This window comes from Streptomyces sp. NPDC004752, assembly GCF_053601275.1.
The window spans coordinates 55,920-105,346 of sequence record NZ_JBSGBN010000015.1 but is presented as its reverse complement, the minus strand read 5'-3'; the positions used below and the strand labels follow the sequence as shown (position 1 = coordinate 105,346).

General features: G+C 68.9%; 29 protein-coding genes and 3 pseudogenes (1 of these 32 only partly in view). 12 read left to right on the top strand and 20 right to left on the bottom strand.

The features are described from left to right. Positions 1–293, bottom strand: a pseudogene (locus ACWEKM_RS09285) (IS5/IS1182 family transposase); the annotation flags it as partial. Positions 294–664: 371 nt separating this feature from the next. Here ACWEKM_RS09285 and ACWEKM_RS09280 point away from each other — a divergent pair. Then, the gene (locus ACWEKM_RS09280; RefSeq protein WP_451620529.1) at positions 665–1,030 is read left to right on the top strand and encodes a hypothetical protein; all 366 of its coding nucleotides are present in this window, start codon (positions 665–667) and stop codon (positions 1,028–1,030) included. Here the strand turns inward: ACWEKM_RS09280 and ACWEKM_RS09275 are convergent. The 4 genes from ACWEKM_RS09275 to ACWEKM_RS09260 form a co-directional block, all read right to left on the bottom strand. Beyond that, positions 1,016–7,651 carry a beta-ketoacyl synthase N-terminal-like domain-containing protein gene (locus ACWEKM_RS09275; RefSeq protein ID WP_451620528.1) on the bottom strand — a complete coding sequence of 2,212 codons (6,636 nt, stop codon included), beginning with the start codon at positions 7,649–7,651 and terminating at the stop codon, positions 1,016–1,018. The two genes, ACWEKM_RS09280 and ACWEKM_RS09275, sit on opposite strands and share 15 nt — an antisense overlap. 225 nt (positions 7,652–7,876) lie before the next feature. After that, positions 7,877–13,972: an SDR family oxidoreductase gene (locus ACWEKM_RS09270; protein ID WP_451620527.1), complete on the bottom strand. Its 6,096-nt coding sequence runs from the start codon at positions 13,970–13,972 to the stop codon at positions 7,877–7,879. Between the two features lie 56 nt (positions 13,973–14,028). Further along, positions 14,029–15,642: a PfaD family polyunsaturated fatty acid/polyketide biosynthesis protein gene (locus ACWEKM_RS09265; protein WP_451620526.1), complete on the bottom strand. Its 1,614-nt coding sequence runs from the start codon at positions 15,640–15,642 to the stop codon at positions 14,029–14,031. Continuing rightward, positions 15,642–16,829: an SDR family oxidoreductase gene (locus ACWEKM_RS09260; RefSeq protein ID WP_451620525.1), complete on the bottom strand. Its 1,188-nt coding sequence runs from the start codon at positions 16,827–16,829 to the stop codon at positions 15,642–15,644. The genes ACWEKM_RS09265 and ACWEKM_RS09260 overlap by 1 nt, the downstream gene beginning before the upstream one ends. 830 nt (positions 16,830–17,659) lie before the next feature. On the opposite strand from ACWEKM_RS09260, the gene ACWEKM_RS09255 reads away from it, so the two are divergent. Then, positions 17,660–18,895: a wax ester/triacylglycerol synthase domain-containing protein gene (locus ACWEKM_RS09255; RefSeq protein WP_451620524.1), complete on the top strand. Its 1,236-nt coding sequence runs from the start codon at positions 17,660–17,662 to the stop codon at positions 18,893–18,895. Positions 18,896–19,080: 185 nt separating this feature from the next. Here the strand turns inward: ACWEKM_RS09255 and ACWEKM_RS09250 are convergent, their stop codons facing one another. From ACWEKM_RS09250 to ACWEKM_RS09235, 4 genes are all read right to left on the bottom strand, one after another. After that, entirely contained in the window at positions 19,081–20,064 is a 984-nt protein-coding gene (locus ACWEKM_RS09250) for a GDSL-type esterase/lipase family protein (RefSeq protein WP_451620523.1), read from the bottom strand. A 603-nt stretch (positions 20,065–20,667) separates the two neighbouring features. Further along, positions 20,668–22,893, bottom strand: a complete 2,226-nt coding sequence (locus ACWEKM_RS09245) for an FAD-dependent oxidoreductase (protein ID WP_451620522.1) — start codon at positions 22,891–22,893, stop codon at positions 20,668–20,670. Between the two features lie 156 nt (positions 22,894–23,049). Continuing rightward, positions 23,050–23,856 (bottom strand): AraC family transcriptional regulator, encoded by an 807-nt coding sequence (locus tag ACWEKM_RS09240; protein ID WP_451620521.1) that lies wholly within the window; start codon positions 23,854–23,856, stop codon positions 23,050–23,052. Positions 23,857–23,925: 69 nt separating this feature from the next. Then, entirely contained in the window at positions 23,926–24,792 is an 867-nt protein-coding gene (locus ACWEKM_RS09235; protein ID WP_451620520.1) for a phytanoyl-CoA dioxygenase family protein, read from the bottom strand. A gap of 128 nt (positions 24,793–24,920) precedes the next feature. On the opposite strand from ACWEKM_RS09235, the gene ACWEKM_RS09230 reads away from it, so the two are divergent. Beyond that, positions 24,921–25,523 (top strand): helix-turn-helix domain-containing protein, encoded by a 603-nt coding sequence (locus tag ACWEKM_RS09230; RefSeq protein ID WP_451620519.1) that lies wholly within the window; start codon positions 24,921–24,923, stop codon positions 25,521–25,523. Positions 25,524–25,542: 19 nt separating this feature from the next. Here the strand turns inward: ACWEKM_RS09230 and ACWEKM_RS09225 are convergent, their stop codons facing one another. The 7 genes from ACWEKM_RS09225 to ACWEKM_RS09195 form a co-directional block, all read right to left on the bottom strand. Continuing rightward, positions 25,543–27,279, bottom strand: a complete 1,737-nt coding sequence (locus tag ACWEKM_RS09225) for a glycoside hydrolase family 36 protein (protein ID WP_451620518.1) — start codon at positions 27,277–27,279, stop codon at positions 25,543–25,545. Positions 27,280–27,334: 55 nt separating this feature from the next. Then, entirely contained in the window at positions 27,335–28,219 is an 885-nt protein-coding gene (locus tag ACWEKM_RS09220) for a carbohydrate ABC transporter permease (protein ID WP_451620517.1), read from the bottom strand. Next, positions 28,216–29,169, bottom strand: coding sequence for a carbohydrate ABC transporter permease (locus ACWEKM_RS09215; RefSeq protein WP_451620516.1), 954 nt, complete (start codon positions 29,167–29,169; stop codon positions 28,216–28,218). Before ACWEKM_RS09215 ends, ACWEKM_RS09220 begins: the two co-directional genes overlap by 4 nt. A 201-nt stretch (positions 29,170–29,370) precedes the next feature. Next, complete coding sequence (locus tag ACWEKM_RS09210; RefSeq protein WP_451620515.1) at positions 29,371–31,743, bottom strand: alpha-L-rhamnosidase-related protein; 2,373 nt, start codon at positions 31,741–31,743, stop codon at positions 29,371–29,373. Between the two features lie 28 nt (positions 31,744–31,771). Next, positions 31,772–33,070, bottom strand: coding sequence for an ABC transporter substrate-binding protein (locus tag ACWEKM_RS09205; protein ID WP_451620514.1), 1,299 nt, complete (start codon positions 33,068–33,070; stop codon positions 31,772–31,774). A 228-nt stretch (positions 33,071–33,298) separates the two neighbouring features. Continuing rightward, positions 33,299–34,987: a glycoside hydrolase family 99-like domain-containing protein gene (locus ACWEKM_RS09200; protein ID WP_451620513.1), complete on the bottom strand. Its 1,689-nt coding sequence runs from the start codon at positions 34,985–34,987 to the stop codon at positions 33,299–33,301. 53 nt (positions 34,988–35,040) lie between these two features. Beyond that, complete coding sequence (locus ACWEKM_RS09195) at positions 35,041–35,715, bottom strand: ThuA domain-containing protein (protein ID WP_451620512.1); 675 nt, start codon at positions 35,713–35,715, stop codon at positions 35,041–35,043. 705 nt (positions 35,716–36,420) lie between these two features. On the opposite strand from ACWEKM_RS09195, the gene ACWEKM_RS09190 reads away from it, so the two are divergent. The 3 genes and pseudogenes from ACWEKM_RS09190 to ACWEKM_RS09180 form a co-directional block, all read left to right on the top strand. After that, complete coding sequence (locus tag ACWEKM_RS09190; protein ID WP_451620511.1) at positions 36,421–37,212, top strand: helix-turn-helix domain-containing protein; 792 nt, start codon at positions 36,421–36,423, stop codon at positions 37,210–37,212. Further along, positions 37,209–38,333, top strand: a complete 1,125-nt coding sequence (locus ACWEKM_RS09185; protein WP_451620510.1) for a helix-turn-helix transcriptional regulator — start codon at positions 37,209–37,211, stop codon at positions 38,331–38,333. Before ACWEKM_RS09190 ends, ACWEKM_RS09185 begins: the two co-directional genes overlap by 4 nt. Before the next feature lie 154 nt (positions 38,334–38,487). After that, a pseudogene (locus tag ACWEKM_RS09180) lies at positions 38,488–38,796 on the top strand (glycoside hydrolase family 99-like domain-containing protein); the annotation flags it as partial. Between the two features lie 371 nt (positions 38,797–39,167). Here ACWEKM_RS09180 and ACWEKM_RS09175 read toward each other — a convergent pair. Together ACWEKM_RS09175 and ACWEKM_RS09170 are read right to left on the bottom strand one after the other, a co-directional pair. Further along, positions 39,168–39,791, bottom strand: a complete 624-nt coding sequence (locus ACWEKM_RS09175; RefSeq protein ID WP_451620509.1) for an NADPH-dependent F420 reductase — start codon at positions 39,789–39,791, stop codon at positions 39,168–39,170. 125 nt (positions 39,792–39,916) lie between these two features. Next, a complete protein-coding gene (locus tag ACWEKM_RS09170; protein WP_203922400.1) occupies positions 39,917–40,651 on the bottom strand; it encodes an SDR family NAD(P)-dependent oxidoreductase in 735 nt (244 codons plus the stop codon). Between the two features lie 320 nt (positions 40,652–40,971). Between ACWEKM_RS09170 and ACWEKM_RS09165 the strand changes: the two genes are divergently transcribed. After that, positions 40,972–41,613, top strand: coding sequence for a TetR/AcrR family transcriptional regulator (locus ACWEKM_RS09165; protein ID WP_451620508.1), 642 nt, complete (start codon positions 40,972–40,974; stop codon positions 41,611–41,613). A gap of 246 nt (positions 41,614–41,859) precedes the next feature. After that, positions 41,860–41,940, top strand: a pseudogene (locus ACWEKM_RS09160) (IS5/IS1182 family transposase); the annotation flags it as partial. A gap of 240 nt (positions 41,941–42,180) precedes the next feature. Here the strand turns inward: ACWEKM_RS09160 and ACWEKM_RS09155 are convergent. Beyond that, complete coding sequence (locus ACWEKM_RS09155) at positions 42,181–43,200, bottom strand: DUF4331 family protein (protein ID WP_451620507.1); 1,020 nt, start codon at positions 43,198–43,200, stop codon at positions 42,181–42,183. Positions 43,201–43,509: 309 nt separating this feature from the next. On the opposite strand from ACWEKM_RS09155, the gene ACWEKM_RS09150 reads away from it, so the two are divergent. The 3 genes from ACWEKM_RS09150 to ACWEKM_RS09140 all read left to right on the top strand — a co-directional run bounded on the left by ACWEKM_RS09150 (position 43,510) and on the right by ACWEKM_RS09140 (position 45,513). Beyond that, positions 43,510–43,971: a hypothetical protein gene (locus tag ACWEKM_RS09150; protein ID WP_451620506.1), complete on the top strand. Its 462-nt coding sequence runs from the start codon at positions 43,510–43,512 to the stop codon at positions 43,969–43,971. A 580-nt stretch (positions 43,972–44,551) separates the two neighbouring features. Beyond that, complete coding sequence (locus ACWEKM_RS09145) at positions 44,552–45,019, top strand: hypothetical protein (protein WP_451620505.1); 468 nt, start codon at positions 44,552–44,554, stop codon at positions 45,017–45,019. A gap of 20 nt (positions 45,020–45,039) precedes the next feature. Further along, the gene (locus ACWEKM_RS09140) at positions 45,040–45,513 is read left to right on the top strand and encodes a nuclear transport factor 2 family protein (RefSeq protein ID WP_451620504.1); all 474 of its coding nucleotides are present in this window, start codon (positions 45,040–45,042) and stop codon (positions 45,511–45,513) included. A 282-nt stretch (positions 45,514–45,795) separates the two neighbouring features. Here ACWEKM_RS09140 and ACWEKM_RS09135 read toward each other — a convergent pair whose 3' ends face one another. Next, positions 45,796–48,951 (bottom strand): discoidin domain-containing protein, encoded by a 3,156-nt coding sequence (locus ACWEKM_RS09135; protein ID WP_451620503.1) that lies wholly within the window; start codon positions 48,949–48,951, stop codon positions 45,796–45,798. On the opposite strand from ACWEKM_RS09135, the gene ACWEKM_RS09130 reads away from it, so the two are divergent. Further along, positions 48,943–49,427, top strand: partial view of an integrase core domain-containing protein gene (locus tag ACWEKM_RS09130; protein ID WP_451620502.1) — the 5' portion only. 22 nt of this gene lie beyond the right edge of the window; the window shows 485 of its 507 coding nt (coding positions 1–485); the start codon lies at positions 48,943–48,945; the stop codon falls past the right edge of the window. The two genes, ACWEKM_RS09135 and ACWEKM_RS09130, sit on opposite strands and share 9 nt — an antisense overlap.

The following is a 49,427-nucleotide window of genomic DNA, read 5'->3' as shown; positions in this document are numbered from 1 at the left end:
CGTTGGCAGCGGCCCAGGACCTGGTGCAGGTCCGGGGCCTTCTCGGCGAGAACGTCGATGCCTTCGTGCAGGTAGCGGTAGCCAGTGGCCTGGGAGACGCCGGCGTCGCGGGCCAGGCAGTGCACGCAGCCGCGCTCGCGGAACCAGCGCAGGATCAGCACGGCCTGCCGGAACGGGCCCAGTGCCCGGCTGCCGCGTGGGGTGCCGATGTGCCGTCGGTGCGCTGCGAGCAGGCGGGACAGGTACTCCACGACATGGCGCGGGACGTCGAGCGTGGCAACATAGGTGACCAACGTGAAGCCTCTGGTGTTACGGACATGATCTTGTGGTGAGACCTGTCCTACCAGGGGCTTTACGTCTGTCCAGAGCTGGGGCCGCCCGGACCGATCCATCCCGACATGCGCCGATCAGCCTGCTTCGCGGAGATCATTTCGCCGAGAAAACCTCACTGAGCGGATTTCATGCCCTCCAGTGAGCTGTCGCACCGCGTCCCACGACCCCAGCTCGGTGCCCACGCCAAACCGCAGCTCCTGCCCGCCCAGGACTGCCGGAACACTGCCACTTACCTGACGCTTTACCGAGCACCATTTCTGCGTCACTCACCATGGCCTTCAGAACTCAGTCCAGGCGGATCGGGTTCGGCTGGACGGCACCGAGACGACGCATGACCTTGGGATGGGATCCGCAGTCGAGGACGGCAAGGTGCCTCTCGTACCAGGGCAACCCCTGGCTCAAGGGAGCCCTCGGCGAGGCGGCCAACGCCGCTGCCCGCACCGACACCTTCCTCGGCGCCCGCCACCGGCGCATCGTCGAACGCCCCGGCCACGCCAAGGTCCTGGTCGCCGTCGCCCGCTCGATACTCGTCATCGCCCGGCACCTGATCAACGACCCTGACGTCTCCTACGAGGAACTCGGCTCCTACGAGGAACTCGGCGCCGACTGGCATCAGCGTCACCTCAACCCCGCCCGCAGGACCCGCGACCTCGTCCGCCGGCTCCTGTTCTTCCCTTCAGCTTCAGAGTCGAGCTGAGGCCCCAGGTGCCGCGTCGGACACCACACGCATGCCAAGCCCGCGCACTCGGTAGATGCATGTGTCATCGCCCCACAGCGACGCGTCCGCCGTCGCATAAGGCCCCCGCGCGTCCGTGCCGCTCTCCACGATGTCCATGTCCACCCGGATCAGCCGGTTGGCCGGGGTGATCTGGCCGCGATACGTCCAGGTCGTCTTACGGCCGGGCAGCACCGGCTCGAACCGGGGATGCGGGATTCCGTCCGCCGCGCCGCGCTCAAGCAGGTGGTACTGGAGGAGCTGGCACATGGCCTCGATGCCCAACGACCCAGGCTGCACAGGGTCCTGGAAGAAGTGCGCTCGGAAGAACCACTCATCCGGGACCACGTCCTTCTCCGACCTCAGCCGTCCGAGCCCCATGCTGCCCTCGTCCGGCCAGGAGCCGGTGACCCGGTCGAGCATCAGCAGCATGGGGCCCGGCAGCCGTAGCTCCCCGGCGCAGTAACGAGCGGGCCGGGCGGTCAGATCGATCACACGGTCGCAGGGCTCGTCGAGACGGGCCCGGTCCTGGGCCGACACCGTGAGGCCCGGCTGGTGGTCGAAAGCCGACGGCGGGAAGTAGCCGAAGGCCGTGGAGAGTTCGAACAGCGGCACGCCGTCGGCCGTGCACCTCACCCGGAACGACTCGATGATCATGTTGCCGCTGTGGGAGACACGAGTCAGTTCGGCATGGGTGCGGACCACACCCGTCGCCGGGGTGACCTCACCGGTGACCGTGCTCGACCCGTCGAGGTTGCGGAACAGCAGATCCGTGTCGGTGGTCAACGCGCTGCCCACGTACGAGGCCAGCCACCCGCACGGTTGCAGCGCAATCTCCATCAGGACGGCGAACGGCATCGTACGGCCGCCGCTCTGCTCGAAGTACCAGGCCCGCTCGGGCACGTCGTACTCCGCGACGACACTGCTGCCCTCCCGCATACCGCCCTGCGGACCGTCCACCGAGACGATCCGGCTCATGAAGTGGTAGGGAGGACCGGGCAGCCGCGCGACCCTACGGGTGCCGTCGAAGGGCTCGTACGCGCTGCCGAACGCCTCACTCGGCCTGCCCCAGGCACACGCCAGCAACGAGGCGTAGTCGAAGGGGAATCCATCGGCCGCCGTCGCCACCGGTTTCGCCTCCCGGTGCCCGTCCAGCCCGCCGAGCAGGGGCAGCGGCACCGGCGTACCGCTGCCCTGTACGAGGGGCGGGCCCGAGCGCCGCCAGTGCGACAGTGGCCAGTCGGGCACCAGCCGCAGTGCCACGTCCCGGCCCAGGAACGCTTTCGTCCCGTCCACCGAGCCCAGCACGTCGGCGTACAGCGTCGGCACCGGCCCGGCCGATACACCGCGCACGAACACCTCGTAGACGACCCGCCGACCGTCCGGAGTCGCCTGGCCCCTGCACATCGTTGTGCAGGGGTGACCGTCGACGGGCTCGAAACGCCAGCCGTCCCGGTCCACGGTGAAGCCCATGGCCGCCAGGTAGAACGCCATTGCCTGGAGACCGCCCTGGAGCATCAGGGTGCCCGGCATACAGGGGTCGTTCCTGAAGTGCCCCGCGAAGAACCAGTCGTCCGGCGACAAAGGGGTCTCTGCCCGCAGATAGCCGCGGCCCCACGGCCCTCCGGCCGGGTCGAACGCGGTCACCTCGTGCACCAGCCGTAGCCTGCCGTCGTCGAGCGCCGGTGAGCGGACGTGGGCCGCCGTGGCCTCCCAGCCGGGGCCGAAGCAGTCCGCCGGCCGCCCCTGGGCCAGGGCCCGCACCTGGTCCGCGTGGAAGCGGGTCCGTGCGCAGCGCACGGCGGGCGGGTCGAGCGGCAGGTCGTCGCCGGGCGGCCGCTCGGCGGGATCCCATCGCACACCGCCGCTGCCTGTGAGCTCCTGCGGCGTGAAGAACCCCGCCTGGCCCTCGCGGACGCTGAGCCGGAGTCCGCCGTTCACGTAGCAGTCGTAGTGGAAGAAGGACAGCCGGACGCCTTCGTGCTCCGCGTGACCGTCGACGTGGATCTCGTAGCACAGGGTGTCGCCCGCTTCCGGCGGGCTGCCGTGGTACGTCAGTTCGCAGCCGAGCAGCCGGTAGGCGCGCTCGCCCCGGTTGAGGAGGTCGACGCCCAGCCAGCCGAGCAGGAGCAGATCCGCCTGGCCTGCCTCGACCACCAGCCCGGCCGGCATACGTCCGGTGGAGTCCAGGTACCAGCTGTCGGGCAGGATGTCGGTCTCCGTCCAGATCGTTCCGTCGGTGCGCACCGGGCCGGGCGCGGCGAGCGCCGCAGGCACTGCGTCGATGCCGGTGACCCGGTCCGCGAGCAGCATGGGCGGCTCGGGCATCCGGGTCTGCACCGCGTACGCATCCTGCTCGGCGAACCGCGGGCCGAACAGCGCGGAGATCTCCCTTGAGGCGAGGTGCTCCAGCTGGGCGCGGTCGAACTTCGGTCCCGGCCTCGGAGGCGGTGCGGGCGCCGCCTTCGGCGGGGGAGCGGGCAGCGACGCCGAGCGGGGCGCAGGTCGTACGGGGCCCGGCGGCAGCCCGGCGGACGGACGCGGTGCCGGCAGGCCCGGTGGCCGTACGGGAGGGGGCACCGCGCCGGGCACGGTGCTCCTCAGCGCGGTGACGGCGAGAGCGGACAACCGAAGGAACCGCTGATGGGCCTCGGTGTGCCCGGCGATGATCTCTTGGTGCAGCGCGGCGACCCGCAGGCTCTGCCGGACGACTGCGGCACGGGTGCCCGCCGCCTGCTGCTCCGTCCCGTCCGACCCGTTCGAGTCGGTCGGCTGCACGCCCGGCAGGGTGCGCCGCCCCACGGCATCGGGGCAGGGCACGGCAAGGGCCGCCGGTGCGTCGGACCGGCCGGCCTCCCAGTCCGGCACCGGCGCCAGCTCGGGGGCCCGGTCCAGGGTGACCAGGGCCGGTTCCAGCGGCGGCAGACATGGAGGCGCGGGTACCGGCACGGTGACGGTGGGCCCTGGACGCGGGACCTGCGTGGCGGCTCCCGCGAGCCGGGTGAACAGCTCGTCGGCGCGTACCGGCACCCCCGCGACGACGAGTTCGGCCACCGCCAGGCAGGGCTGCCGCAGCCCGGTGTCGCCCGGGGTGTCCAGTGCGACGGCCACATGGTCCCGGTCGCCGAGTACCCGCTTGATCCAGCCGGTGCACAGCTTGCGCGGTCCGTGCTCCACGAAGATGCGGACACCGTCCGCCCATGCCTGCTCGACCGTGGCCGCGAAGTCGATCGTGTTCAGTCCCTGCGCGGTGAGTGCCTCGGCGGCCCGTTCGGCCGTCGGCCGGTACGACTGCCCGGTGGCCCCGCTGTAGAACCGCACGCCGGGCACGTCGACGGTGGGACGGTGGTGGGCCGCATGCCACACCTCTCGGATCTCCGCCAACTCCGGTGCATGGGCGGCCATGTCGTAGTCGAGCTCGATCGCATGGTCGGCACCGATCCTGGCGACGACGGCCGCGCACGCGCGGGACTCACCGCCGATGACGCAGACTCCGGGCGCGTTCACCGCCATCAGATGGACCGCGACTTCGGCGCAGAGTTCGGCACGGACCGCCTCCAGGGGCGCACTGACCAGATAGCTCGACCAGCGGCAGCCCTGGACGCCCAGACGCTCCCAGTGGCGCCGGACCGCCCGGAGTTCACCGGTGAGTTCGGTCGTGAACAGACCGCTGTCCCGGGCGGCGTCGTACAGCCCTGCGGCGTCCGGCCAGGCACCCAGCGCCACCAGGGCGGCCGACTCGCCCGAGGAGTACCCGAGAGCGGCGTCCGGCCGAAGCCCGAGCACCTCCCGGGTGAGGACGGTGTGGAAGACGGCGAGTTCGGAGGCACCCCAGATCTGGTCGAGCACCCCGTGCTCCGCCCGGGACCGCGGTCGTGTACCGATCCCCCCGTGCCTGGCACGGAGGGCCTCGCCGAGCGACGGCAGGGCGAGCATCAGCTCGTGGCCCATACCCGGGTACGCGGCCGACCCGTTGGTGTACACGAACGCGGTCTGTCCCGTGACCGGCTTGTCCCGGTACAGCACATCGGCCGGACGGGTCCCGCCCCCGGCAAGCCAGCGGCGGGCGACCGCCAGGCGGCCGGGGAACGTGTCGTCGTCGACCACGAGTGCCAGCCGGGCCGGTCCGGCGTCGGACTGCGCACCGGACTCCAGCGCGGCCAGCACCTCCCGGCGGTCGGCCCCGGAATAGACGTGCAGGCGCGGAGCCGGGCCCCGCAGCCACGGCCGGGCGTCTCCCGCGCGCAGCCGGACACTCGCGGTGGGCCCCTCCAGCGGTGTCACCGCGGCCTTCGCGGTCTGCGCGGCGGTCGCGGTGTCCGCGGGACCGCCCGGACGCGGTGCCGCGCGGTGCTGGAGCGAGAGCGCCGCGACCGCGACGGAGACCAGCCCGTACGCGGCGTGAGCGCGCCCGAAGGCCGACGCCGGGTCGAACACCGCGTCAGGGCCGTCCCCGATGACCATGTCGGGTGTGCCGACGCAATCCTCGTCGAGCAGGGCGACGACGGTGTCGCCGTCCCTGCGCGCGGTGTCCAAGGACTTGAGGACCAGGGCGACGGCGGCGTCCCCCGGTTCGTCCTCGTGTCCGAGCTCCCGCCGGGCGGCCTGATGCACCGCCTCGTAGGACAGGTCGGTGGCACCGACGAGCGCGGCGTCGACATCCCCCGACCGGACGGCCCGGGCTGCGAGTTCCAGCGCCACCAGCCCGGACGCCTCCTCCGCAGACACCGCGAACCCCGGTCCGGCCAGGTCGAGTTGGGTGCTGATGCGGTTGGCCACAAGGTTCGGCATGCTGCCCACCACCCCCTCGGCCGTCATGGGCGGCACGAACGCGTCCCGGGCAAGGCCCGCCGCCGGTGCCGTGGCGGGAAGCCCGGCCTGCTCCAGCCAGTGGGGAACCCGCCAGCGGGCGCCCGCCCGGGCCACCTCCGGGTCCACCCCCATGCCGATGACCACCATGGTTCGCTCCCGGGGCAGGGACACCGACCGTACGGCCTCCCGTGCGGCCTCCAGCATCAGGAGTTGATGGCGCACCGTTCGCTTCAGGGCCAAGGGAGGGAAGCACAGGTCCCGCAACTCCACGGCGATCTCCGTAGCAGGGCCACGCCGCTCACCGCCCAGCACCGCCCGCCGGAAGTCCTCGGCACAGGTGCCGTCGCCGACTCGGGCGCCGACGGCGACGATGGCCACCGGCGCACGGCCGCCCGGCGATTCCCGCACATGGTCCGGGGCGGGCACGACGGCGGCCGGGCGGCTCGGTTGCGGTACGGCGGACACCGGGTCGCCGTCCGGAAGGTCCACCACCAGATGGGCGTTGGTCCCGCCGAAGCCGAACGCGCTCACCGCCGCCCGGCGCGGCCCCGACCACGGTTCCGGCGCGGTCAGCACCCGCAACGGCGTGCCCGCCAGCCCGTCCAGCGGCCGTTCCGCACCGAGCGTCGCCGGACGGATCCCCGCACGCAGCGCGCCGAGCACCTTCAGCAGCCCGGCCAGGCCCGCCGAGGCCAGCAGGTGCCCGACGTTCGACTTCACCGAACCGATGGGCACATCGTCACCGGCTCGGAAGATCCGGGCCATGCCGCGTACCTCCACCGCGTCCCCGACCGGCGTCCCCGTCGCATGGCACTCGACGAGTGACACGGTCTCGGGGGCGACGCCCGCCGCCTCGTACGCCAGGCGCATGGCCCGAACCTGGCCCTCCTCCGACGGACTGATCAGCCCGGCGCCGCGCCCGTCGTTGGACAACCCGACACCGCGGATCACGCCGAGCACGGGCAGCTGGGCGGCGCGGGCCTCCGACAGCCGCATGAGGGCGACGAACCCGGCGCCCTCGCCGTGCACCAGCCCGTCCGCGTCCCGGTGGAAGGGCCGGCTGTGCCCCGTGCGGCTCGTCGCGGACAGCGCGCAGAACCCCACATGCAGATAGAGGGGGTCCGCCCGGCTGACGGCACCGGCCACCATCAGGTCCGCGGTGCCGTCGTGCAGTCGGTCGCACGCCAGCTTGATCGCGTACAGCGACGACGCGCAGGCGGCGTCGAGGGACCACGCACCCGCGCCCAGCCCGAGGGCTCGGGCCGCGAGCTGGGCGGGCAGCCCGGAGGAGAAGCGATTGCGGGCGTCGGGCCGCTCCCGGCGTTCATGCCTCAGCAAGGCGTCATGGAACGGAGGCCGCTGGGCGGACAGCCAGACGTGCTCGGCGAAAGCCGCCCCTGTGGGCGTGGGATACGACAGGTTTCCCAGCACCAGCCCCGCCCGCGGCAGGGGGCCCTCGCGGCCCGCCTCTGTGAGCGCCTGCCGCACGCCATACATGACCCAGTGGAAGACCGGGTCCAGTGACAGGATGCGCTCCGGGGCGATCCGGAAGCCGCTCGGGTCGAAGACGGACTCGAACCCCCGTACGTACCCGCCGACATCGGTCCAGGTGCGGTCGAGGTGGTCCTCCACCGAGCCCATGGCCCGGTGGCGCGGCAGCCGCCACCGGCCCTCCGGGATGGCCGACAGGCTGCTGCGGCCCGCGGCAATGTTGTCCCAGAACGTGTCCGGATCGAGCGCGTCGGGCAGCACACAGCCCCGGCCGACGACGGCGATCGGTTCGAATTCCATACAGGTCTCACTTCACGGCAGGGCGGGCTGGTGCACAGGGACCGGGGCTCAGGGCCAGTTCTGAGTTCCCCGCCTACGCCCCGGCGTGCGGCACGCACGCTCGCCGCACGGCGCCGGAGGACAGGTGGCTCCGCCACATGACCTGCGACACCGCACGGCGATCGCACGCACCGCACGCCGCTGCGTCCGCGCCCCGCGCAGACGACGGGGAACTCAGAACACGCCCTAGGACGGGCGGCGGACGAGTTCCACGCCGAGCAGTTCCAGCCGGACGGCTCCGTCGGCGTCGATCAGCGCCGCATCGCAGCGCGCACCCGTGCTGTGGACCTTCCGCCCCCGCAGCACACATCGCACGGTGCCGTCCACCGGGCCGCGCCGGTGCACCCTGCACTCGGCGACGGCCATCGGCAGCGTCGCCGCACCGAGTGCCTCCTGCGCCCAGACCAGGGCGAGTTGGAGCGCGCCGTCCATGGCGGCCGGGTCGAGCGGCCAGTGCTCACCCGGCCATTCCAGGACGCGCACGCCCGCGACGATCGCCTCGGCTCCGTGCTCCGAAACACCGTGCAGCGAGCGGACGGACTGGAACCGGGGGCCGTGGAAGAGGCTCGCCTCGTCGTACAACTCGGTACGGTCCAGCGGCTTGAGGCCGTCCGGGCTGCTCCACGCGGCCGGATCCGGCTCTTCGGTCCGGGTGTCCAGCACTGCCCGGAAGTGCGCCACGCCGCTTTCCCCCCGCAGTTCCGCCTCCAGCCCCGACGGGGAACCGGTCACGCCCCGGCTGCCGTGCACGGTGAGCCGGTGGCCGGTGCCGGCCAGTTCGGGCAGGGCGCACTTCTTGTACACCCGCAGGTCGCGCAGGACGAGTGGGCCGGCACCTGGCAGCCAGGCGGTGGCCGCCCCCGCGAACCAGTTCAGGACCATCGCCACGGGCAGCACGGGAACCCCGGTGAGCGCGTGGTCGGCCAGCTGCGGCAGGCTGTCCTCCCGGACCAGCAGCTGCGCCGGAAGCGGATTCCCGGCCGGGGACAGGGCCGCCGGATCGTCCCCGGCCACCAGGAGGACACGGGCCTCACCGGCGGTGCCGCCCAGCTCGGCCGTGAAAGCGGCCGCCCCCTGCTCCAGCGGGATCAGCGGAACCCCGGACCGGCCGAAATGCCCGGCCAGAGCGGGCGTGACCATGCCGCCGCGCCACGGACCCCAGGCGATACACCGCACCAGGCAGCCGGGGCGGCGGGCCTGCTCGGCGGACGCGACCTGACCCAGGATCTCGTTGGCCATGGCGTAGTCGCTCTGGCCCGCGTTGCCGAACACGGCGGCCACCGAGGAGAACAGGCAGATCAGGTTCAGCGGATCGTCCGCCGTCGCGGCCAGCAGCGCGCGCAGACCGTCCACCTTGGTGGACATCACCTTCTCGACCTGCTCGTCGGTCTTGTCGGCGATCCGTTTGTCCGCCAGGACTCCCGCGCCGTGCACGATGCCGTTGACCGGCCCCCACGCGTCACGTACGTCGCGCAGTGCGGCGGCGACGGCGTCGCCGTCGCGGACGTCCACCTGGACATACCGGACCGGGGACCCCGCCGCCTCCAGCACCTCCAGCGTCTCCCGCACCTCGCGCGCGGCCAGGATTTCCCGGGCCCGTGCCGCGATCCGGGCGGGCGAGGAGGTCGCCGCGTCCTCGGGGGTGCGCTCGGCGAGCAGCCGGGTGAGCGCTGGTTCATCGGTGGCCGACGCGAGCCCTGCGGGCTCGGGAGTCAGTGCCGTCCTGCCGAGCAGCACGATCCGCGGACGGTGGGTCCTGGCCAGGTCCGCCAGCGCGGCGGCGGTCACCCCGCGGGCCCCTCCGGTGGCCACGATCACCGACTCCGAGGTGATCCGCCGGGTGCCATCGGGCGTCACCGGCGCTGGTACCGTCCGCGGGGTGGTGCGGGTACCGTCCGCGCGAAGACCCACCTCCGGGTCAGCACCGCCTTCGAGCAGCTCCCGCACGATCGCCTCGGCGACCTCCTCGTCACTGCGACCGCCCCGCTCGCAGTCGACGGCCTTGACCGAGGCGCCCGGCCATTCCTTCGCCGCGGTCCTGGTCAGAGCGGCGACGCCGCCCAGCCAGGCGCGGTCGGGTGCATGGCCGCCGAGCCCGAAGTCGCCCCCGGTGTCCTGCACCGTCACGAACAGTCCGCCCCGTTCTGCGGCCTGTGCCGCCATCGCGCGCGCCGCGCGGAGAACCGACCGGTGGACCTCCCGCGCATGGTCCGGCGCGCCGCCCCCGGTCAGCCCGCCGAGGTGTACGACACCGCGCGCGTCCTCGGGCACCTCCGCCACGGCGGTGGCGTCCACGGCGTGCGCCGCCAGCTTCCGCGCGACGAGGGCGGTGATCGCGGCGCCGTCCGGGCCCCCGCCCGTCACCACGAGCGGCCCGTCCAGGAGTCCCGCCATGGCCAGGCCGGACGCCGGTGACTCCACCACGCGCTGCACCAGTCTCGTCAGCGCCGTCTCCTGCCCGGACCCGGTGCGCATGGCGGGGATCTGCGGGTCGGCGGGGGAGCCCGTCACGGCCGGGGAGTCCGGCGCCGGGGTTTCGTGCGGCCGACCGGTCGCGGTAAGCGCCTCGACGATCTCGCGCAGCGTGCGGAGTTTACCGAGCTGTCCGACGTCTCCCGTCGCCACGTCGCCCATCCTCTGGCGTACGGCCGAAAGGATCTCGACGCGCTTGATCGAGTCGACTCCCAGATCCGCCTCCAACTGCATGTCCACGTTGAGCATCTCCGTCGGGTAGCCGGTGAGCCGGGCCACCACCGAGAGCAGTAGTTCCTCCAGCTCGGGCGCCGACAAAGGCGCGGCATCGGCGGACGGCGTGGGGGAGGCCACCGGGACGGCGGCCGGGGCCCGGTCCCCGGCGGCCGGTGCCGGCGACGGCTCCTCGCCGGACCCGGCGGGCACGAAGGCGGGCATGGCCCCGGGAACGCCGGACCCGTCCGGGGCCGGCGTCACGGGTGCCGGGGCCCGCCGGGGTGCCGAAGGACGGGGGAGCGGCAGCGCTGCCGGGGGAGCCGGGGCGCCGAGCACGCCGCCGCCGTCCTGTACCCCGAGCATCGCGGCCAGGGTGGTCTCGGTCATCCGCAGAAAAGCCATATGGCTTTCGGTCAGCATGCGTTGACAGGCCGCGTGGGCCTCCGCCGTCTGCCGCTGGACGTTCTCCACCGCGGTGTACCACCCGGCGCCGAGGGCGGCCCCGGGCTCGGTACCGTACGTGGACACGGGACTGTCCGCGGACAGTCCGTCGCGGGCGGGCACCGGGTCGTGCCACGGCTCGGCTCCGTACGCCGGCTCCGGTTCTTGGGCGGGCGCCGTCTCGTACGCCGACCGCTCCGGCGTGCGGGCGGGCGCGGGGGTGTACGCGGACAGGGGAACCGCCGGGATCTCGGACGTGGGGGCGGGGGCGGGCTGCGGTTGGTGTTCCGGAACCCGGCCCGGCGCGGGCGCGGGCGGCGGTGGTGCAGCGGCTTCGGTGCGGGGCGGGTAGAGCTGACCGTAGTTGGCTCCGCTGATCTTCACGGTCATCCGGGGCGCGTGCTCCTTCACTGAGGTTCCAGGCGAGGCGTACGGCGCCCAGAGGGGGTCGAAGTCGAGAGGGACACCGCGGACGGCGAGTTCGCCGAGCGCGGTGTGCAGGGCGCTGACCCCGGACCGGTCCGGCCGGTCCAGGGGGACGGCCGCGTGCTCGCGCTCACCGAGGATCTGTCCGACCAGACCGGTCAGTGCGGTGCCCGCGCCGACCTCGACGAAGGTCCGCATCCCCGCCGCGTACATCGCCTCGATCTGTTCCTGGAAGAGCACCGGTGAGGCGAGGTGCTCGGCGATCCGGCGGCGTACCTCGTCGGGAGACGACGGGTACGGTGCCGCGTCCGCGTTGCCGTACACATCGATCCGGGGCTCCGAGAGCGGGACCGTGCGCAGGAACGCGGCGAGCGGCTCACCGGCCGGGGCGACCAGCGGGCTGTGGAAAGCGGTCGACGTGGTCAGCCGGCGCGTGCCGACACCCTGGGCCGCGAACACCTTCTCGGCGCGCGCGACAGCCTCCCGGGTACCCGACAGCACCACCTGGCGCGGGGAGTTGTGGTTGGCCGGCCAGAGGTCGCCGAAGTCGCCACCGGCCAGCACCGCCACCGCGTGCTCGCGGTCCGCCGCCACGGCCAGCATCGCACCGGGTACGACGGCCGCGTCCCGCATCAGCTCACCACGCCTGCGGGCCAGACCGACCAGCGCGTCGGCGTCCAGGGCACCCGCGCAGTGCAGCGCCACCAGCTCACCGAAACTGTGGCCCGCCACGCAGTCCGGTTGCAGCCCCAGACCCCGCAGTACGTCCAGCAGTGCAAGCGCGTGCACCGCGAGCGCGGGCTGCGCCCACTCGGTGGCGGCCAGACGCGCCGCCTGGGCCGCACGTTCCTCGTCGGAAAAGGCGGGCGGCGGGAACACCACCCGGTGCAGGGGCCGCCCGTCGAACCTGGTCCCGCCCAGCCGGTCCCACACGGCCTGGGCGGCCGGCGACAGCATCGCGAGGCCGGCACCCATCCCGACGTACTGGGACCCCTGTCCCGGAAACAGGAAAGCGAGACGGCCGGGCGTGGGCTCCCCGAAGGCGTACCGGACGCCGGTCGGTGTCGAGAACGCAGTGTCCGGCCGCTGCTTGATCAGCGTGAGCGCCTGCGCGTACTTCTCCCGCAGCTCCTCGGTGCCTGTGGCGACGATGGCCAGCCGCGCCGGGTCGGTGGGCGAGAACGCGCTGTGGCTCTCCCGAGCGAGCGCAGCCAGTGGACGGTCGCCGTCTGTTTCCGGCGGCACCAGGTCGGACGGCGATACGCCGCTGAACAGGACGAGTTCGCTCGGTGTGGAGCGATGGCGCGGCGCCACCCGGGCCGGAGTGTTCGACGGTACGTGCTCCTCCAGCGTGACATGAAAGTTGCTGCCCCCGAAGCCGAAGCTCGACACCGACGCCCGGCGTGGATGACCCGTGGGCCGCACCCACGGCCGGGTCTCGGTGTTGACGTAGAACGGGCCGTTCGGGGCGGCGGCCGCCGGGATCGGCCGGTCCACCTTGATGGTCGGCGGCAGCACCTTGTGGTGCAGGGCCATGACCGCCTTGAGCAGCCCCGCCGCACCCGCCGCGCACTTGGTGTGGCCGATCTGCGACTTGACCGAGCCGATCGCGCACCACTGCCCGTCCGTACGCCCCGACGCCTCGAACACCTCGCGCAGCGCCGTCAGTTCGGCGGCGTCCCCGGCCTTCGTGCCGGTCCCGTGTGCCTCGACCAGCTCCACGGTCTCCGGACCGTAGCCAGCCTCCTCGTAGGCGCGCCGCAGTGCCCGTGCCTGACCGTCGGGAAGCGGCGCGTAGATCGCCGTACTCCTGCCGTCGGACGAGGTGCCGATGCCCCGGATCACCGCGTGGATGCGATCGCCGTCCCGCTCCGCGTCGGACAGCCGCTTCAGCGCGTACATGACGACGGCTTCGCCGAGCATGGTGCCGTCCGCCGCGTCCGAGAACGGACGGCAGTCACCGGTGCGGGAGAGCGCGGGCGTCTTGGAGAAGCACAGAAACATGCCGATGTCGTTGCCGGTGTCCACACCTCCGCTGATCACCAGGTCGGCCCGCCCGAGCGCCAGCTCACCGACCGCCGTGGACAGTGCCGCCAGCGAGCTGGCGCAGGCGGCGTCGGTGGTGTGGTTGGTGCCGTGCAGGTCGAACCGGTTGGCGATCCGGCCCGCGACGACATTGCCGAGCAGGCCGGGGAAGGTCGACTCCTGCCACGGGCTGTAGTGCGCCGAGATGCGCTCGCACACGGCCTGCGCCTCGGCCTCGGCGAGACCGCTCTCCCGCAACGCCTTCAACCACACCGGGCGCTGGGCGCGCCCGTACATGTGCGGGAGCAACTCCAGGGCGGCCGCGCCGAGGACGACGCCGACCCGGTCCCGGTCCACGCCCGACAGACCGTCGGCGTCGGCCAGCACTTGGTCGGCGACCATCAGGGCGAGCAGTTGGGAGGTGTCCGTCGCCGACAGGTTGGCGGGCGGCACACCGTACGCCAACGGGTCGAAGTCCACCTCCGGCAGGAAGGCGCCCCGGCGGGCGTATGTCTTGTCGGGGGCGGCCGGGTCCGGGTCGTAGTGGTCCGCCACCAGCCAGCGGGAGGCGGGCACCTCGGTGATCAGGTCCCGGCCGCCGGTCACGATCCGCCAGTAGCCTGCCGCATCTGTCCCGCCGGGCACCAGGGCGCCGACACCGACCACGGCTACGGGCACCTGCCCCGGGGTGGAGGCGGACACGGTGACTCCTCGGGGCTGGACGGCTGCCGCTGACGCCTTCGGGGCGCCGGGGCCGCTCATGCCAGCCCGCACGGGGTGTAGGCGAATGCCTCGGACGGTAACGGAACTCCATGGGCGCGCAGTTGATGGGCGCGGGTGAGCACCGCGGCGCCTTCGAGAAGGTTGAGTGCGATCTGTACCACGGACCGGTTGGCCGGCTCGGCCAGGAACGTGCCCGCCACCCAGTGGTTGAATGCGCCCATCGCCGGCCCGCACCAGACCTGGTAGTCGGTACGCCGGGCCGCCTCGCCGGTGATCGCCCACCGGCTGGAACTGCCCAGGTACCAGCGGAAGACCAGTGCCATACGGTGCTTCGGATCAGCCTCCGCACGTGTGATCTCCGAGGGATCGCGGCGCTCCCAGAACGCGCGCGTGCGCTGCCAGACCTCGTCGAACGAGGCACGCAGCACGTCCCGTTCGATCGTGGCGCGCATCGCGGGCGGGATCTCCTCCAGCGAACCATGCGCCCGGTACGCCGCGTGGAGCCTGCGGGCCCGCTGGGCGAACATCGTTCCCCGGGACAGTACTTGGAGTGTGACGCCCAGCTCGAACATGTCCGCTGCCGGGGCCATGGCCACGTCGGCGACATCCGCCTCGCAGAGCATCGCCTTGGCCTCTTCGGACAGGCCCGCCTCGGTGGCCGTCTGGTTCACCGATCCGACGACCACGTAGGACGCGCCGAGGGCGAAGGCGGCGGCCACCGCGGCCGGCGTGCCCAGCCCGCCGGCCGCGCCGATCCTGACCGGCCGGTGGTAGCCGAACCGCCGGCACAACTCGTCCCGCAGCAGGACGATCCTCGGCAGCAGGGCCGACAACGGCCGGTTGTCGGTGTGACCTCCGCTGTCGGCCTCCACGGTGATGTCCTCGGCCACCGGCACCAGGGCCGCCAGACCGGCCTCCTCCGCGGTCAGCCTCCCCTGGGCGACGAGCCGGTCCAGCAGCGCTGCGGGGGCGGGCGAGAGGAATCTCCCGGCCACCTCGGGCCGGGAGACCTTGGCGAGCATCCGTGTGCGCCGGACGATCTTGCCGTCGGCGCCCCGGCGCAGCCCCCGGGCCGAGCACAGCACGACGGCCGGGGTCAGTTCCATGAACGCCGAGGCCGAGATCCGGGGCACACCGCAGCGCAGCAGCAGTTCGGCGACGCGGAACTCCAGCGCGGGTTCGGCCGGTGAGTGGATGAGGTTCACCCCCCAGTTCGGACGGGGCCGCAGCTCCTGGGCCAGCGCGTGCACGGCCCGCTCCACCTCGGCATACGCCAGGCCGCCGGCGCCGAAGAATCCGAGCATCTCCGCCCGGGCCATCGCGGACACCAGCCGGGTGGTCGCGATGCCGTTCGCCATCTCGCCCGCCACATAAGGGAAACGGACGCCGTGCGCCTCGCAGAAGGTGCGTCCGCCGAGCCACTCGGGGTACAGCGGCGGCAGCGTACCGAGTACCGGGCCGTCGGGTACGGCCCCCGCCGCGAGCCCCAGCTCACGGCTGCTCGGCCCGCTGACGATGTGTACGGGTTCCCGGATCCGCCGGGCACGGGCGGCGATCTCCTTGAGGGAGAAGACCGGCGCGGACGCGGCGCAGGCGTCGGGAACGGAGCGGACGGACACGGAAGAACTCCAAAGCGGGGTTTGTCGCATCAGGCGTGCGGGGCGGATGGGAAGGCGGTGGTGGGCGTGGGCGACGGCCCGGCGAGAACCCGGTCCCTGGGGACCAGGCCGGACAACAGGTAGTCGAGGTCCACGCGGCCGGAGACAGCCGACGGCCCGAACAGGGCCCGGACCCGGGTGTCGTCGAAGCGCCGTCGGTGGGTCAGATAGACCGTGAGACCCGGATAGAAGTCCACCAGCGCCTCCAGCGCCGACGGGTCGTCCGGCTCCGTGGCGACCAGGTCGATCGACAACGGAACCAGCCGTTCGAGCAGGTTCACGATCGTTGTCACGGGCACGTCGCGGTCATGGACGATGTGATAGGTGTCGACTCCGCCCGAGGGTCTCCGGCCGGCCAGCCGCACCATGATCTCGGCCGCGTGCTCCACCTGCATCAGGTTCAGCCGGCCGTGCGGATGACCCACCAACCGGATACGGGGACGGCCGCGCGGGCCGGGGCCGTGGGGGCGGTCGGGCCCGGCGCCGTCGTGGCCCGGGCTCCCGGGATCGGCGGTGCGCCGGGCGTCGCGCAGGATCCGCTCGATGACCTGAAGCGGATGCGAGGGCAGTTCCGGATGCGGCGGCAGGTCCGTGACCAGGATGCTCGGCCGCAGCACCACGACCGGACGGCGGTGCTCCCGCGACCATGCGTGGATCAACATCTCCGCCTCGTACTTGGAGCGTTCGTAGGCGTTCTCGAAGCCGTACGTGTCGTCCAGTTCGTCCTCGTACGTCGCCCCCTCGCGTCGGCTCCCCGCCACGAAAGCGGTACTCACGTGATGGACCACGGGTCTTTCCCGTCCGGCGGCGGCCAACTCCAGTACGTGCCGGGTCCCTTCGACGTTGGTCCGGCGCAGCTCGGGAAGCTCGGCCTCCAGGTTGATGCTGCCCGCGCTGTGCCAGAGCGCGCCGAGACCGTCGGCCAACTCCTGGAACGCGCGCCTGGACAGCCCCAGCATGGGTTGCTCCAATCTCGTCTCCACCACCCGCAGCCGGTCGGGGAGTTCGGCGACGAACCGCTCGGATGCACCGGTCAGTGCGAAGAACCGGGCGATGCGGCGCAGCGCGTCACCCGACCCGGCGTGGACCAGGACCGTCACCGACCGGTGGGTGTCGAGCAGACGGCGCAACAGGCGCAGTCCGAGGAATCCGGTGGCGCCGGTGAGGGCGACGTGCATGACCTGGCTCCAAGGGCTCCGAAAGGGACAGGATCACAACCGTCTGCGAGGGCGGTGACGGCCGGCGCCGTTGCGACGGCCAGGGAGCGCGTGCATCCGGCCGGTTTACGGCGGCGGCATGCCACCGGGGTCGCGGCCCGCGCAGCCTGACTCGTCCGGCCGGTCCGGTGCAACCGGCGTCCGCCGGTCCTTCGGTCCCACCGGGGGCTCCTCTCAGGCCGTCTCCCAGGGGTGATGACCACTGGCGCACGGCACACAGTGTCAGGCGGCGAACCGAGGGGGAGCCCGGATCCCGCCGGCTCACCCGAAGGAAGTAACCACGCCACGGTCCGTGCGGGTCCCGGACGGCCCATCGCAGCACCCGCCGCGAGCCTGGGCGCCGGGCTGTACGGACGCAGCGGAAGCAGTCGGGACCGAGGTGGCCGCCCGGAGGGCCCGTCCTCCTTTCGGGTGATCTCGCGGGCAGTGGCCGGGAAACGGTCCGGTAGGGTCCGTGGCACTGTCGGCGGGCGGTGCGGGGCGCCGAGCCCGGCAGGGCAGGTGGGGAGCGGGTACTTCGAGGGGTTGCCGGCGCATACGGCCTTTCACCGCGGTCGGATATGAACCGTACTGATCCGGGCCGAGGTGACGCCTTCGGCGTCGCTGCGGACTTGCACGGGTCGGCGGCCTTTCTGGTCGGTGATCTGCCCCGGTCGAGCGCCCGGCCTTGCCCCTGCTGCCCGTCTGTTGGCACGAATTGGAGTTCCCCGATGCCCGCGTCCGTTCCGTCAGCCCGGACCGTTCCGCTCCCCAGCCGCCCCACCCACTCGGTCGACCGCGCTTTTCTCAGTATGGAACGCCGCCACCCCGACGTCCGCTGGGACGGCGGCGGCGTCGCGTACCTGAGCGGCCCGCCCCCGAGCCTGGCAGACCTCCGCGCGTACGTGGGCTTCCGCCTGGGCCGGCTGCCCCTGCTCACCAGTCGGCCCGAGGGCGGCTCACGGCGCCCCCGATGGCGGCCGGACGTGGACTTCACCGTCGACCGGCACGTCCACGAAGTGGTCGCGGAGGGCCCCGAGGGGTGGGACGCCGCCCTGCACACCGCGATCAACGCGCCGTTGGCGCCCGGAACCTACTGGGGGCTCTGGCTGGTCCACGGCCATGCACCCGACGAGTACGCCTTGTGCTACCGCTTCCACCACGCCTGCCAGGACGGCTCGGCCGTCGCGATGACTTTCCGGGCCCTGCTGGGCGAGGCAGAGCCCTCGGCCCGCCCGGTGTCGAGGAAGGGCCGCCTGGCCGGTCTGCCCCTGCGGTTGGGTACGGCCGTCGGGCTGGCCTCGATGTTCATGGCCCGCTCTCTCGCCGTCCGTGGCCACCGTCCGGCCGTCCCCTTCGTCCCCACGGGAGAGCGGCGGCTGTGGCGGGGCCGGGTACCGGCGGACGCCCTCCGCCGGATCGGTACGGCGCATGGCGGATCGGCCCACGACGTCCATCTGGCCGCGCTCGCCGGGGCGTTGTCGGCCTGGTCGGTCCGGTCCGGCGTACCGCTTCCTCGGATGACGGCGCTGCTGCCCGTCGACGCACGCCGCCCGGACGAGGAACAGACCTGGGGCAACCGCTGTTTCGCCCTGCCGCTGGAGCTGCCCGTGCGGACCGCCCCGGAACGCGGGATCGGGCCCCAGGACGGCGATTCGCCCCAGTGGCGGCTGGAGCGCGTCATGGCGACGACCCGGAAGCTGCGGGGCGAGACATGGCGACAGGCCATTCAGGACATGGTCCGCTACATGCCGGACCGCCCGACCGAGTGGTACCTGCGAAGGATGCTCTCTCCGCGCGTCACCGACGTCATGGCCACGTCCATGCCGGTCGCCGACAAGGGCGGCCTGGGAGACACCCAGGTGACGGGCGTCGCCCTGCTCCCCCTGCTCGTACCCGGGCACCTCTTCGGGGTGGGTCTGTCGTTCTTCGGCAACTGGGCCGAGGCGTCCTTCCTGGCCGACCGCGCCCTTCCGCTAGGGGAACTGCTTCCGGAACTGTGGGAGCAGGCCGTGGCCGAGCTGGCGGAGACCTCCGCGCCGGTGTGAACGGGGCGGTGCCCGGGGCCGTACCCACCGCTCGGGTGTGGGCCCCGGGACGAGCCGTCCGTGTCAGACCGCCGCTTCGAGTTCCGCCAGGGCCGTCAGCCACAGCCCCGGGAGGTCCGCGCCGCGGACGAAGGCCGTGTCGTGGACGACGGAGAGCGTGCACTCGGCCCGGTACCTGAGCAGCGTCAGATGGCAGAACTGACCCGCCAGGGGAGTGCCCAGCCCGAGTGCGCCGTCCGACCGTGCCTCACCGGAGTCCATCCAGTGGTTGCTTGCATGACAGCGGTCAACCGGCGGGCCGCCTTTGCGTGCCCCCGCATATTGGGGTGACAGTCATCGTTGAAGTCGCCTTGCGACGGCGAGAGCCAGCCTGTGGTGTCGACGTAGACGGCTCTCGCATCCGCAGTGTGCGCGACGGCCCAGGCAATGTCTTCGGCGTGGTACCCGCCGAAGGGACGCATGGCGAACAGCCAGGCATGAGGATGGATTCCACGGATACGGTCCAGGTACCTGTGGTAGGCCGGGCGGAATGCCGCACCGTCGTAGGAATGGTCGTTGGTTCCCTGGTTGACGATCACTGCGTGGGGTTCGAACTGCGGATCGACGGGCGACCCGTGGAAGTTCCAGCCGAGCGACTGGTCGGCCGTCCCTACGCCTCCGTTGCCGGGTCGGAGAAGTCCTTGGCCGCCAAAGCCGACCAGGTGTGTGGTGGCCTGAAATGCTCGGCCTGTGAGGTAGCCGAAGCTCTTCGTGCCGTCGGCGCAGTCGACGGTGGCCTCCGCGCCCAAAGCCATGACACCTTGGGTGATGGAGTCTCCGTAGAAGACCAGGCGTAGCGTGTCTGATGGCGTTGTTGGTAGGAGGCTTGCACCGGGGGCGAGTTGCAGGCCGGTGAAGTGCAGGCCGGATCGCATCGGCACCACCCAGCGGTTCTCGTGCTCGTCGATGTCCTTGACCACGATGTCAGCTGTGTGCTGATTCCCGGTCAGTGGGGTCGGGGTGAAGTCGACAAGGTCGCGGTCCACTCGGTGCAGTTGGGGTGCTTCGCCGTCAATCGAGACGTAGATCTGCGGAGGGCTTACGGTCGTCGATGTGTCGAACTTACCTCGGAGGATGTGCCCGGTGAACCGGAACCGCAGCTGGGATCCGGAGTTGGGGGTGATGGCCATGGTGCCGAGGTGGCCCCATCGACCGATGTAGGTGAGGTAGGGGTCGCGGGCAGACACGGTCTGGCCGTTGTGGCCTTCGGCAGTCCGACCGTGTTCGGGTCGTGCCGTGGAGTTCCCGTTTGTGTGGTGGCTCATGGGATCCGTTTCCGTCCGGGTCGCCGAGGCGGGATGCTCCTCTGGTTGTCAAGCCGCTGGAGCAAGGTCGGTTTGGTGAATGGTCCAGGTGGAGTGCTGGTCAGTGCTTGGTGGGACCTCTCGGGCAGAACCGCTTGAGGCAGCGCGTGACGTCCGTCCCGGGTGCCCACCAAGGCCAGGTCCTGGTAGACGGTGGCACTACCTGACTCGGACGCGTCGAGCGGGCCCTTGAAGCTCCGCTCGGTGCCGTCAACCTCGATCGCGCCCCCGGGGGCGGAATCGTAGGCGCCGGAGAGAATCTTGATCAGGGTTGGTTTACTGACCCCGTTGTCGCCGACGACGATTCGCGCCCCGCCGGCCGGCCCGGATCTTCTGCTGTGCAGGATCCTCTGACGATGAACCCGTCGGCGTTCAATGGGACCTGTGGCTTACTCGCTGCCATCAGCCCTGCATAGGACGAGCCGGCCCTCACTCGTATGCCCTCAGTGACACCACATGTGCCCTGGGAGCGCCGTGCGTTGCTTCGATGACGATGCGGAGTGCCTGGGCGCGGACCGGCTCGGGCAGTGCGTACGCCCGGTGCCGGCGGCGATTGTCCGTCACCTGGGTCAGGGTGTGCCAGATACCAGCTGTTTGGGCTTCGATCCGGAAGGCGCGGACCAGGTCGGCCGGCACGTCGTAGTCGGTGCGGTGGTGGTGCAGGTTGATCAGATCGTCATGGACGTCGTCGTCGAAGACGAGGTCGACGCTGCGGATCGTCACCGGCGCGGGCCAGGTCAGTTGCAGGCTCGGCTCAGTCTGTTCCGGTTCGCAGACCCACATCTGCGGTCCGCCGTACGGGCGGTGATAGCCGCCGACGGCTTTGGTTGGGATGTATGCCGCGGTGTCGGGCGACGTGCGGAAGCACCAGCTGCGCCGGTCGGTGTCCGCGCGCCACTCGCGGACCGGCTGGTGGTACTCCCGCTCCTGTTGCTCCGGTTCACCCCAGTGCAGTTGTAGGACACCGGGAATGCGGTCGGTGGCGGCGTACAGGGCAAGGTTGGGGGTACGGCGGACGACCAGGAAGGCATTCCGCGGTTGCTCGGGGCGCCACGACAGGGGAATGCGCACCCACTGTTTCTCCCCCGCAGGTACGGACGCTCGGGCGGTCGCCACCTCGCTCGACGGCACGTAGTTCTGGGGTTTCCCGGTGTCGTACAGCACGACGTCGAGCTCCGTGTCTGCTGCCGCGTCCACCAGCAGTTCCACCGCGTCGAGTTCCGGGTCGACGGGAAACAGCAGCGCTCGGTCCGTGTCCAACTCGATGCGCTCCGCCGGCGTTTCCGCGGCGAGTCGGGTCAGGGTCGAGGATGCGGTGATGTCGGCCTGGCGTGCCAGATCTGCTGGATCGCGGTTGTCCACGCCCAGGAGTGCGGCGTCCTGCCTCAGCATCGTCTGCTGCAGTTCCGCGATGTGGTGACGGGCCAGTTCCCGCGGTGACACGCCCTTCGCCACCGCGAGCGCCGCGGCGCTGCCGGCCGCCTCTCCGGTGACTGCGCAGGTGGCCATGACACGGGTGCTGCCGAATGCCACGTGGCTGGCGCTGATGTCGCGTCCGGCGAGCCACAGGTTGGACACGTTCGCGGAGTACAGCGAGCGCAGCGGGATGTGGTAACTGCCGTTCGCGTACCAGTGCTTCGAGCCGGCCTCCGTCGCATAGACGCCTCCCGGGGGATGCAGGTCGATGGACCAGCCGCCGAAGCCGACCCGGTCCTCGAAGGGGGTCTGCTCCAGGATGTCGGCCTGGGTGAGGGTGTAGTCGCCGACGAAGCGGCGGAACTCCCGCTTGCCCGGTACCGCGCCGACCCACTCCAGGGTCATCGTCTCGGCGTCGAACCTGCCGGAGTTCTTGATGTAGTCCCAGATGCCGTAGATCACGGCCCACAGCTCGTCGCGGATGCGCTCGTTGTCGTGCACGGTGTCGAGTTCGCCGCCGAACTCGATCCACCAGTACGCGCAGCCGTTGTCACCGGAGCGGATGATGCGCTGCTCCGGGATCGAGGTCTGGGTGATGTCCCGGGCGAAGGACGGCGGCACGAACGTGACCGGGTGCCCTGCGTCCTTCGTGTAGAAGAGGATCGTGCTGCCGAGCGTCATGTCATCGGCGGTCTCGGGCGCCCACGGCTCGCCGTACTCCGCGCGGGCCTCGCGCCCGATCCGATGGTACGCCCCGGCGAGGTGTCCGATCAGACCGTCGCCGGTGCAGTCCAGGTATGCCTCGGACTCGAAGCGGATCCGCCGCTCCGACCCCATCATCCAACCGGTGGCGGCGGTGATCCGCCGGTCCTCCTCCGGGCCCTCCGCGGCCACCTCGCGGATGTCGGTGTTGAGGAACAGCTGGATGCCCGGCTCGGCCTTCACCGCCTCAAGCACCACCAGGTCCCAGTAGTACGGGTTGCCGTCGGGGTTGCGGTACTGGTTCTCCAGCAGCAACTCGCCCATGATCCCGGTCTCCCGGGCATACCGCTGGACGCCGTGCGCGGTGGCCCCGCACACCCACACGCGCACTTCACTCGACGAATTCCCGCCGAGCACGGGCCGGTTGTTCACCAGGGCCACGCTGCGGCCGAGACGGGCGGCCGCGATCGCGGCGCATACGCCGGCCAGGCCGCCCCCGGCGATGGTGATGTCAGTACGTACGGTTTCCTCACGCATGACTCAACCGTCTCAGCCCCTCGACCACCGGACCATGGCCACGACCGTGGTGTTCATGCATTGAACCGGTGGTGGACCAGTGCCAGGGCTACAGCCCAGATCAGCGGCGGCAGGGCAGGCTTGCACCAAAACGGCGAAGCCGGCGGCATGACCGGGCTACCGGGAGCGGTAGGCCCGCGGTGAGACTCCCATCACCGCCTTGAACTGCCTGCTGAACAGGAACACATCGGAGTATCCGAAGTCGGTGGCCACCTCCGTGATGGAGTCCGGGCCCTCATCGAGCCGCAGCGCGGCCTGACGGATGCGACGCCGCACCAGCCACACCCTCGGCGGCACCTCGAAGGTCTGCCGGAATCGCCGGGTGAAGTAGTCCGGCGACAGTCCCACCTGCTCCGCCAACTCCTCAGGCGTGACGCGCCGGTTGATGTGCTGGTCCACGTACGACTCAAGCAAGCGACGTTGCCCCGGCTCCAGTGCTCGGCCGCCGGCCTTGCGGTCATCGGCGAGCCGGAAGATCCCCGTGAACAGCACCTGCAGCAAGGCAGGGACGCGCTGATCGCGGTACGGACGGTTCGCGCCCAGTTCGGCGATGAGCATGTCGAACGTGGAACTGAGTTCCCAAGCGTCGGGCACCACGACCACCGGCTCGTTCCCGCCCGGCTCCCCAGGCAGCGGACGCAGCCTGAACCGATAGAGCGACGTCCGCTGATCCGGGTCACTGGCCTGCAGGGCGAAGGGAGTCCGCGGCTTGAGCCACATCAGCGATCCAGGAACGAGCCGGATCGGCTCCTCCGCTGCGACGCCCTCGCACAAGCCGCTGACGACGAGGTAGACCAGGTGTTCGGCGAGCCCTTGCGGCAGATCCACGAGGCGGGGACGGGGCATCGGCTCGTACGCGAACAGCCCGAAGTCCGGGTTCTTCGCGAGCTGCGCCAACCAGCGGCCACAGTCTTCCGAGTCCATATGCCACCGTCCCCTGCCTGATGTGACCCTCTCACCGCTGGTCGGACATGCCTGGTCGTCCGACCAGCACTACCCCGCCCTGCTCTCCAAGAGGCCCTGCTGGGGTGCGCTTCCCTCGCCCTTGATCATGTCGCCCACCCGCACGTCCGGCAACGGCTGCAGAACGCTTCTCCGCAGGGGCGTCAACGTGTTCAGCCATGCCTCGTCATGGACATAGCCGAAGCGGCTGGCAGCCCAGATGGGCCCGTATCGATAGATGACCACGCGGCGTTCGCCAGGATTGACACGGGAACAGGCCCCATGCATGAGGCCGTCGACGAACAGCAGTGCGTCCCCACGGCGCAGATGAACCTCCACCGCACCGGGCAGAGATTCCATTCTGTCCCCGTCGTAACCGCCGGCCAGCGGGTGCGGAAAGTTGGACTTGTGCGAGCCGGGCACGACCATGGTCGCCCCGTCGCCGGGCCCGATATCGGTCAGCGCGACGATGATGTTGACCTGCCCGCAGCGGAAGACTCCGTTGGCGTACTGGTACTGACCGCGGATGGCACCCCGATAGCCACCGGAGTGCACGGGGTGGTGCCCGCCGGAAGCACGGGCCGATGCGATCGATTCGTCGATGTAGACCCCTGCCACATAACTGTCCTCCTCTCCAGCGTAGTGGCTGACCAGCCCGAACCAGCTGGGATGGTCGATCAGTTCCTCGAACGGCTTGCCCGCGGCGACAGCCTGGTGCAGTTCGAAGCCGGTCTCCGCGGTGTAGTCGCGGCGCTGCGCACCGCGATACCACTCCCCGCGGGCGATCCCGCGGGGAAACTCGTCGAATTCGGCGTTCAGGAGGGACAACAGGCCCTCGTCCACGGCGTTTTCGAGGACCAGAAAGCCGTTCAGGTCGAACAGGAAGTCGTCCAGCTCACTGGGTTTCCGCTCAGCCATGATGTCTCCCAAGAGTCGGGGAATCGGTTCTCCTGCTGTCCGGCACTGCCCGGTATGAGGTCGGCGCCCGCACGATCGAGGTTCCGGCGGGTCGGCTCGCCGTGTTCTGGGGCGGCTACCCGCACCGGATGCACGTCGACGGCTCGGTGGAGATGATGTGGGCCACCGTGCCGTTGGGGGCGCTGGCCGACCAGTCGGCTTCGCGGTCCGCGGCGGGTGCTCTGCTGGCCGGAGAGGTGCTGTGCGGCACCGCGAGGGAAGCCGCACACGACCGTCTGCTGATGTCCCGGTGGGCCGAGGACCTGGGCGACGGCCCTGCTCCCGGTCGGCACGAGGTCTGCCTGCTGGAGATGCTCGCCCGCCTTGCCCGGCTGGCCGTCGGCCCCGGGACAGCTGTGGGGCCGGCGGCTGCCCACTCCGGCGCGGCCGAGCGGATGCTGGCGGTCATCGCCCGCTCGTACACGGACTCACTGACGGTGCCGAAGATCGCCGAGCGTGCGGGGACACACCCGACGTACGCCGCACAGGCATTCAAGGACTCCTTCGGTATGCCCATCTGGCACTACGTGACCCAGTTGCGGGTCGCCCACGCGAGCAATCTGCTGGCGGGCACCGACTGGGGGGTCGACCGGATCGCCCATGCCAGCGGCTTCCAGACCCGCTCCAGCTTCTACCGCGCGTTTCACTCGCATGCGGGCACCACACCGACCGCGTACCGCCGGAGCCTCTGAGACGTTGTCCTGGGGGCTGTCATCCGCGCCGGATCCGGGCCACTCCGGCGACCGGAACGTCAATCGCCCACAGCTGCGGCACAGTTGTCGTGGTGCGATGGACTTCCTTGCCCGCACAGTCCGACACCACGAGCTCGGCCGCCCCGGGACCCACCCCCTCGACGAGCACGCGTGCCTCGCTACCGCCGTTGACCACGGTCACCGAGCGGTCGGTCGCCCCAAGGCGTACCACCGGATCGCTGAAGACGGTCACCACCGTGCCCGAGGCGCCCTCCCCGCGCACTTGCGTATAGCGTGCGTCCGGCCTGGACGGAGTCAGGCTGCCGTGCAGCAACGTGTCGGCGTGGTCGTGCAAGAAGCCGAGCCAGAAGGTGACGGCCTGCTGCTGGTGGGTGGGCAGCGCAGGGAGATCCACCGAGATCTGCGGAGTGCTGAACATCGTGTTGATGAGTTGCAGGGCCACGGTCTCGGCAGACGCGTCCGGGTGCCACACCAGCATGTCGGCGTGCACGGCCCGGTCGCCGGCCAGCAGGCGGCTGTCGAGGGTGCGGACCCGGTTCTCCACCGGGTCCATGGCGCAGTCGTTCGCCCGTAGGAACGTGCCGTACTGCCAGAGGCGAGGGTTGACGTAGTCCTGCCGGAACTCGATCAGCACATCCGAGCGGAGGTGGCGCAGTTCGTCGGTGACGGCGGCCAGAAACCGCTCGGCGCCTTCGTCCACGCTCTCGCAGTCGATGCCGGGCGTTGCGGGCGGATCCACGCAGGCCCACTGATCGATGAAGTCGATCTTCAGGCCGTCAACTCCCCAGTCCCGTACCGGCCGCACACAGCATTCGACGAGGTGGGCACGGACGTCGGGGTGGCGGGGGTCGAGGATCGTCTTGCCGTCTGCCTCAAGCGGTTTGAGGGTCTTGTCCTTGAGCCGGTCCCACGCCTTGGAGTGCGCACCGATCATGGGCGGTGCGATCCACAGCACGTAGGCCATGCCCAGGTCGTGCACCCGCTGCACATGTGCCGCCATGTCCGGGAACTTGCTGCTGGTCGGCTCCCAGTCGCCGCAGTAGGCATACCCGCGGGCCGTGTCGTCGGTCTGCCAGCCGTCGTCGACGATCACGGCCTGGCACCCGTAGGGCGCACTCGCCCGGGCATGCGCCTCGACGGAGGCAGCGGACACGTGCTGATGGTCGCTGTACCACGTCGAGTACATGGCCTGCCGGGCCAGCGCCGGAACCGGCACGATCCGGTCCCCGAGTTCTGCGGTCCACTCCTCGGTCACCTCGCGCAGCGCCTGTGCGAAGTGCCGCCCGCGCAGATCGACGCGCAGGGTCAGACGGCGGGCACCGTCGGCCGGCTCGATGTCGTCGATGGTCAGCTCGACGAGATACTCCGCGCTCTCCTCGTTGACCCCCACAGCGAAGTCGCACCCGCGGACGGCGGTAGACAACGACACGGTCAGCGGAGTTCGGGACTGGGCGTCGACCAGGGCGGCGACCGGGGCCGACCGCACCGAGCGGACATCACGGTGCGCCCACCAGTCGGTCGGCAGGTCCCGGCTCGTGCCCTGCTTGGGCCGCCACAACGTCACCGCCTCCGCCGGCCAGGTCCACCGGATCCGCACCACGTCCTCGGCAGCCTCGATCGCGTACCGCAGGACCCCGGACTCAACCGACGCCAGCAGCACGGCGGACCGGGCACCGCTCACGGTGCCCACCCGGCGCACACTGCCGTCGAGAGAGCAGATCTCAATCTCTGTCATGGTCAATCTCCGTAGCCGGATTGTGGTGCCGCGAGCACCAGGAACAAGGACCACATCACTTGATGCCCACGTTCGCCAGCGACTCGATGAACTTGCGCTGGAACACCAGGAAGACCGCGAACACCGGCACGATCGCCGATACGGATGCCGCCATCGCGAGCCCTGCGGACAGACCGCCGTCGGCGTCCACGAACTGGGTGAGGCCCAGCGGGATGGTGTAGTTGTGCTGGCTGGACAGCATGATCAGGGGGCCTTCGTAGTCGTTCCACGTGGTGACGAAGCTGACGATGGCCAGTGCGGCGAGTACGGGCCGGGCCAGTGGCAGGTACACCTTCCAGAACACCTGCCATTCGTTCGCGCCGTCGATCCGGGCGGCCTCGCCGAGTGCGGGCGGAGCCGAGGCGAAGAACTGCCGCAGCAGGAAGGTGCCGAACACGGTGAACAGGCCGGGCAGGATGAGCGCCCAGAGGGTGTCGTACAGGCCCATCTGCTGGAACAGCATGTATCGGGGGATGATGAGCAGTTGGCCCGGCACAGCGGCTGTCGCCAGGTACAGCAGGAAGATCTTGTCCCGTCCCCGGAACGACAGTCGGCCGAATGCGTAGCCGGCCATCGCCGACGTGATCAGGTCACCGGCCACCCCGATACCGGTGACGATGATCGAGTTGCCGTAGTACCTCAGCATCGAGGAGCCGCCGACCCACACGTCAACGTAGTTGTGCCAGTTGACCGGGTTGGGGATCCACTTGATCGGGATGGCGAACACGTCGAGGTTGGACTTGAGAGACGCTGAGACCATCCAGACGAACGGCAGCAGGAAGATCACCGCGATCAGCCACAGCAGTGCCGTCAGTCCGTACCGGCGGGCGCGCGCTGCCGGTCGGTTGCGTCGCGGTACGTTGCGAGTGCCCCCCTTCGCGGCCGGGTTGAGTGTGCTCATGTGTTCAGCCCCCGTCCACGCTGCCAGCGCCACAACAGCGCGGTCAGCACGATGACTCCGAGAAGGTTCATCACGCCGATCGCAGCCGCGTATCCGAACCGGTAGTAGTTGAATCCATTGGCGTACATGTAGTAGGCGAGGGTCGTCGAGGCGTCACCGGGCCCGCCCTGGGTGAGGAACGCGATCAGGCCGAACCCCTGCGACTGCCCGATCACTGACGTCACCAGCAGGAAGGTCGTGGTCGGCACCAGCGACGGCCAGGTGACCGTCGTGAAACGACGCAGTGGTCCTGCACCGTCGATGGCGGCCGCCTCGTGCAGTTCCGGCGGCGTCGACTGCAGCGCTGACAGATAGATGACGGCCTGGAAGCCGACCCCGGACCAGATCGCGATGATGATGAGTGCGGGCAGAACCGCGGACTGGGACACCAGCCAGTCGGGCGGGTCAAGGATCCTCAGTGCCTTCAGTGCCTGATTGAGCAGGCCGGCATCAGGGTTGTAGATCAGCATCCAGACGAAGCCGATCGCGATCGAACTCACGATGTGCGGAAGGAAGAAGATCAGCCGCAGTACCGCGCGCCCGAAGATCTCCTTGTTCAGCGCCATGGCCAGCAGCAGCCCCAGCGCCATCGTCACCGGCACGCTGACTCCGGTGAACAGAGCCGTCCGGCCGAACGCGTGCCAGAACGCGCTGTCTCCCATGAGCTCGGAGAAGTTCGACAGGCCGATGAACCGGATACCGGCGACGCCGGACACCACGTTCCAGTCGGTGAACGCGATCAGAATGCCGACCACCAGTGGTACGGCTGTGAAGATCAGAAAGCCGACCAGGTTGGGCATGATGAACAGCCAGCCGGCGGTCTGTGAGCTGTCTCTCCGCCCTCGCCCTCGTCCCGCACGGCGCTGCTCGCGCGGGGTGACGGGGACTTCGGGTTTCGTGAGTGTCACCATGTCCCGTTCCTCTCTCGGCCCCCGCCCGACACGCGCACCGGCCAACGGGCGAGACGTGGGTGGGCGATCAGCTGATGCGGTGGGACCGCAGGACCGCTGGGACAGGTGGACGGTATGAGGGTCAATCGCATGGCCACTCCTCCTCAAGTGCGGTTACCGGGCCCCGGGCCGTACGAATGCCCAGGGCGAAGGGGGGAGTGATCACGCCTTGCTCCGCTGCTCGTGCTGAGCCGCGGCGGTGACGGTCTTGCTTCCCGGCACCAGGGCGAGGTGGTCGCTTCCGATGGCGAACCGCCCCGTGACCCCCTTGGGCAGGGTCACTTCTCCGGCGATGCGGTCGCCCTGGCGTTCCAGCTCGACGCGGATCTCACCACGCGGGTGCGGCACCGTCACGTCGACCTGCAACAGCGGACCCAGGTTTGGCTCGACCGCAACGGTGGCGAACCCGGGAGACGCCGGTCGGACTCCGGCTATGGTCGCCGCACCATGGAACCGCGGGTGCGCGCTCCAGCCGTGGCAGTCCGACCTGGTGGGCTCCAGTGTCTCCGGCAACGTACGAAAGCCGCGGTCGAGGACCGGATACCACCCCTCCAAAATCGCCCACACCTGGTCATCACAGCCCAGCGCACGCAGTGCTTCGATGGTGTGGTGGCCGAACTGAGGAGTCGCCGTGAATTCGAGGTCACCGGCGATGCCCTCACGGATCCGGTCCATGTAGGTGTCGTTCAGCTGACCGGCAAGCACCGCGAATACCTGCGCGTGCTCCGACACGGTGCGGCTCTCGTCGGTGTCGACGAACACGCCTCGCCGCTCATCCCATCGGGAAGCCGTCAGTCGCGCGGATGCCGTGCGGGCCAGTCGGCGATAACGGGCCGCCCGCTCATGCTCACCCAGTGCGGACTCGATCTCACAGGCATGGCCGAGAGCCATGATCCAGTGCCAGTTCATCACCGTGTGCGGGCCAGTCTCCGCGCCGGTCGGGGTTCCGCCCTCCCAGGCAGGCACCCAGTCGACGAACGACCAGCCCGGAAGAGGGCCGAGCAGCCCTTCCGCCGTGACCCGACGCTCCACCGCGTCAAGAGCGGCACGCACCCCGGGCATCATGGCGCGGACGAACGCCATGTCGTCGCGCCACATCATGAAGTCGCGCAGCCCTTGCACCCAGTAGAAGACATAGCTCCCGATGAGCAGCCGGTCGCGGGCCGGCCAGCGCGCGCACGGCAGACCGGACGCATCGCGGGACTGATCCAACAGGGACAGCCAGCGTCGGATGAGCGTGTCGTCGTGGGACCGCACATACGTCGTCAGTGTGTTCTGGATGCCGTCGCCGGCCCACATCATCTGCTCCCAGTACGGGCCGTCGGTGAAGACGTCCTGGCTGGACACATCAATGGTGCGCTCGCACCGTGTGAGCAGTTCATTGAACCGGGGGGCGTCGGTGGCACAGCTGCCGTGGACCTCCAGCGGATACCGGACCTCGCGCACGAGGATCTCTTCGATGTCCAGCTCCGCCTGGCGGGTCTCAACCTCCACCATCAGGTATCGGCCCGCACGGACCAGCATGGGCAATTCGTAGTGGTGGCCGCGTCCGCCACCGATCAGGAAATCGTCTCCCACCCCGGCGAAGTACCGTTCCTCGATCTCGTCGCGATGTCCCTTCTGCTCCTCGTCGTCGACCAGTGCCTCGGCCCAGCGGGTGCGCACCCGTGCCCCGGCCCCGCCGGACGTGCGCAGGCTCAGGCGTCCTACGACATAGTCCTCGGTATCCACCAGGACGCGGAACCGCCGGTTCGCCGAAACACGCACCGAACCACCGTCGAACGCACCCTGCCAGGCATCGAGTTCGGACTTCAGGCAATCCGCCTGCCGTACCGGCGCCTCGAAGCCGTGCTCGTCGACATGCCGCACGGTCAGCGGGAGATAGCGGGAGCAAGTCATGGCGGGAACGGTCGCCGGACGCAGGAGCCCCTGCGAAGTGGGGATTCGGGTCCGGATGCCGGCGGAGGAGCCGGCCGGACCGATGTGCACCTCGCCCCATTCGCCAGCGCCAGTCTCGAATCCCCACGGGAATGTGTCACCGTCGAGGACCATGTTCCAGCCGGTGCTGAAGTAGTCGTGCTCGAAGGGACGTTGGAAAGAGAAGGAGTCGATGGCGAGGCCGTCCCACTGGGCTGTGCCGGTGTTGAACTCCTCGGCCAGGGCGATGTCATCGGCTGCGACCAGAACCCCGTGGCCCACGTTCAACTGCCAGCGCGGCGCGGCCTCACCCATCTCCCAGGCCAGCAGCACCAAGCAATGGGCTCCGGCGGCCAGTTCGAGGTCGTAGGTGTCGAAGGCCCACTCGCTCGGGTCACCGCGCTCGGGCCCCTCACCGACGACCTCGCCATCCAGCAGCAGCCGGTAGCGCTCGCTCGCGGTGACGTGCAGGCGTACCCGGTCCTGTCGGTCACGCTTGAACCGGCATCGGTACGCGGCCGTCTGGGGGCCAGGACGGCCGGGCAGGCTGATCCACGACGCGGGCCATGTCCCGCGCTCAATCCAGTTCCGCCCCAGATCGAGCTCGCCGAACGGCATGTCGGAGAGCAGGACCTTCCGGTGCCGACTACTTGGCTGTCGCAATGGCTGCATTGCCCTGCTTCACCGCCTCTCGGGCCCACGACGACACACTCCGGTTGCCGAGCATGACCTCGTCGCTGAGCTTGTCCTTGATCGTGCGCAGCTGTTCAGAGGCGGTGAACTCCGAATCGATTGCCAGCTTGGGCGGCTGCGGGCCGTACAGCACCTTCTTGAAGGAGTCCGGCACGTACAGCTTCTCCCTGTCAGGTCCGAGCATCTTGGCGATGATCTCGTCCTTCGTCGTGGAGCCGAGGAGCGTCGGTGGACGTCCGGGGATGAGCTTGGCCGCGTTGAGTGCGTAGAACCGGATGAACTCGTATGCGAGGTCAGGGTTCTTGCACTTGGAGGTCACCGACGCCAGGTCGCTGAAGGACCTGGGAACCCACGGGTTGGCGATGTCGGGCTGGGGATAGGGCAGGCAGGCAACCTTGAAGTCGTGCGGGTATTCCTTGGTGTCGTTGAGGTACCGGGTGATGTACAGCATCGGTCCCTGCAGCATCGCCACCCGCTGCTGGATGAATGGAGTCTGGGAGTAGATCCGAAGCTTCTCTGCAAGGACAGTCTTGAGGGGCATCAGCGACCCCTCGGCCTGCATTTCCTTGGCTCGCGTCAGATCAGCGAGGAAAGCATCATCACCGAAGTTGCACTTTCCCTGTTTGGTGTAGTTGGCGTTGGGCCCGAGGACCTGAGCGACGGTGTCTGGTGCAGCCATGCTCCCGTACCGGTTCTTTCCCGACAGCTTGCGGGAGGTCTCGCGGTACTCGTCCCACGTCCAGGCCGTGGGCAGTTCGATGCCAGCCTTCTCGAACATAGTCGCATTGGCCAGGACGAGCCATGTACTCGGTGAACACGGAACGCTGAAAACGCCACCTTCCATGCGATAGTTCGATGTCGGCTTGGCATCCGCGCGCAGCGTTGCCAGTTCCTCGTCCTTGTCGAGATACTTGCTGAGGTCGATCAGTGTGCCGGCCTTGGCCCGCTTCTCCAGCAACTGCGGTGTATACCCCCAGATGAGATCAATGCCGGCGCCGCCGTTCAAAGCGGTGTCGACCTTGACGTTCCCCTTCTCATCGTTGATGTAACGGGTATACGTCACGGTCTTCCCAGGGTTCTTCTTCATGAACGCGTCGCACATTGCTTGCGGCCCGTTCTCCGCAGGTACACCACCCCAAATGTTCAACGTATTCGAGCTGCTCCCTGAGCCGCCGGTTCCGCATCCCACTGCTGCGGAACCCACCACTGCCGCTGTTGCCGCGAGAAAACCGCGGCGCGAAAGATCACGCATGTTTGCCACTCCTGTTGATATGCGGAATGCGTCAGTCCGAACTAGCCGGTCGCATGTCGGTGAAGCGATGGTGAATCGAGCTCGATGTGGGCGGAGTAGCGGGCGTGCCTTTGCCGTCTGCTCACCACGGGCAGAACGGTGCACACCCGAACGCGAGCGTGCCCCGTGGTTGGCGGCCCCGGCGCATGACGAGCGCCGGGGCCCGCAGTCTCCCTGATGCGCGACCGCTCAGATTCGGGGGACCTTGGCGATGGCATCCAGACGTAGAGGCTTACCGGTCTCCCGGATCTCGTCGCGCGTCGGGCAGATCCAGCCGCCCTCGTCGAACTCGTTCCAGGCGTAGATCAGCACCGTATTCGCCGGCGCGTTCTCCGGGTGAGTCTGGCACCACTGCACAGCTCCGCTCAGATGTGTAGCGATCTCCTCCGGCGTCGCCTGTTGGAACCAAAGGTTTTTGAACACCTCGTAGTTCGGCTCCCAAGGCGTCACATAGTCGTACCGCGGCCGCTTGTCGACGCCAGTCGTGACGAATGGAACGGTCGTCCCGCCGGCGGCGGCATAGTCCGACCACAAGCCGGATTCAATGTCGATGACCTCCGAGTACGGTATCCCGGTCTTGCCCTGCGGGGAATACCGGTAGCTGCTCACGGCATCGGCACCGGCTTGATTCATCAGGTCTGCAGCGTACTGAGCACTGAACGACATCATCACGATGTACGGGTCACCGACGCCCGCCGCCGCTGCCGCTTCTCGCATTTTCGTGACGTTTTCGGGAGGGACCACGCCGTTGTCGAGGATGTAGAGGAGCGGACGACCACACAGCACCTTCTGATAGCCCGAGTCCCCGAAATCCTCGATGAGATACGGCAGATGTTCGTCAAAGCCTCCATCGATATTCGGATCGATGACGGCACACCAGTTGATGTCGCCCTTGTAGGCACTCGAATGATAGAGCTCGCGGGCCGTATGGAGCGGCTGCTTCTTGTAGTAGCAGAACGCCCAGTAGTCGATTCCCGCCCGCTTGGCATACTGGATCTCCTCATCCATGATCGCCTGCGTGTCGCCGACCGAATTCACAGACTCGGTTATCTCGACACTGACTCCATCGACAAAGAGGTCAGCCGATGCGGCGGCATCGGTCTGGAACGCGAGGCCGTCGAGAACCGTCGTAGCGGTCGGGAACGGCACGTGCTTCACCTTCCGGACCCCGTCGACGTAGATATCGATCCAGGGCGCGGCCCCTACGGGCGGGGCGGGATCGGCGATGACCTTGAGCGAGTACCACATGTCGTCAGCAATGGTCTGGATGGAGCTCCACGCCCCGTCAGCACCGCGGTAGACGAGTTCCTTGGTGCCGGACACCTCCCGGGTGGCGATGTCGAGCACCGTCGTAGACCCATGACGCAGGCTCGCCCTGGCACCCGCGCCGGCCTGGGTCTCCTTCCACTGCCATTTGACGGTGACAGCTCGTTCCTGCGAAGCAAACGTACGCGACATTTCCGCCGATGCCGACCCTGAAGTGTCATGCAGGAGCACACTCTTGCCTTCTCGGCCCGACACCTGGACGACGGACACACTCGTCTCGGCAGGCGCCGACACGCGCCACCCAGCGGGTGCGGCCCCGACTGACTCCCCGTCGAAGTCCTGGTGGATGAGCGTCCGCTGCGCCACGGTGATCTCAGCGAAGTACGGGAGACGGAAGTGATACTCCTCCGGGGACAGCGTCCGGTTGACGGTGCTCCCTTCCAGCGTGTCCGACCCATTCCAGGCGTCCCAGCGAATGGCCCCCACCAGCGTTTCGGCAGCATGCGGCTTCGGCCGCCGCCCCTTGGCCACCGCCGGCGTAGTGGTACCCAACGCCACTCCGCCCGTCGCGGCTGTGGCCGCCAGGAACCCTCGGCGTGACATTCCGTTCATGTTCGTCTACCTCACTCCCAGTTCAGTGTGAACATCGGCCTCGACGACAACGGTCACGTGGTGCGCATGACTGAGGTGATGCCGGCCCATAGGTGGTCTCGGAACGCCGAGTCGGCGTAGGACTCGGGGCTGTGCCCGAGGGCGGAGTACCAGGTGCGTCCCTGTCCGTACGTCCCCCGCCAGCACACCGGATGGTCCTCTCCCATCGAAGAGCCCTCCGGGTCATAGGTCTCCTCGTCGATGCTGAGCAGGACTTGGACGTCATCGCGCGGGTTGGTCTCGAAGGAGTACCACTCCTCTCGCCAGCTCCAGAGATCTGGCAAACATCCCGTCGACGGGTTGTCGGTCTCGACGATGACGCTGGCAACCTGTCTCGCTTTCGCGATCGGGTGGCACTTGAAGCGCGCTCCGACAATCTCCTCGAATTCCGGCCAGTTCCGCTCGGCGTCGCTGGTGGCATGGATGCCGGCGAAACCGCCGCCCCCGCGCAGGTACCGATCGAACGCGGCGCGTCCGGCCCGGTCCAACACATCGCCGGTCACCTGCAACCACACGACCGCGTCATAGCCCTCAAGGTTCGCTTCTGTGAACTCGGAGGAGTCCTCAGTCGCGTGCACAGCCACTCCGACGTCGTGTGCACAGTCCCGAATCATCTCGATCCCCTCGGGCACGCTGGCATGGCGGAACGCCGCAGTCTTGCTGAACAGCAGGATCTTGTTGGTACGCACTGCGCCGCCCCGTCTCATCCGGCGTTTTCCGATTGCATCGATTCATGGTCACCAGGCTGGCCGGAAAGCGTCGTCCACGCGTCACCAGTGGACGAACCTGAACAATCGGCCCGCGCCTCCCGGAAGCGCTACCGACGGCCCACTGAACTGCTTGCGGTCGACTGGACGACACCCTCAATTGCACCCCGCCGACGCGGCGTGCCCGAGTTCTGCATCTCGAACAGCGTCGGGCAGATCCATGAGCCTTCGCCGAAGTCGTTCCAGGCGCAGATGAGGACGGCCGCGGCAGGAGTCTTGACCGGGTTGGGCGAACTCCAATTGACGGAGTCTCGCGATCGGTTGGCCATCTCGCCCAGAGTGCCTGCTGCCCCCACAAGTCGTCCGTGAAGCCGACGTGGTTCACACCCGGTGTGCGCCGTTGGCTCGACGTGGGTGCAACCCAACTCGCCGGCACCGCGTAGGCCGGCCTCGATGCCCAGATCAGCGCGTCGCACGAACTCCATGTTCGCCGCGATTGTGTACGTGGCCATGTGGCCATACTTCGCAGGACCGCGAGGGGCGTCGTTCCCGATCCCTTGATCGGCAGATCGTGAACATCATGGCGACTCCAGGTGTGGCCCCGCTTCAGCACCGCCTCACCATGATGTTGCGCTCTGCGCAATCACCACTCTTGACATTGCTCAGGGCGCAGTTGACACTCCGTTGGTGCGTATCGCAGCCGATGAAGCCCCAAGCCCAGGCCGTGAAGGTCAGATCCAGGCCCTTGTCCGCGGGATCGAGATGCTCGAGCACTTGGTCGCTGCGGATGGAGCCATTCCCGGTATCGAGTTGAGTCGACGAACCGGGCTCCACCCGAGCTCCGTGTCTCGCATCCTTGGAACGCTCACCTCCATGGGGTACGCCCGCAAGACCACCGGCGGCTACCGCGCTGATTACGGAGTGCTCAACTTCGTGCAAGCCGCGACGAACATCGACTCCATCGCACGCGCGCGAATCGTCATCGAAGACCTGGCCGAGGCCCACAAGGGCACCTATGTCAATCTGTGCATGCTGCGCGGAGGGCACTTGATCTACCTCGTGCGCAGCATGGCGGGACACGAGACATTGACGGCGACCAGCCTCCCCCTCCAGCACTCGTCCGCCGCAATGCGACTACTTGTGACCCTTGGCCACGACCGTGGTGTCACGGCACTTCGAGCATCGCGTGAGCGGAATGGCTGGACCGGCGGTCCGGAGCTTCCCGCAGACGAGGAGGCCGCGATGACGTGGGCCCGTGAGCATGTCCAACATGACGTGTTGATCTTGCAAGACTGGTGTGGCAGGTCGATGTCAGGCGCCATTCCCGTCACGTCGCCCGATGTGGGACACCCCATGGCCGTGGCCATCGGCGGGCCCGACTCGTGGGCTGAGCCGATGGAACTGCGTCTGATCCTGCACGACGCACGGCGCCAGGTGGAGCGGGCCCTGGGCGAACACGACGGAAAGAGCGCATCATGAAGACCGTCTCCCAGGCCAGGCCCAACCCAGTGGTCAATCTTGTTGACCACCAGGCCATGGGGTCGGCCGTCCTCTCTCGCACGCAGACCCGACCCACACGCGACCGGGCAGAACGACCACCAACGCCAGACACGGAACCCTTTGTCCCCGACTCGCACAACGCCCTACGGGCGGCTGCGCTGAAGGGACAAGTGGACATGCGCGCTCTGGCTCGTGGCAGTTACCCAGGAACACCGCTGCCCAGCGGCGTCACCCCCGGTCTGCGAACTGTCGGTCACTGGAACGCGAAGCGACCGCAGAGCTGGGGACTTGATTGGCACCGCGACGAGGGCATCGCGATCACCTTCCTCGAACGCGGCTCGCTGGCCTTCGCGACCCGAGGCCACGACTGGCCGCTCCAGCCCGGACAATTCACCGTCACTCGCCCCTGGCAAGAACACCGGCTTGGAGCCCCGCACATCGGGGCCTCGCATGTGTACTGGCTCATCCTCGACGTCAATGCCACCCGACCGCACGACCTGTGGAACTGGCCATCGTGGGTAGGGCTGTCTCAGGCGGACCTTCATCGCCTCGCCCTGCTCCTGCGAGCCAACGAGAACCCGGTCTGGAATGGCGGCACGGCCTTGCGCTCCGCCTTCAAGTCGCTGGTGGCCGCAGCAGACGAGCCCCACACGCCTACCCTTGAGTCAGAGCTGCTTGTGCACACAAGCCGTCTCCTCCTGGCGATGCTGCACGATCTGGAAGAACCGTCGAACTCCCAGGTTCGTCCGGGAACCTCTACGCGTACCGAAGGTGCCGTACAGCGATTCCTGGAGAACCTGGATTGGCACGTCGACCGCACCTGGACACTGGACGACATGGCCGAGGCGTGCGGTATCGCCCGCTCACAGTTCAGCTCGCGATGCCGGCAACTGACGAACATGTCTCCCCTGGAGTATCTGACTCACCGGCGCATCGAGCTGGCTGCGGAGGAGCTGCGATCCGCCCCGGACCTCTCCATCGCCGATGTCGCTTACCGCTTTGGCTTCAGCTCAAGCCAGTATTTCGCCACGACGTTTCGTCGACGGAAGGGCTGTTCACCGCGTGAATACCGCGCGGCAGTCACTGCTGGAACGGTCTGACGTTCACCGGCGCCTCCTAGGCCGATGCCGGACTCCGCTGCCGCACTGTACCCATGCGCTGTTCGTGCAAGCTCCGCTGTAGTATCGGCTGTTTTTTCGGATCGCAGAACCGATCAGCATCCCCTTTGCAGCAAGGCTCGGAGGAGAACCACCCATGGAACGCCCCAAGATCCTGGCCTACTACTTTCCCGACTGGCACCAGGACAACCGCAATGCCAAATGGTTCGGAGAGAGCTGGGACGAATGGGAACTGCTGAAGGCCGCCAGGCCCCGCTTCGAGGGGCACCGTCAACCGCGGATACCCCTGGACGGCCCCTTCGACGAGTCGACACCTGAGAGCGCCGAACGTCAGATACAGCTGGCCAAGGAGCACGGGGCCGACGGATTCCTCGTCGACCACTACTGGTACGACGACGGTCCCTACTTGCAGCGCGCGCTCGACGAGGGACTCCTCAAGGCCAAGAACGGCAACGATGTCGAGTTCGCGCTCATGTGGGCCAACCATGACTTGGTCGACATCTTTCCGCACGACGACCCTCAAAATTCCCGGCCCACCCGTCTCAAGGACGGTGCGATCGATCGCGTGGCCTTCGAGGAGATGGTGCGCCACGTGGTCGCCAACTACTTCAGTCGGCCGAATATGACATCGAGCATGCTGATGCCGATCGCGCAGCGCAGTGGGGCGCCGGTTCCTGTTGCTCAACCTCCAGCCCGGTCCGTCGATGAACCATGGCGACTTCGTAACATTGATATCCGACATCAACGAGTCGGTGATCCATCAACCATTGTCAGGGCGCACCGCGCCCAGTTCGCCGACTGCTCGGCCCCGGGGGCTCAGCCGATAAATTCGTTGACGCCGAGGGCGAAGTCCCAGTGGCCAACCCCGTTGCCGGCGAGGCCCACCGTGACCACGCCCACTCCTTCCAGCCAGTGCGCCATTTTCAGGCCGCCGACGTCCAGCGGGCGCAGCCCGAGGCTCTCGATGAATGCCGCCACGCCCGCCTTGGCCTGCGCATTGTCGCCAGCGATGAAGACGTTGGGCCGGCCCTTCTCCAGGACATTACGGAAGATGGTGTTGAATGCCTTCACCACGCTGGCGCTGGCCGGGGCCACCTTGGCGACTTCCTGCGCGATCGAGGTTTCCTCGCTGTGGGCCAGTCCGTCGAACGTGGCGTTGAAGGGGTTGCTGATATCGACGATGACCTTGCCCGCGAGGGCGTCTCCGTACTCGGCGACGACCGGAACGACACCGTCGTACAACAGGGCCGTGATGACGATGTCCCCGGCCGGGACGGCACCCCACTTGCCCGTCGTCGCGCCGCCGCCCAGAGCCTTGGCCAGGTCATCGGCCTTGGACTGATCGCGTCCCATGACCTCGACAGTGTTGCCGCCCGTCACCGCGAGCGTGCCGATGGTACGGGCCATGTTCCCCGTACCGATGAGGGTGATGCTGCTCATGAGGTGTGCTCTCTTCCTGTCCCGCGCAACACTTCGGCGTGTTGCGGATGTGCGTGTTCGAGATCAGTTCGTTGCGGCGACTGGGTTGTTGTGGGGTGTGCCCCGCGGCATTTCTGGTGTGTGGTTCAGATGGCGGTGGTGCCGCCGTCGGTGACCAGTTCCAGGCCGTTGACGTAGCTGGAGTCGTCGGAGGCGAGGAACAGGGCGACGGTGGCGATTTCTTCGGGGCGGCCCATCTTCCCGCGGGGGATGAGGGACTCGAATGCGGCCTTGGTTGCCTCGTCGAACAGTTCTTCCTGTTTGGCGGTGGCGACCTGGCCGGGGGTCAGGACGTTGACCCGGATCTTGCGGTCGCGCAGTTCGTTGAGCCAGACGCGGGCCCAGGCCTGCTGGACGGCTTTGCTTCCCGCGTAGAGGCTCCAGCCGGGGAAGGCGCCGAGGGAGGCGTTGGATCCGGTCATGAAGATCGAGCCGTTGTCGTTGATCAGCGGCAGTGCCTTCTGCACGGTGAACAGGGTGCCGCGCGCGTTGAGCCAGAAGGCGCGGTGGAACTGTTCCTCGGTGATCTCGCCGAGGACGGCGGGTTCGCCCATCCCGGCGCTGGCCCACAGCACGTCGATCGAGCCCTTTTCCCGCTTGACGGTGTCGTACAAGCGGTCCAGGTCGTCCAGTTCGGCCGCGTCACCCTGGACGGCGGTGACGTTGCGGCCGATCAGCTTGACGGCGTCGTCCAGTGCTTCCTGCCGCCGGGCCTGGATGAAGACGTGCGCTCCTTCCTCGACGAACAGTTTGGCGCCGGCCAGTGCCATGCCGGTGGATCCGCCGGTGATCACCGCTACCTTGCCATCGAGCTTTCCCACGATCACTCCGTTGAAATTGATGGGTATCCGAAACAGTTCGGTTCTTACATACACCAGACTGTGTACGTAACGTACGCGATGGCTGGTCGGAAGCGCAAGCTATGTACACCGGTCGGTACCGATCCCGCCGTGGGGAGCCCGGCGCGCCAGGGCGCACCGACGATCGCCGGGATCGCCCTCACGTTGCGAAATCTCCGTCACCGCGATGGATGTACGGTCCAGGCATATGTACACCGTGCTGTTTGCTTAACGTAAGCGAATGATCAACCCGAACGCAAGCTATGTAGACCGGTCTGTACCGGACGGTCTATGCTGGGGGCATGTCGGAGTTGGAGAAGGGTCCCCTGGGCCGGCGCCGCGGCAGGGGCGCACGCGAGCGCATCCTCAGCGCGTCACAGCAGCTGTTCCGCGATCAGGGCATCAACCGCACCGGCATGGACCAACTCTGCGCCGTGGCCCAGGTATCCAAGCGCACGGCCTACCAGCACTTCACCAACAAGGACGAACTCGTCGCCGAATACCTGCGCCGATTCGATCCCGACGTCATGCCCGGAGTGTTCGACCGCACCGACCTCACACCTCGCGAACGACTCCTCGCCGCCTTCGAGATGCTGGCGTCCACGCCCCTGTGCCCCTACATCGCGGCGGCCGTCGAACTCCACGACCCCCATCACCCCGCATCGCAGTACGCACGCGACTACAAGACCGCCATCGCCGCGCGGCTCACCGAAACCGCCCGCGAAGCCGGCGCCACCAACCCCGAACAACTCGGCGAACAACTGGCGCTGCTCATGGACGGCGCCGCGGCCCGCACCCGAGTCCTCAACAGCGAATCCTTCCCCACCGCCGCAGCCATTGCCGCCGTCCTCATCGACAACGCCATCCCCGCGTCATCCCCTCGGCAGCCCAGCGATGACCGCGGAACTACCGAGTCGGCTCCCGTTCCGGTGGGAGGCCCATGACGGCCCGATCACGCCTCGTCGGCCGGAAGACGACGTCGAGTTCGGCGCGGCCGGAGCGGTAACTGCCGGGACTCGGGTGGAGAGCGGGTCGCGAGATCTGGCCGCGGCCATCCGTACGTATCGTCGAACTGGAGCCGTTTTCATCCTCGTTCGGATGTGTTGACAGGTAAGGCTTCTCGCTTGTCACAGGTTGATAATCATCCCCGTGTTGCCACGTGGGCGCGGCGAAGCCCCTGGTAGCAGGGCTACGACGAGACCAGGGAACGGGTGATCACGCCGTACAAGGGCAAGAACAAACCCGACTCGCAGAAGGACGCCAACCGGGCCTCATGCCCGGCACCGACGGCACGCGCACCGCTGCCTGGCGGACCAACCTCCGTACCACCGCACCGATCCGGGACGCCGGCCGGACAGAGGCATTCGTTTGACAACGGAAACCGGCCATCGACCGCCTACTGGCGGCGAAGCAGCAACTTCACGGTCCAATCGGCAGACGGGCTGACAAGCCCGCATTTCCGCGCAGTGCGGCGCAGTCGCCGGGAACCTCGGGGCGTTCTGCCAGAACCATCAGGAGGTCGCTGCCGGGTGCGGATCGCCGAGGTACGGGAACCGGTCCAGGGTGTCGGTGTGCGGCGTCAGACCGGTGGGCGGCGCCTCGTTCTTGGTGAGGAACGCGACGCGGATGTCGATGACGTCTTCGGTGAACGTCCGGCCGTTAGGGTATGCGGCTGGCTTGGCGGGGTCGAAGTGCAGCACGTCCGGCAGGAGGCGGTGCTCGTCGAGCGCGGTGATCGCCTCCTCAGGCGTGTAGCCGCCGGTGTGGCCCAGCAGGTGGACGAACTGGTCCGTCCACCTGGTACGGTCGTTGACCGGCTCGCTGGCGTTGTACTCCTCCTTTGTGTCATCGGTGTTGAAGAAGCTGCTCACCGACGGGTGTCCGGCCCGGTCGACGTGGATGAGTTCGCCGTCTCGCAGGACACTGCACCGGCCCCAGATGTGCAGCTCGGGCTTGGGCGCCAGCTCCGCGGTCGGCAGTTCGATGGCCATGGAGAAGACGTTGGCCGTGATGTTGGAGTCCACGCCAGTCCACGGGGACTGCTCGCCCAGATGCGGGGCAGTGAAATTCCGGTTGCCGCTGGTGTCGAACAGATTCTTGATGCCGTCGTAGTCGAAGAAGAAGGCGTCGCTGCGGCTGCCGGCGGCCACCTTGTAGTCGCCGCTGCTGACCACGTTGGCCTGGGGGCCGAAGGAGACGGCGGCGTCCGACACGATCTTGGTGCCGGCCGCCTCGGGGCTGCGGGACTCCGTACCCGTTGCCATAAAGACGCTGTAGGTCTGGGAGCCGACGACTGTCGGCGGGCTGAAGACCCAGCTGAAGGCGATGTCTGTCAGGTAGTCGCCGTCGTTGTCGATGTTCAGCCGGTATACGGCGTCGGGGTGTAGGGCATCGGCGTTGGGATTGGCGTTGAGGATGAGAACGGTCCTGCTCGGATCGCCGGGGGATCCGAAGGTATAGAGGTCGCACAGATCGAGGCGCTGGTCGCCGAGCGGCGGCCCAAGGCTGAGGCCGGTGAAGTGATTGGACATGTCGGGCGCTCCCTCTGCTCGCTCGCTGGAAAACCGCCAGAGCGCCACGGCCGTTCCGCAGCTCGTGAAGTAGCCGGGCGGTGCAGCCACGCTAGCCCGACGGACCAGTCCGACCGGTGATAGGGAAAGTGCCGCTGCCAAACAGCCCTCGAATGGGTCACCGACAGCAGCCTGAGCGGGACAGCAGCGTGAAGACCTCACGCGGGACGAGTCGCCGGCGGGGCGCTCGCCCTGGCCACCCGCCGTTTCGGGTTCACCGGGATCACCGATGAGCGGTGGCGGCTGGTCGGCAAGGAACTCGTCCTGGCCATGCTCGCCCCGCGGCACCCGGCGGTCGCTCCGCTGCCCCGGGCCCACCGCACGGCCCTGCACCTGCGCAGTTGCGCAGGCCGTCTGGACGAGCTCATCCGGCTCTGCCGCTGGCTGTCCGAGCACGGGGTGTCGAGTCTCGCGCAGATCGGCACACGTATCTGCGACGCCTACATGGCCCACCGGCGCTATGTCCTCGACGAGCACGGAGCGGTCGTCGGCGAACAGAGTCCGGCAACGCGTCGTGCGGCCGCACAGGTTGTCGTCGACCTGGTCAACTACGGCGACTTGTTCACCGCCGATCGTGTCCCGGCCGATCTGCGGCCCTGGGGCAGTGCGGTTTCGGGTCGGCGCAGAGCATGGGCGTGCACTTCACCCGGACCCACCAGGCCACTTCCTGCCACTATCGGCAGGTGTTCGGTCCGGCGCGATGACGCGGGTCATGCTCAGCCACAGTCTTGATCCGGCGGAGCCATTCGGAGCCATTACACGTAGCCCACCGCCGACGGCTCCCCGACGGGCGCAGCCGACAGCAGCCGGCAATCACTCCGCAACTGAAAGATCAGCACCGCTCGAAGGTCCGAGGAGGGGGATGATGAAGTCGTCCTGGGCCCAGCCTGGTGACGCGCGCGAGCAGCGTCCAACAAGGTCGCAGGGGACCGGACGGGGCGGCCGGACGCAGGTCGCGGCGGATTTGCTGCACCGCGCCGAGCGGCCCGTTCAACCTGAAGAACGTGTTACGACCACCTGCCGGAAGTGACCCGTCGACGTTCTCACCTATGCCAAGACCCTGCACGATTGCCAGCGGCATGACCAACTCGTCGCCCTGCGCTCGCTGTTCACCTGGGCCAGGCAGAAGGACTGATCTTCCGCGACCCCACCAGCCGGATCAGAGTCGGGCAACGTGAGTACGCCGTGTTGCAGCCGCTCGCCCCCGAGCAGGCCGACCGCTCCGTCGCCGCGGCCACCACCCCCCGCGACGCGTTTCATCCTCGCCCTCGCGGCGGTCCACGCCGCCCGGGTCGCCCAGATCGCCACCCTCATGCTCGACGGCGTCGACCCCGGCAACCGCCGGCTGACCATCGCCGGGCACGTCCGCCCGATCGACGATCTCACCTTGCAGCTACTGCTGGACTGGCTGGAGCACCGGCGCCGCCGGTGGCCGAACACCGCCAACCTCCACCTGCTGATCAACAACCAGCCCGCCACCAAGGCCAGCCGCGCCAGCAACCACTGGATCAGCGCCTCGATGCGCGGACAGGACGCGACGCTGGAGCGGCTCCGCGGCGACCGGCAACTCGCAGAGGCCCTGGCCCACGGGCCTGATCCGCTCCACCTCGCTGAGGTGTTCGGGCTCGATGAAGAAGACCGCGATGCGCTACGCGGACTCCGCCCGGCGGCTCCTGGAGCGACCCATCGAGCGGCTCTGACTACCGTGCCACGTCGGAGATGGTGTCGCTTTCACAAGTCGGGGAATCGGGAGCGAAAAAGCCATCGCGGTGCCCCGTAGAGGGCTGGTAGCAATGGTTGATGCCGACTGAAGCCCTTGACCCGATGGAACGTCTTCTCTCCGAGCGAGCCTGCGAGCGTCTTATCGTCGAGTTCGTGCGCCGCCTTGACCTGGGAGATCCGGGCAGTGTCGCGGACCTCTTCACACCTGACGGGGTGTGGGAGTGGCCCCACGGCGACCGCCGGGTGGAAGGGCGTGAGGCGCTCCGCAGCTACTTCGGTTCGCGACCCAAGGACCGACTGTCACGCCGCATGTCCACGAACATCTTGGTCACGGTGAATTCCGCCTCAGCGGCCACCGCCACCTCTTACTTCGCCACTTACCGAGTCGACGGCTATACCGATGGCATGGTGCCCCCGAGGCTTCCCACCAACGTGGGCCACTACGAGGACACGTTCCGGAAGATCGAGGACACCTGGCTCCTCACCAGCCGAGTCACACACCTGCCATTCGGCGGAGAGACGGCGCGACTCGGCTACCCCGACCAGTCCTGACCGCGGGGTCCAACCTGGCTGTGTCCACCCGCCGCCGTCGTGCCGGCCCCGCGACTTCACCACGAACCCACGGATCCGACGTCACGAGGCACGGCGACAGACCCTCGGGTTCCCGCCGGGAACTCTTCAGTCTTCGCGAACTCGCGGGCGACGATGCCGCTGTGGGCCGACGCCGGACGTCGCCCGGTGCACGCCTGGGCGGGTACGACGGCCACGGCGAAGTGCCGTGGCCGTCGCCCGCCCGCCCGGCCGGGCCCGGCGGCATCACCATCGGCACAGGACTCAGACAGGGAGTACGGAAAGCGAGACCACACGTGCGTCGTTGCGGGCCCGGCCTTTGATCCGTAGGGCCACGTAGCGGGCGGTGCCCTTCGTGGTGAGTGTCGCGACACGACCCCTGGTCCGGAAGGTTCCGACCGGCTCGTACGACAGGCCGTCGGTGCTGAACTCGGCCTCCGCCGACGGCACACGCCCCCCTGTCCAGCTGATCCGGATCTCGCCGATCGCCGTCGGTGCTCCGAGGTCGACCACCATGCGGCCGGCGGCCCCAGGATTCCAGGAGGTGTGCGGGTCGCTGTCGACCGCCGCCGCCGGGTCGGACATGCCGGCCGGCAGCGGCGCCGTCGGGAAGGTGACGCGACCGAGTGCCATGTCAGTGAGTGGATAGGCGGTGGTACCGCGCACGGTGACGTTCTCGGTACGCCCGCGCCGCACGCTGACGTACGTCGCCCGCCCGCCACCCCCGCCCAGCGGGATGACCACCAGTCGGCAGGAGGGCCCGGTCAGCCGGAGCGTGGCCGCGTCCACGACCTCGGCGCGCAATCCGGCCGGAACACGCCCGCCGCCATCGGGTCGCAGGACGAAGCGGGCGGGTGCCACCTCCGCCCGGGCAGCGGGGAGTTCGGCGCGGTAGTCGGTGCCGTCGGCCGTCAGCGTCTGCATGCCCGCGTACAACCGTACCGAACGGGTGTCCTGCGGTACGGACACCGTGGTGGTCACGGCAGCGGCCGACAGATTGAACAGGCTGAGGTGACCTCCCGCGGCGCTCGCGCGTACACCGGGATGCTCCGACCTGGGCGCCTTGCGCCGCGCGGCAGCCTCCACCTCGGACGGGTCGCCGTCGGCGTAACCCTCGACGAGGACGGCCTCGGCCGGACCGTCGGAGAGGATCAGCGTGTCACCGTAGACGGCAAGCGGGTTCTTCCCAGCGCGTACGATGAGGCCCGCCCGTCCGTCCACTGAGACCCAGCCGCCGGTGCTGGTGAGGTCGGCGTGCGGATAGTGCTCCAGGTCGGTCCAGGTCTTTCCGTCCACCGAGCCCTGGAGCGCGTACGCCCGGCCGGCGGCGGCCTCCCAGCGCAGGGTGACACGGTCGAACTCCCGCTCCTGCCCGAAATCGACGGTGATCCAGCTGTCCGCCCGCGGGCGGTCGGCGACGGAGACGGCCCAGCGCGTCGCGAGGTCGCCGTCGACGGCCAGGGCCGCGCCCTTGCCGGCGTCGGAGGACGAAGCGGTCGCGGTCGCACTGCGCGCGAGATCCGCCCCCTCGGCGCCGTCGCGCACCTCGATCGCGTACAGGGAGTATCCGTACTTCGGGTCCGGGGTGATCCCGCGCATCCGCAACTGCCTGTAGGAAGCCCTGGTGAAGCTGATGTCGTCGGTGCGCCCGCCGCCGGGCGCCGGGGCGGCGCCGTCCTTGGCGGCGACGGTGGTTGCTCCCTCGGCGGTGGTGTACGTACGGTCGCCGTCGAGGCCCTTGATTCCCGGCATGGTGAGGTTGTGCACTTCGAGGTGGCCCTCGCCGGCGGCGGTGCCGCTCGTCGCGTAGACGACGTCCCCGGAGGGAAGAGTGGTGAACCCCGCGAAGCCCGTGGGCAGTGTGAAGAGCGTTGCACTGCCGTCGAAGCCGTCACGGAGTTCGCTGTACGTGGTGACGGAACGGGCGGCCGGTTCGGCGTTGGTCGCGGGAAGAAACATGGGTGTGTTCCCACTGAGGATGAACAGCCAGTCGTCGTGGGCGGGTTGCCAGGCGAACTTGACGTAGCGGGGCTTGCTGACGGCCGCGGCCCAGGCTGCCGGCGACTGGTGCGCGACGAGGCCGGGTCCGGGGCCGAAGTCCCGTACACCACTGGCCCGTTCGAACAACTCCCGCTCCGTGAGCGGGCGTACCGCCTTGCCCTGCGCGGCCCGCCACTCGTGCAGCAGATAGCTGATGGCGATTTCGGCGCGGGCCTCCGGCTCGTACTTGGGCTCCCCGGAGAACTTGGTCAGACGGTTGACCGGCGCGTACGCCTGGTAGGCCTCCAGGCGCCCGGCCAGCGCGGCCTCGGCACGGGCAGCGGCCCGGTCTCCCAGCACCTGGGCGAGGAACGCGAGGGGGATGACGTCGCGTCCGTAGAGGTGCTCACGGTCATTGACCATCGGCATCAGCGGCTCACCCGAGTCGCTCATCACCATGAGGAGGGTGTCCCACAGGAGCCCGGCGTTCGGCTGCGAGGTCAGGACCTCGGGTAGCGGCCGGCCGGCGGTGACGAAGTGCGCGGCGTTGCGCCCGGATGTTCGCCACAGTTCGGACTGGTAGTGCGGCCCGAACGAGCCGTGGTTCTCGACGATGAAGGTGTCGTAGAGGTTCTGCGCGGTGTTGTCGCTGATGGGAACACCGTCGACCAGTGCCGGATTGGCGCGGTCCGCGGCAGGCAGTCCGGCCTCGTTGCGGGTCCAGCGGCCGAAGGCGTCCCTCCACTGCTGATACTTCACGTTGTCGGGCGCCCAGGCGAGTCCGGGGGCCAGTGCCTGCGCGTAGACACCCATCTCCTCCAGCTTCGTGTCGCCCACGAAGCCGCCATTGAGGCCGTGCGGCGTCCAGTCTCCCGAGGTGGGGTCGTCACCCGTGCCGAGACCGGCGGTGAACTCGGCCTGCGCCCGCGCGATCGTGTCCACGTTCTCGCGCGTCGCGCTGTCGAGCCGATCCCAGAGAAGGCGCGCGGCAAGGACGAAGTAGAGCTGGAAGGTGGTGTCGAAGAAGAGGGTGCGGCCCCATTCGGTGCCTCCGGTGAGGCGGTTCGAGGAAGCGAAGTGCTTGATGGTGGCGAGGGTACGGGCGAGTAGGGTCTTCTCGTCGACGCCGGCCCGTTCGGCGTCGTACGTACCGCGGGTGAGCAGCAGAGCGTTCCCGAGGACGACGGCGAAGCCGAAACTCTTGGCGGTGTAGTGTCCCTTGGAGGCGTCCCACTGGGTCTCGGACCAGTGGGTGTGGGTGAGCAGGGCCCGGTAGTAGGCGTCGGCGATGTGATCGGGAGCGGCCGGGCGAGGAACCCCCGGCCGGTCGTCGGCCGTGGCCGACGAGGCGCCGAGCGACGTCGACGCCGCCAATGCCACGGTCAGGCCCGACAGTTGGGCGAACCGGCGTCTGCTCAGCGCGGGCGGGCAATGGTTCACGGGGATGCGCCTCCTGGGATGGACCTAAGACAACGTTGTCAGGGTCCGGTTCATTCTTTGTTCGCACAGTCCGGACCGTCAACCCCTGGGAGCCTCCGCTCGCGCTTGGCTCCAACTCGTGCCCAAGCCAAGGCTGGAGAAGGGCGCCGAACCAGCGGCCCCGGCGGGGGCCTTTGCGACGGGGGCGGCACCGGACAATACGTATCGATTCGGTGTACCGAGAGACTGTCCGGCATCGGCGCTTCCGCGTCGGCCGGCTCGGTCGCGGACAGCTATGACAACGCCGTGGCCGAGGCCCTGCTGAACGGCACTTTCAAGGCCGAGCTGATCGAGATGCAGGGCCCGTGGAAGGACTTCGACCAGGTCGAGCGGGCGATCTTCCAGTGGGTGACGTGGTACAACGAAGAGCGACTCCGCTCCGCTCTCGACAACGTGCCGCCCGCCGGGTACGAACGGGACTTCTGGCGGAGCCAGGA

Excerpts from the sequence above, each read along its gene's own strand:
- ACWEKM_RS09265 (WP_451620526.1), bottom strand. The coding sequence starts at position 15,642 with ATGCGACAAACCCCGCTTTGGAGTTCTTCCGTGTCCGTCCGCTCCGTT.
- ACWEKM_RS09240 (WP_451620521.1), bottom strand. The coding sequence starts at position 23,856 with ATGGACTCGGAAGACTGTGGCCGCTGGTTGGCGCAGCTCGCGAAGAAC.
- ACWEKM_RS09250 (WP_451620523.1), bottom strand. The coding sequence starts at position 20,064 with ATGGCCATCACCCCCAACTCCGGATCCCAGCTGCGGTTCCGGTTCACC.
- ACWEKM_RS09235 (WP_451620520.1), bottom strand. The coding sequence starts at position 24,792 with ATGGCTGAGCGGAAACCCAGTGAGCTGGACGACTTCCTGTTCGACCTG.
- ACWEKM_RS09225 (WP_451620518.1), bottom strand. The coding sequence starts at position 27,279 with ATGACAGAGATTGAGATCTGCTCTCTCGACGGCAGTGTGCGCCGGGTG.
- ACWEKM_RS09220 (WP_451620517.1), bottom strand. The coding sequence starts at position 28,219 with ATGAGCACACTCAACCCGGCCGCGAAGGGGGGCACTCGCAACGTACCG.
- ACWEKM_RS09155 (WP_451620507.1), bottom strand. The coding sequence starts at position 43,200 with ATGTCCAATCACTTCACCGGCCTCAGCCTTGGGCCGCCGCTCGGCGAC.
- ACWEKM_RS09200 (WP_451620513.1), bottom strand. The coding sequence starts at position 34,987 with ATGAACGGAATGTCACGCCGAGGGTTCCTGGCGGCCACAGCCGCGACG.
- ACWEKM_RS09215 (WP_451620516.1), bottom strand. The coding sequence starts at position 29,169 with ATGGTGACACTCACGAAACCCGAAGTCCCCGTCACCCCGCGCGAGCAG.
- ACWEKM_RS09145 (WP_451620505.1), top strand. The coding sequence starts at position 44,552 with ATGCTCGACGGCGTCGACCCCGGCAACCGCCGGCTGACCATCGCCGGG.
- ACWEKM_RS09230 (WP_451620519.1), top strand. The coding sequence starts at position 24,921 with ATGCACGTCGACGGCTCGGTGGAGATGATGTGGGCCACCGTGCCGTTG.
- ACWEKM_RS09245 (WP_451620522.1), bottom strand. The coding sequence starts at position 22,893 with ATGCGTGAGGAAACCGTACGTACTGACATCACCATCGCCGGGGGCGGC.
- ACWEKM_RS09175 (WP_451620509.1), bottom strand. The coding sequence starts at position 39,791 with ATGAGCAGCATCACCCTCATCGGTACGGGGAACATGGCCCGTACCATC.
- ACWEKM_RS09255 (WP_451620524.1), top strand. The coding sequence starts at position 17,660 with ATGGAACGCCGCCACCCCGACGTCCGCTGGGACGGCGGCGGCGTCGCG.
- ACWEKM_RS09140 (WP_451620504.1), top strand. The coding sequence starts at position 45,040 with ATGCCGACTGAAGCCCTTGACCCGATGGAACGTCTTCTCTCCGAGCGA.
- ACWEKM_RS09210 (WP_451620515.1), bottom strand. The coding sequence starts at position 31,743 with ATGCCGTTCGGCGAGCTCGATCTGGGGCGGAACTGGATTGAGCGCGGG.
- ACWEKM_RS09280 (WP_451620529.1), top strand. The coding sequence starts at position 665 with ATGACCTTGGGATGGGATCCGCAGTCGAGGACGGCAAGGTGCCTCTCG.
- ACWEKM_RS09205 (WP_451620514.1), bottom strand. The coding sequence starts at position 33,070 with ATGCGTGATCTTTCGCGCCGCGGTTTTCTCGCGGCAACAGCGGCAGTG.
- ACWEKM_RS09165 (WP_451620508.1), top strand. The coding sequence starts at position 40,972 with ATGTCGGAGTTGGAGAAGGGTCCCCTGGGCCGGCGCCGCGGCAGGGGC.
- ACWEKM_RS09260 (WP_451620525.1), bottom strand. The coding sequence starts at position 16,829 with ATGCACGTCGCCCTCACCGGCGCCACCGGATTCCTCGGACTGCGCCTG.
- ACWEKM_RS09275 (WP_451620528.1), bottom strand. The coding sequence starts at position 7,651 with ATGGAATTCGAACCGATCGCCGTCGTCGGCCGGGGCTGTGTGCTGCCC.
- ACWEKM_RS09185 (WP_451620510.1), top strand. The coding sequence starts at position 37,209 with ATGAAGACCGTCTCCCAGGCCAGGCCCAACCCAGTGGTCAATCTTGTT.
- ACWEKM_RS09150 (WP_451620506.1), top strand. The coding sequence starts at position 43,510 with ATGCTCGCCCCGCGGCACCCGGCGGTCGCTCCGCTGCCCCGGGCCCAC.